We start from the raw sequence: 57,671 nt of genomic DNA on the forward strand, positions 1-57,671 counted from the left end.
CCGGACAGCCGCTGATCGCCCGCGCTGAGCAGAAAACCGATGAGGCCGCAGCCGTTTGGCGTGAAAATCCGCCAGAAAATTGCTACGTTATTACATATGCCAAGGAACCGCATTGACCTATATCTCCGACACCCCAACAGGCCCAGGCGGCGCATCTCGGCTGCCCGTCTCCCTGCTGACCGGGTTTCTGGGAGCGGGAAAGACGACCCTGCTGAACAGAGCGCTCTCGGATGCCGCCGCCGGGCAGATCGCTGTTATCGTAAACGAATTCGGAGAAGCCGGCCTGGACCATGACCTGATCGAAACGGCGGAGGACGACATCATCTTAATGCAATCCGGCTGCCTGTGCTGTTCGATCCGCGGCGACCTGTCCAACACCTTCGCAAAGCTGCTCGCCCGACGGGACGCAGGCATGCTCAGCTTCGATAGAGTTGTGATTGAAACAACCGGCTTGGCAGATCCAAGCCCGATCATGCAGACCTTCCTCATAGACCCCGTACTGGCGCGGGATGCGCGGATAGATGGTGTTGTCACCGTATTCGACGCGGTGAACGGCCCCGCCACGCTTGATGCCCAGTTTGAAGCGGTCTCTCAGGTGGCGCTCGCCGATCTGATCGTGCTGAGCAAAACTGACCTTGTGGAGGATCATGTGGCAGATCGGGTTGAAACGCGGCTGCGTGGCCTCAACCCGACAGCTGAGATCCTGCGATCTTCATGTGAAACCTTCCGGCCCGCCACCCTCTGGAACCTGTCTGCGATGCGCGAAAACGCAACGCAACAGCAGGCCATCGACTGGACAACCCCAAAACCGGTCAAAGACCCGCTGGCCAATCTCTCAGGCCTGTCCCCGCCCCCGGCCAGACAGGCCGAATTTACACCTCATGACACTGACATCACATCTATCTCCATCATCCTTGAAGAACCTCTCGACGATGCAGTCTTCGACACATGGTTCGATACGTTGATCGCCTTTAAAGGCCGTGACATCCTGCGCGTGAAGGGAATTCTGTTCCTCGAAGGCATTGAGACCCCTTTCGCGTTCCACGGGGTCCAACATATTTTCGACCCGCCCGTGCCACTGAATTCATGGGACGGCGATGACCGCCGTACCCGCATTGTGCTGATCGGACGCAATCTGAACCGCTCCGAAATCCAGCGCAGCCTCGATCTGCTGCATCTGGGAAAGCCACCAAACCAAACCCGCCAAGCGGCGACCACCTCCCAAGACTGATGCCCGCCCTCCGGGCGACGCCATCGCTTCCCCCGATTGCCGTGACCGGAGAGATACGTCTCGTTCCAATGCTCGACCCTGTATTCGATTCCCCTGAGAAGGACTGAGGCGGCGCATCAGCTTTTGGTTGCGACACGCGCTTTCGCCTCAACCAACAGAGCATCCGTCGGAGGGTGTTCTGCCACCCGAACCGACCAGTCCTCGCGCCAGAACCGTTGCCAACGGCAAAATCCAGCAAATCGCGAAAGTCAATTAAGTAACTATAATACCTAAATAAAAATGCGCCTTCGGGCAGGCGCGCAAAAAATATCCTTACCTTACGTAACCTATTAACAGAATTTTAACGGAGCTTTGAACGCCCCGATGATAGCTCCTGTTCATACCAGAGATGTTCTGTGACACGAGAGGGGAGTGGTTTAACAGTGAGCTTTTTTATCGCCATGCATAACCGGCGGGCTATGGCGAAATTAGATAACCCCCGCACGATCATAAGTGAGAGCAACGAATTTCTAATTGTTTCTCGATCGGGCGGTTGCAATCAATTTTTGAGTGTCTCCAATGCCGGAGCGTGTTCCGAGCTTGAGGTATCAGCGCCGGGGGGCTTGATACCTGAGTTCGGGATCTACGCAACGCTCGTGTTGCAGAACACCTTGGATGGTGACCTGTTCTTGGTTGAACAGGATCTCGCAAATGCCCCTTCCCATCCCGGCACCACGCTGGGGGGGGATGGGTATCTGCTTCTACGTCAGTCTGAAAACCAGATCACGCTCAGCGGCGCGGTCAGGGTGAAACAGTCAGACGAGGTATCAAGAGTAATGCCCCGGTGCGTGCCCTTCGACGAACCCGATCCCGGCGCGACCCTCTATGTGCATGCGACGTACCTTCCTTGGGAAAAGGAAATCCTGCCATCCCGGTTTTCAGACGGTGATGGCACGCCAATGCTGGTCCCAGAATGAACAAATACGCCCCCTTCCGGCCTGCCCAGCAGGCCCATGGCGCTTCACAGCCTCGTAGGAGTATGCTTAATCTCGACGGGGAAAGCCTGGTTCAGGCGAACGTGGGTGATGGATTTGGCGGGGACAGCCCAATGGGCAAAATGGATGGTCGCAATCCAAACCGGCTCAGCCTTTCCTTGGTTGGGAACTTCCAGCTCAGCGATCCTGACGGCGGCCCCTTGCGCATCAGTGAGAAAAAGGGCCGCGTTCTGCTGGCAATGCTGGCAACCGCCCGCGATCACCGGCGCTCCCGCGATTGGCTGAAATCGCGCATCTGGAGCCGGGGGCTTGAAGAACAGGCCAGCAACTCCCTGCGGCAATCCCTGCACGCGCTGCGCAAAGCACTCCACCCGTGGAATGACGCAGTGCAGGCTGATTACGAACATGTCTGGCTGGATAATGTTGACGTCTCCATGGACCCCGGCGATGACATTCGCGCCGTTTTCTTCGAAGACGCCCCCGTTCTGGACGAAGAAGCCGAAGACTGGTTGCGCGAGGAACGTCAGGCCTTTGCCGCCCGGCTCGAAGACGCCCGCACCACCATGGTCGAGGCTGGCCCGGCAACGATCATCGCGCCGGTCAGCTTCGAAGGGCCACCCTGCATCCTGATCGGCAATCCGGTCGTGATCACCGACGATCCCCACGCCCATGTCGCGGCCGAACGCATCACCGGTGCCATGCAGACAACATTCATGCAGAACGGGTTTGTCGAAACCTTCGATCTGCGTGATCTGGAAAGCAACCAACTCACCGGGCGCACCGCAGACGCGGTATCGCGCCCGCCCGTTCTGGTCGAAGTGCGCATTTCCGTCCTCGGTGAAGAATTGCAGGCCACGATCCTCGCCCGCGTTCCGGCCACCGGCAAGGTCATCTGGACCTCCTCCATCGGGACCGACCGCACCTCTGCCTATGCCGTCAATTCCGAAACGATGATGCAATTCGTGATGGGGGCCGTGGATTCCATCGAAGGCGTTGTCCTGCGGCAGCGGGACAGAGCGTCCAAGCCAACGCTGTACACCGCCGTGCATCAGCTCTTCGGCCTCTCCCGTTCGGGCATTCACGATTCCGAAGATATCCTGCGGCAATTCATCGGATCGGACTATTCCCCCAACGCCGAAAGCTGGCTGGCGTTCAGCGCAATGCTGCGCCGAAACGAAATTCGCGAACGCCAGTGCGACGCGGTGGAGGAAGCTGGCGCACATGTTGCCCGCGCGCTTGAGGCCGATCCCTCCAATGCCATCTCCCTTGCCATCGCCGGCCATTACGAAGGGTTTCTGCGCGGCGATCTGGAACAAGGCCGCCGCTTTATCGCCGACAGCCTGCGCGTGGTGCCCAACCTCGCCTTCGCCTGGGACGCCCGTGCGATGAATGCGATCTATTCCAATGACAGCACGCAAGGCGCACAGGCTGCTGACATGGCCCGTAACCTGGGCCGCTACAGCCCCTATCGGTTCTATTATGACACCTCCGCCATGATCGCCGCCACCTTGCAGCACCGCTACACAGATGCGATCCGCCTTGGACAGCGCGTGCTGTCCATCCGGCCCAGTTTTTTACCCGTTCTGCGCCACCTGTTTATCAGCCACGCAATGCTGGGCGAAGATGAACACGCCCGAAGTTATTTCAGACAAATCAAGACATTGGACAGCTCTTTCGGAACGCCTGAAATGGATGCCGATGATCACGCCCAGCGCTGCACCGAAAGCCTCGCCATGATCAAAAGCAGCCTGATGAAGGCCGGGTTGATCGAAGAAGCGGCCAAAGCAATTGGACAGGGCAAAGCCCACCGGGAGGACGCAAAGTGACCAAGACAAAAACAAAGACGAAAACCAAAACGAAGACAAAGACCAAAACCAAAACGAAAACAAAGTCGAATTCCGGTCAGGTTGACGGGTTGGGCTCTGTCTACAGCGCTTGGGTCGTCCGCGATCAGGAACACGTGCAGCGTCTGCACCAGAAGCTTCCGCAGTTGTTTGAGACAATCGGCCCGGATATCCCCGGACCGCCCCATTACACCGGCGATGGCCTGCGCGATGAACTGGCAGAGCTTTTGCGCCTGCAAGACCTGCCTGAGCGTCTGGCCCGCAAGGAACAGATCGAAGCCGAAGCCTCTGATATCATTCCTGAGTTTCTGTCGATCTATGAAGACACCTCCGGCACCTCCGTGAACCTGATCCGCTTGCTGGTGTTGTTGCAGGATGCGGGCCTCGCCCTCGCCTCGCACTACAAGGCCAAATACGACCGACCGCGGCCACATCTGATGGATCACGGGATCGACCCGCTGGTCACCCCTCCGAACCACGCAGCCTACCCCAGCGGCCACGCGACACAGGCGGCGCTGATCGCACATGGCATCGCGGAGGTCTTTGCGCACAATCCCGGTATCGTTGCCGAAGCCTTTGATGTCGCAGACAGAATTCGCGTGAACCGTGAATGGGCTGGCGTGCATTACGCCTCTGACGGCATTGCAGGCGCAGAGATTGCGCGCGCCGCCTTCAGTGACCTGCGGGAGATCTTCGACCCCCTCTTTGTCGCGGCAATCGAGGACATCCACGCCTATGACCCCGAACCCAGCCCTTTCCTCGGCCATGGCCCGGTGCGTGAGCGGATACCAGAACCCATGGCCCATCCGCTTGAGCAATGGTCGCTGTCCCGCCTCGGCATCAGCGCCGACAAGGGTAACCTGACCACCGGCGGCGCGGGGGTGCGTGTGGGTCTGGTTGACGGTCCCGTCGACATCACCCACCCGACGTTTGACCGCGAAGGCGGCCATGCCATTGATGCCGCCCTTGCCCAAACGCCTGACCCGGATGTCTGGGCAGCCTCCCCATCGGTGAAGAACAGCGACTATCCCCGCGCCCATGATGCCCGGATGGCCTTCAGCTCAAAAGGCGGCGCACATGGCACGGCCATGGGGGGCCTGATCGTCGGGCGTGCCACGGATGATGACAGCTGCCCGATCTGGGGCACCGCCCCGGAAGCATCGCTGCTGCCGGTCCGCGTCAGCACCCTGTTGGCCGACACCCATGCAAACCGCCTTGCCGTCGGGCGCGCCATTCTGGAAATCGCCTTTCGCGCGGACAGCCCGGCAGACCTGATCCTGGTCGGACCGCCCTTTGTCCGCCCTCCAGAAGACAGCTATTCCGCCGATTGGCCATTGGAAAACGACATTGCAGAATACGAAGGCCCCTGCGATCCGCTGGCCCTTGCCATCCTGTTGGCAGGCCAAAAGGTGCCGGTGGTGATCCCCTCCGGCAACGAAGGTACCAGCACCATCTCCTACCCCGGCGCGGCATCTGATTTCGAAAGCGTTTGCAATACCTTGTCGAGCGCGGAGGGCAGCAAGCTTGCCCGGGAGATGTTTGCCGACCTGCCGTTCAAGGACCTGAAAGATACCTTTTCATCCGCCGCCGCAAACGTGAATGCCAATGCCGAAGACCCCTTCCTCGGCACCGGGATCATTCTTGTTGGCGCATCCAAGCTGTCTGACAACACCGACAAATCCTCTGCCCTGATCCCGGCGGACTACAGCCAGTATGGAGCCGGATTGTGCTGCCTCTGCCCAAGCGACAGGGACGAAGACCCATCGCAAAAGCCGATCAGGGATGGTGTGATGCGCTACAACTACATTCCCGCGCCGGATATTCTGGGGCATGGCGGCTATGCGCAGGATCCCACCAGTCTGGTATCGCACCAGTCCGGGGATTACGGCTTTGGCGGCACCTCCGCTGCCAGCGCGCAGGCTGCCGGCCTGATCGCGAGACTGATCGAGACGCGGCGGGACCACAAGGACCCCGTCGACGGCCCGAGCATCCGCACAGTGCTGATCGAAACGCTCGGTGGCCAGTATGACGCCAAAACCGGTTACGGCTATCTGACCCTTTAGGGTCAGACCGGCGGCGTGGGGCAATACCAGGCAGGTGGCGAAACCCCTGCTCAGCTCTCTGGCGGCGCGCCGCCCTCTGCCGTGCGTTTCGCAATGAAGGCCTGAAGCTCACCCAAGCGCGCAGCATCCAGTCCCGGCTGCGCCTTGGCGTCCACAATCTCCCGCCAGACCTCTGTGGCCCGCGTGTTGGCGTCCTTGCTGCCCCGGTCTGTCCATGTTCCGAAATTGGCGTAATCATGCACGATGGGTTCATAGAACTGCGTATCATACCGCTCCATCGTCTGGGGTGCAGCAAAGAAGTGGCCCTGCGGCTCCACCGCACGGATCGCCCCTTCAAAACCAATCTCATCGGTCCCGGCCTGCGCGCCTGCACATAGCTCTGCCACCATGTTCAGCACTTCCGCATCCGTCACCAGCTTTTCATAAGAGACCGACAAACCGCCCTCCAGCCAGCCGCCGGCGTGGATGATCACCGTGGCCCCGGACATCAGACACCCCCAAAGGCCCATCTGGTTCTCATTGGCCGCCTGCACGTCATTGACGTTGGCGGCTGATCCTGCGGCCGATCGCCAGGGCAGCCCGATCTTGCGCGCCATCTGACCCGCAGCGAGCGAGGCCTGAAAATGCGAGGGCGTGCCAAAGGCAGGCGCGCCAGACTTCATATCAACGTTGGACGTGAACGTGCCATAACACACCGGCGCGCCGGGTTTGACCAGTTGCGTCAGCGTGATCGCCAGCAACGCTTCCGCATGGGACAGCGTGATCGCCCCTGCAACCGTAATCGGAGCCATCGCGCCCATCAGGGTGAAGGGCGTGACAATCGACATCTGCCCGTGACGGGCAAAGTCGATGAGCCCCTGCGCCATCGGAACATCCAGCGTGCGGGGGCTGTTGGTGTTGATGATCGTGTAGGTGTAGGGCGCGGCGGCAAACGCACCGTCCGACACACCGCGGTAATCCCGGATCATCTCAAAACAATCCATCACCTGCGGCGTGCCGCGCGAGAAGGTGAAGGGGAATTTATCGGACCACGTCAGCTGTGCCTCGGTTGTGAAGTAATGGCGCAGATGGGTGGCGACATCCTGCGGCTCCACCTGCGGAGAGACCATGTGGAATACGTCAAAGTGCTGCGTCAGTTGCAGGTACTCGATGTAGTCTGACGCAGAGCCGGGCCGCCGCCCACGCAGCAGATCGGTGGCATGCGGCGCGCCTGCGCCCGCCTGAAACACCAGACTGCCAAGCTCCAGCACCACATCGCGGTCGCGCCTGCCCGCCCGGCAGGTGATCGACTTCGGCGCAGTCTCCAGCGCAGCCGCAACGATGTCGCGCCCGACAAAGACCATCTCCTCCTCCACCCGCGCGCCTGCCTTGGCAAACAGATCGCGCGCCGCTGGCAACAGAACACGCATGCCCAACTCTTCAAGAATGCGCAGCGCGCTGTGGTGCATGTCCTCAACCTGATCGGGCGGAAAGACATCCATGCTGGGAAACGGATTGCGCAACTGGCGGTACTGCGTCTCGCGCAGCGGGCTGCTTGCCGCCTTGGCAGCAGCGGCGCGGCCACGGCGCCCGCCGTTTCGGCCCCGGTTCTGGCTCTGCGTCTCGGATATCATCTGTTCATGCTCCCATCGCCATGCCCTGCTGACTACAGGGCGATGGCGTACCACCCCGCACGGGGCGTGCCTGACCAGGGATATGCGCGCTCAGGTCACCGCCCGCCTTCACGCTACCTTATCCACCATGCCAAGCGCCAGTGACCTGCCTGCCCGATGCCCATCGCATCCTGAACAGCGCGCACGACCTCAGCCGCCGTCAGCCGTGCTCGACTTGGGCTTGGCAGAAAGACGGGTCGACAGCAGATCACCCGATCGCGCTGCAATCGGGCGGCCAATGGTTGCGAAAGCTGCGTTGATGTTCTTCAGCGTCAACAACGCATCCTGATGCAGCCGACTGGTTTCGAAACTGGCCGGAATGTTGTTCCGCAGCCGTGCAAGGTGTCTGTCCTGAAGTTTCTGTTCGGTCTTGCGCACCTTGTCCTTGGCCCGCAGCAACTGCCGTGCAGCGTCAGGCGCTCCGTTCATCAGAACACTCAGCGCAAGCTGCGCATTGCTGAGCACCCGGTCGTGAAAATCCACCAGATCCGCCCACCCATCTTCTGAAAACGCGAACCCCTCGGTGTTGAGCTGACCGGCCTGCACCACCAACCCCTGCGAAATCGCACCCGCTGCGGCTTCGAGGTTCAGCGCGATCGTGGCAAGTTCTCCGACTTTGCCCTGCTGTGCCTCTGACAGGCCTTCATGGTCCAGTTGTGCCAGAAAATGCTTGATGTCGGCATGCATCGCGCTGACGCTCTCGGCCTTTTCGGCAATCGCCTTTGCCGTCGGCGCATCCCAGGTCTCGAACAGCGCAATCGCAGAGCGCAGCATGCCCTCGGCCGCCTCGCCCATCTTCATGACCTCACGGGCCGCACATGCCAACGCGCTGGCAGGGCGTTTCAGCGTAGACGGATCAAGCGCAGAAATCTGCGAAAGCTGGTTCCCCCCGTCGGCGCGCTCCGGGAACAGGCGGATCGTGGCGGCGGCGATCCAGCCCAGAAACGGCAGGCAAAGCAGCGCAAGAGCCGCGTTGAAAACCAGATGCAGATTGATGATCTGACGCGTCGCGTCCGCCCCCAGCCAACTGAGGTTTTCCGCCCCCTTGGACAACAAAAACAGCACCAATGCCGCCCCGCCTCCACGCAGGACCAGATTGGCCACAACAATGCGCCGCGCCGTCAGCGGCGCCGCCAGCGTCAGCATATACGCCAGAAACGCACCGCCCGCATTGGCGCCCAGCACCATCGCCGCCGCCCCCGTTGGCGGCAGCAATCCCTGGCCTGCCAGCGTGACAAAGAACAACACCGCCGCAACCGATGAATGCACCGCCCAGGCAAACAGGCCCCCAATCAGGAACGACGTCAGGATATCGCGCCCCAGATACCCCATCACACTGGCCGTGGCAGGGTTTTCGATCAGCGGCCCCGTTGCGGTGCGGATCATCCCGAGCGAGACAAAGATCAGCGCAATCCCGATCATCATCCGCCCAAGCTGGCGCACCTCGTTCCGGTTGCTGCGCAAAAACAGGACAACCCCGACAAGCAGCAGCAGCGGGATCAGGAAATCCTGACGCAGCAACAGGATCTGCGACACGATGGCAGACCCCACATCCGCCCCCAGCAGGATCGCCATCCCCGCCAGCAGCCCAACCCCGCCCTTGGTGGCGAAGTTGGACACCAGCACCGCAACCGCCGTCGCACTTTGCAGACACAGCGCGGCCAGCACGCCACTGCCCATGGCCTGCATCCGGTTCGCGTTGGACCGGCGCAGGAAGCTGCGCAATTGGACGGAATAGGCACGCTCCACCCCGGTGCGCAAAAGGCGCACCGCCCAGATCAGCAGGGCGGCGGCACCAGCAATATGCAAGGCAAACAAGAGAAGGCTCGTGTCACCCATGGATCACCTCTTTCGCTCTGCCAGTGACGGTCAGTTGTCTGGATAGAACAGAAAGGGTCCCGGAAACAGCCCAACCGGAATGGTATGTGTCACGATCCCGCCCCGCACATCATGCAACAGGAACCCGCCGGGCTCCTGGGTAAGGCAGTTTGGTGCCCCTTCGCGCAGGTCCATGGTGACCGCATGGGACACCCCAGGCGCGATCTGACACATCACCGCACCAAACGGGGCCAGAATGTTGCGATGCACATGACCGCAGGTCAGCCGCAGCTCTCCGTCATATCCCGACAGGATTGACTGCAACGCCCGGCTGTCGCGCAGGTTCTGTATGTCCATCTTTTCTATGCCGGTCAGAAGCGGCGGATGGTGCAGCGCAACCATCACCCGCCCTCCCGGCCGTGCCGCAAGCGCGGTTGTCAGAAACGCCAGCGTGGTATCGCTGAGATGCCCATGGGCATGCCCCGCCACGCTGCTATCAAGCCCGATCACCGCAAGGTCGCCGAAGTCCGTGACCCAGTTGACCGGGCCCTCCTCGGGCATCCAGTCCTGATCGGCAAAACAGGCCTGCATCGTGGCAGCGTCATCATGGTTGCCCGGCACCGCCCGGTAGGGCATGTCCAGCGGCTCCATCAGACTGCGAAACCGCTGGTATTCCTCGGGCGTGCCGAAATCCGTCAGATCGCCGGTGACAATGGCCATATCAACGGGACCGATCTCGGGCAGGCTCCGGTTGATCGTCTCGACACATTGGGCAAGAGCCTCGGCGGTATCAACCTGCCCATAGGCCAGCTGCCCGAACGGGACGATATGCGGGTCAGAGATCTGGATAATCCGGGTCATGCACGTGCCGGGTCTTGGGGCAACAACATCAATGCTTCGGGTTTGATCCCGGCTTTGACCCTCTCCCCCACCCGCGGCGCGTTCTGGCCCGCGTAGATCGCGGCAAGCACATCCCCTGTGATGCCGGACAACCCGATGCGGTAATGGGTGCCCAGAAACGTCACCGTCTCAACCCGCGCCGTCAGGGGGCCATCTGCACTGATCTCAACGTCTTCTGCACGCACGAACACATCCTGCCCCGTGCCGTCCCCCGGCAAGGTCAACGCGCCGCCCGCAAGCTCCAGACGTGCCGCTTCACACCGCCCCTCAAGGCGCATGGCATTGCCCACAAACCCCGCAACAAAGGCCGACTTGGGATTGCGATACAGGTCCTCAGGCGTCCCGCTCTGCACCACCTGACCGCTCGACATGACCGCCACACGGTCGGCAATCGCCATGGCTTCATCCTGATCGTGGGTGACGAAAATCGCCGTGATGTCGAACTCCCTCAACAGCACAGCCAACTCATCCCGCAAGGCCTCCCGCAGGGCCGCATCCAGCGCCGACAAGGGCTCATCCAGCAACAGCAACCTTGGTCTTGGCGCAATCGCACGGGCCAAGGCCACGCGCTGCCGCTGGCCGCCCGACAGCGCATCAATCGCGCGGCCGGCAAAGGCCTGAAGCTGGCACATCTCCAGCACTTCGGTAACGCGGGCGTCAATCTCGCTCTTGGGCAGCTTCTGCATCTTCAGCCCGTAGCCGATGTTGGCCCGCACCGACATGTTCGGGAACAAGGCGTAGGACTGAAACACCATCCCCACCTTCCGCCGTTCAACAGGCAGACTGGTGACGTTGTCGCTGTCAAACCAGATCTCACTGCCCGCATCCGGCGTCTCAAGCCCCGCAATGATCCGCAACAGCGTGGTCTTCCCGCATCCAGACGGCCCCAGAAGCGAAACGATCTCCCCCCGATCAACGCTCAACTCGGTCGGCAGCAGCGCCCGTGTCCCATCCGGGTAGGTCTTTGCGGTATTGGTCAGTCGAAGTGTCATTTGGCGATCCTTTGCGCACGCGCAGACGCCCATTGCATGGCCATCAAAAGCGGAACGATGATGATGAAAAAGACAAGCGTATAGGCAGACGCAATCTCCAGCCGCATGGAGGCATAGCTGTCCGCAAGGCCCACCGGCAAGGTCTTGAGGTACGGGGTATGCAGCATCCATGTCAGGTTGAACTCACCCAGCGACAGCGTCACAACCGTAAGCGATCCTGCCAGAATACCGGGCATGGCATTGGGCACCACGATATCGCGAAACCTCTGCCATGGCGTGGCCCCCAGCGATGCTGCACCCTCTTCCAATGTCTTGAGGTCCATCGCCGCCAGCACCGCAAGGATGGAGCGCACCATGAACGGCAATGTATACAGCACATGCCCCACCAGAATGAAGGTCCAGGACGCCCTGAACCCCTTCATGGAGCCGTAAAGCTGAAGCAGCGCCAGCGCCAGCGCAAGACCCGGCACCGCCAACGGCAGAGAGATGAACTCCTCCAGCAACCGCGACAGCCAGCCGGGGTGGCGCGCCAGCCCATATGCGGCAGGCAGCCCGATGATCAGCGTCACAACAAGGCACGCCAGCGCCAGCCGGATCGACAGAAAGATACTGTCGGCATAAAGCTCCCAGACCTGATAGATCCACTTCAGGGTCAAACCGGAGGAAATGCCCTGAAAGTAATTCACCGTAAGCCCCGCCATCACCGACAGGATCGTGGGCACCAGCAGGAATGCGCAGGCCAACAGGGTGACCGCCAGTTGCAGGATTTTCGCTTTTGATCGGAACATGTCAGCCCCCCGCCGCAACGGTTGCGCCTGACAGGCTGCGCGCGATCAACAACAGCACCCAGGTCACCAGACCCAGCACGATGGACAGCGCTGCCGCCATCGCGATGTTCGCCGACAGCGTGAACTCCGTATAGATCACCATCGGGATCACATCGATGTCCGTGGCCAGCGTGAACGCCGTGCCGAACGCGCCCATCGCTGTGGCAAAGGCAATGGCACCAGAGGCAATCAGCGACGGCATCAACCCCGGTATGATCACGTCAATCACCACTCTGAAAGGCGATGCACCCATGGTGCGGGCCGCCTCCTCCAGTGCGGGATCAAGTTTTTCTGCCGCGGCCATGACCGTCAGCAACACCCGCGGGATCGAAAAATAGAGATAGCCCAGAAACAGTCCCACCACCGAATAGGCAAAGACCACATGGCCCGGCGTCAACTGGTTCACCAGCCCTTGACGCCCCCCCAGCAGGATGATCAGAAACCCGATCACAACGCCCGGAAAGGCCAGCGGCAGCGTCAGAACCGACAACAGGATGCCCCTGCCCCGAAACTGGTTGCGCAGCAGGAACATGCCCGCCGTCGTGGACACCGCGAGCGCCGCAAAGGTCGTCGCCAAAGACACCAGCACCGTCAGCACAAGCGTGTTGAGGTAGCGCGGCTTGCGCAGAATATCGAGATAAACCGCCCAGCCCGCATCCCCCTCACCCGATGCCAGAAACAGCCGCACCAGCGGCAGCGCAAGAAACGCCAGCGAAAAGATCAGCAGCGGCGTCAGACACGCCAGCACAAAAGTTCGGTTGGACATCAGCGCATCAAGAGCCGGGCATATGCCCGGCCCTTCCTTTTCGAGACAGCATCACGCTATTTGACTTCGGACAGATAGCGTTCGCCGAAACCAGCCTGCGCCTTTTCCATCTCGGCATAATCCACCGCAACCGCACGCTCGTAATCGCTGGCAGGCAGGAACTTCTCTGCCACCGCTGCGGGCAGCTCTACCGGCCGCGCGGGTTGCAGATAGGCATTCGTCCAGATCGCCTGCCCCTTGTCAGACAGGATGAAATCCAGCACCCGTTTGCCCAATTCGGGGTTGGGGCCGTTGTTCACAAGGCTCATCACATAGGGCACCCGGACAGAGCCTTCGCAGGGCAGAACAAACTCGAAATTGCCGTCTTCCTCATACTTCCCGCGATAGGCGTTGAAGTCATAGTCAAACAGGATCGGAATCTCACCGGACACAACCCGTGCAAACGACGTCTGCTTGGGCACGATAGGCGAATTCTCCGCCAATTCGTTGAAGTATTTTACCGCAGGATCAAAGTTGTTCAGGTCCCCGCCAAAGGCCATGTTCACCGCAACCGCACCGGCATAACCGACAAAAGCCGATGAGGGATCAAGATAACCGACCATGCCGCGGTACGCCGGTTTGGTCAGGTCCGCAAAACACTGCGGCACCTCGGCGCCGCCCAGCGCGTCAACATTCACGAAAAAGCCAAGCGTGCCGTAGTGAATGGCGAACCACTTGCCGTCCGGGTCCTTCAACCCCTCCGGAATCTCGTCAAACCCGGCAGGTTTATAGGCCGTCGCAACCCCCTCGTTCCCGGCCTTGATGCCGGTGGTCACGCCGTAATAGGCCACATCGGCAATCGGATTGTCCCGCTCTGCCAGAAGCTGACTGAGGGTCTGGCCGGAGTTCTTGTTGTCATGCGGCATCTGGATGTCGAGTTCTTGATCAATCGCCTCCAGCATCGATGCCCAATCTGCCCACTGGGGTGGGCAGTTGTAGCACACCGCGTCCTCAGCCAGCGCGGGCGTGGCAAACGCCATTGTCACGAAGGCTGCTGCAAGTTTATATCTCATGTTGGTCTCTCCTGTTGGATTTAGCTGTCTTTCGGGTTGGGTCGTCTGGCGACGGGAAGGCTGCAACCTTTCCGTCGTCTTTGCTTTCGGCGGTCAAAGGCGCAAGGCTGCCTCCGGCGCGGAAACTGAATGTCTGGTCTTTTTGCGGCACGTCAGGCGGCGCGGATCCGTCGATCATCGACAGAACCGTCTCCCCGGCCCCCGCCCCCAGCACCCGTGGGGTTGTCACAATCGTCGCCAGACTTGGCTCGACCATCTGACCGACTTTGATGCCATCAAATCCGACAATCGACAGATCCCCTGGCACATCAATGAACAGCCTGCGCGCACTGCGGATCGCGGCCAACGCCAGAAAATCGTTGGAGGCGAAGATGCCGGTCAATTCCGGATGCGCCGCCAGAAAGTCCTGCAACCGCGCCGTCAGGTCCAGACCGTCGTCATCAACCTCCAGCAACGCAGGCGGTGCCATGCCCCGCTCTGCGCAGCGCTCCGCAAACCCTTCGTACCGGTGGCGCGCGCGGTCTGAACTGAGGAAATTCAGCGCCAGAAAGCCCGTGTGCGCATGGTTGTTCTCGGCAAAGGCATCCGCAACCGCCGCTGCTGCGGCATGATCATCGACCGACCAGCTCCTTTGCCCCGCCGGTGCGGCGTTGAACAGCAAACTATGCGGCACCTGCCGACGCCGGATCAGGTCCAGCCCTTCGCTGTTCTGCGCATCCCCCACCGTCAGCAGGATTCCATCCACCTGCTTGGCAATCAACGTGCGCACGGCATGGATTTCCGATTCCACGCTGTAGTTGGTACAGATCAACAGCATCTGGTAGCCCGCGTTCAGAAACACCGCCTGCGCGCCCTGCACCGCATCCGCATAGACCGGGTTTTCGATCGACGGGACAATACAGCCAATCGTGCGCGTCGTACTGCTCTGGAGCGATCTGCCCACGTCGCTGAACTGAAAATCCAGCGCATCCGCCGCCGCCATGACCCGCTTGCGCATCTCGGCACTGGCCGGACCGGTATCGTTCAACACCCTGCTGGCCGTGGCAACACCACAGCCCGCACGCTGAGCGACATCCTTGATCGTGGCAGCTTGACCCAATTTCCACCTCCCAATGGAAACGTTTCCATATAGTAGTACAAACAACCCCTCCACCGCGCAAGATTTTTCCGGGGAGGGTATTTTCAAGCGAGATAGCAGTGGGTTATTGCAGTTTTGTGATAGGGCGCGGACAAATATTCGGGACGCTCACAAAGAACTTCCCCGTCGGCACAAGATGATTCCAATCGCCCCCGACAGGCCCCGCGAAGGCTGTCTGTTCCTCAAGGTCAAAACGTCCCGGAACAGGGTTGCGCAACCGCACTGCCCTCAGCCGCATTGCGCCAGACATTTCGCCCCCCAGCCATAGGCCGCGCATTTTGCGCGGCCTATGCTTTCGCGGTCTAGGCGTGTTTTGCCCGTATGCTGTCACGATACAATGCCTTCACGAGCGATATCATCATGAAGACCATCACGATGGTGAAGGGCAATGCGCCGATGATCATCGCATTTTGCAGCGCGCCGAATGGATTGGCCTCGGCACCGCTGTTGCCAGCGATGATCAGCGCCCCAATCACCGCAGTGAGGATCAGCCCCCAGATGATGCGATGCTTGATGCCGGTTTCCTGCTCGCCGCCGGACATGATCGTGTTCATCACCAAAATGCCGGAGTCTGCCGATGTAACGAGAAACGTCATGATCAGGACGACGCACATGATCGTAATGGCCGACAGAAACCCGCCAGAGATCATTTGCTCAAGTGTTGCAAACAGTTTGGCCGTGTTGGTGGCCCCGATCAGGGAGCCCGCAGCGTCGCCATTCAGCTCCAGATCAATCGCGGTGCCGCCCAGAATGGTCATCCACAAAAAGCAGACGATGGCAGGCGCGATCACGCAACCGAAGATAAACTCACGCACGGTGCGGCCCTTGGAGATACGCGCAAGGAACAGGCCGACAAAGGGCGAGAATGCGATCCACCATGCCCAGTAGAAGGTGGTCCAGCCTGCTTGCCAGCCGAACTGACGGCCTTGTTCACCGGCGGCATAGATGGCCGCCGCGTCGAGGTCCGCAGCAGAGGCAGGCAAGCCTTCGGCGAACCCGGTCATGGATCCCCATGGCGACGTGGCAGAACCGTAGATTGCCGCGATATCTTCAGCGGGCAAGGCCTGCGCCGCCTCCGGAATGGCTGCGGCAAAAGCGTCCGCTGATTGAGGTCCATAGGCGCCGAAAGACATCTGAACGAAGTGCAGGATGTAATCGACCAGACCCGCACCGAACTTTGTCATCGCGAAAAAGAAAGAGCCGAAGATCACAAAGGTCAGAAGCAGGATGACCGACAGAACCAGATTGAGGTTCGACAGGTATTTGATCCCCCGTCCCACACCTGAAACTGCAGAGAGGATCGACAAGCCCATGATCACCAGCAGTGCCGCGATCAGTCCGACCGTGCTTGGCTTGGGCGCTTCTGCATCGCCGTTCATCAGCCACTCCATGCCAGACACGGCATAGACACCATCAACGAACTGGCTGACACCAAAACCGATGGTGACGGACACGCCGAGGATCGTGGCCACAACGCCAAGCACATCAACCAGATGGCCCAGGAAGCCATTTGCCGCTTTGCCAAGCAAAGGGGTCAGCGCCGACCGGATCGTCAGCGGCATTTCACGGGTATAGGCGTAATAGGCGAGTGACAGACCAGTCAGCACGTAGATGGCCCAGGCGTGGAAACCGTAGTGCAGGAATGTATAGCGATAGGCCGATTTCACCGCCTCTTCTGAATGCGCAGCCACCTCGCCGGACAGGACCACAGGGTTTGATCCCCAAAGGCCAATCGGTTCGGCGGTGGCAAAGACCATCAGACCAACACCCAGACCCGCGCCGAACATCATCGAGAACCACGAGAAGTTCGAAAACTCCGGTACGGTTCCTGCGGTTCCGAGCTTCTTGCTGCCGGTTGCCGGCAAGAGGGCCAGCACGAACAGAAAGAACGCGAAAACGCCGACGGAGATGATGTAAAAGCCGTTGAACCCGTTCAGCAAGCTGCCGTTCACAGCAGACAACACGCTGCTCGCGTTGCCGGGCCAGACCAGCGCCCAAAGGACCAGTGCGACCATGATCGTCTTGCTGATCAGTGCAATCGGAAGGCTGTAGCCCTCGTAGAATCCGGATGGAGCCTTCTCGATCTCCAACGCGGTAAATGGTGGTTTAATTGTCATTTTTTGTCCCCTGTTTCTTTGGTTGCGCCGTATTTCGTCTTCCCGCAGCAAGCTGGCGCATCCGCTGCGGGATTGATTGATCTTGTCTAGTCATTGTCGGACAGGCCTGAACCGGCGCCCAATCGTCGGGAGGCCTCGGTCGCGGGCGCAAATGTTCGCTCTGAAAAAGCGCCCAGCCGCGCCCAGTTTTTACAGCTGACGTTGCCCCGCACAGCTGGTCGCTGCGCGGGATCTGTGCGTGTGCTTGCACGCTGAAAGATCACAGTCTCCGCCTTGCCTGCATTGATGGCCTGGTGTGGATCATCGATCCAGAGCCCGTCACCGTCCGTCTCGATCCGCACGTTTTCATAACTCACGCGCACCGGTTGTCTGAGGTGGATCGCGGCCCACGCAGCGAAAGGCACGATCAGCAGAGGGCAGGAAACATTGCGCGCCTTTATCGAAAGCCCCGGCGCCAGCCGTTCAGCGCAATCGTTCAACGTGGCACCAACCGCAAGCGGGCACAGGTCGCCCGCCCGCGCGTACCAGTCACCGTCCAGTGATACCGGCGCGACCTGCGCATGGGCCAGCCCGTCATTTTTCTCAAGGACATCAGCCAGGAGCGCTGGACCTGCCAGATCGTGAGAGGCAAGCCAACGCGCAGCGCGCCCAGTTTCTTCCGCCATGCCCCAGGACAGACCGGCGCCGCGTGCCGCCCGTTTCGCATGGGCTTCAATTTCATTCAGCGAGCGGTTCACTTTGCGCCCTCCAACAAAGGCGGATAGGACCAGTCGTCGACCTGGCTGTCCGATAGCTCTTCCGGATAGGGCGCGTTTCCGAACATGCAAATGCGCACCCATCGATCTGATCTCGGATCGAAATGGGTGGCCCCGAAGAAGGAGAGCTTGCAACGCAGCATATCAATCGGCATCAGATCAGAGCCGATCGTGTTGTCGCGAATTTCAGCATAAGGTGCGCGGGCCACGATCTGCGCCCGCCTGACGCAGTGGCGATGTTCGGGATGGGTCAAGAGGAAAGCCGCGAGGGGTGCGTTACCATCCTTGTCCTTCAGCGCCCGATAGAGCGCGGCGGCATCCCGGCCCGGTGCCAAAGGCTGCTCATAGGGGGCAATCGGTTCTTCAAAACGCTCCCCCAGACGGGGCTCCAGTTTTTCCTGCGAGACATACCAGGCACGCGCGCATTGTTCTTTTTCTGACCAGTCAATATCCAGCGCCCACCCATAGGCGCGTTCCAGAACAGCGCGCAGATCTGCCACCCGCATAGTGCCATCAATGCGAAACGCATGCCTGTCTTTGTCGGACATCTTATCGGCCAGATGGTCGACAAGCCTGCCATAGGGCTCCAGCATCAGCGACGCCAGGCATTCCTGAGCGTCTTCCCCCAACGCGCCTTCGGCCCAGACAAAAAGCCTGTCCCACGGACGCGGTCCAGCCAGATCGGCATCGGCAAGATGGGTCTCCAGCGCGGAGAGATCGCGGCGCAATCGCTTCAGTTTCTCAACCTGTATCGGATGCTCCGAATACCAGAGATCAGCAGAAAGGATGGAGCGCTCCAGCATCTCCCGAAACGTAGCGACCTCAGAGGCTGTGGCGGCGGGTAAGCTGCGCACAATTGCGATCGCCTCTTCACGCGCGGCAATCCAATTGTTGAACAACATCGGGTGGTTGACCAGAAACGGAGCCATCCCCAGTCCTGTGGAATTGCCAATACCGAGGCTGCGCGCAATCCCCGCGTCCAGCGGGACTGCCGCAGCACCCCCTTTCAGGTCTGCCATATGCTGCACCAGATCGCGCACGTAGCTTCGGGTCAGAAAGACGGACAGCATTTCAATCTGGAAAGGTGATGCGCATTCAGGTCGGTCCGCGATCATCTCACGATCCGCTGCGCCGAGTTTACCCGACCCGTAAACCGCCGTGGTGCGCATCAGATAGCCGACCTTGGCGACTTCGCCCGGGTCGGGCTGCGCACCTGCGGCAAGGCGGGACACCACATGATCCCACAACCGCACTGAGCGGTTTGCACGTGAGACCGACAGCTCCCTTTCGCTCACACGGCCCGCTTCTTGCAGGGGGATGTTCTGGCGCAGGCGCTCAATGTCAGCGGCCTCCGGCACACCGTCAAACAGGGTGAAGGTGCTGTCCCATGCGGTCGCAATCACCCGGTCAGAGCGTTCTTCGGGCGGCAGATCATGACCAAAAGCAATGAGCGAATAGGTGCGGTCCGGCGTATGCGCGCAATAGACAGCGTGGCCCACGCCCTTGGCGTCAAACTCAAAGACCGGGCGGGTAAAGGTCCAGTTTTCGCGGGTCATCCGGCGGGTCAGAATGCGCATGAAAGACAGGCGAGATTGATGGAACGACCCCAGACGCGACAGGCGCATGACCTGCGCAGGGTCTCGTGTGACAACGGTCTGTGATGTGTTCGCCTGCGGCTGCATGGCCTGCCCTCCCCTTAGATCAATGGTGTGAAATTTTCCGCGTAAAACCTGTGCCAGTTGTCGCCCATGATGCCCGCGACCTCCCCGTCGCTCAGCCCTGTGGCGCGCAAGCCTGCTTCGATGTTTCCAAAGTCGCGATTGTCGTTGAACCACTTGGGCATGGGCGGGAAACCGGGTGCTGCGGCCGATCCTTCGCCATAGTCGATCTCTTTGCTCCAGCGGCCCACGCGCATCCACTCGACCACAGAGTCAGGGTGGTCCTGACACAGGTCCGTCCCGATCCCAAGGTTTTGTGCGCCATAGGTCTCAGCCGCACGGGCGATCATCTCGCAAAAGCTCTCCAACGAGCAGCCGGATTTGCCCTTCAGATGATGCGGATAGACAGAGAAGCCCATCATGCCACCGTTTTCCGTCACCGCGCGGATCACATCATCCTTCTTGTTGCGCAGCGCAGGGGACCATTCATAGGGATTGGCATGGGTGATCGCGATGGGACGCTCGGAAATCTCTGCCGCCTCGATGGTGGAGCGGTCCGCCGAATGGCTCATGTCCACCACCAGCCCGACGCGGTTCATTTCCTTGATCACCTGACGCCCCATCCGGGTGATGCCGGTGTCCTCGGCCTCGTAACACCCCGTCGCCAGCAAGGACTGGTTGTTGTAGGTCAGCTGCATGAACCGCGCACCGAGGGTATGCACGATCTCGACCAGCCCGATGTCGTCCTCAATGGGGCTGGGGTTCTGGAAGCCGAAGAAGATCGCCGTCTTGCCTTCGGCTTTAGCGCGGTCCACGTCGCTGGCCCATTGGCCCTTGATGATCAGGTCCGGGTATTGCTCAAACCACCGGTTCCACTGCTCGAAGTTCAGCACCGTCTCGCGGAAATTCTCGTGATAGGCGATGGTGACATGCACCGCGTCCACGCCCCCATCGCGCATCTGGCGGAAGATCTTCTCCGACCAATTGGCGTATTGAAGATTGTCGATCCGCATCATGTCGGCGTGCCGGAGGCGATGTAGGCCGTCTTCACAATCGTGTAGAATTCCGCCGCCGTGCGGCCCTGTTCACGTGGCCCGTAAGAGCTGTCCCCGCGCCCGCCAAATGGCACGTGATAGTCGGTGCCAGCAGTGGGCAGGTTGACCATCACACAGCCCGATTGCGCGTTGCGGCGGAAGTGCGTGGCGCGGGCCAGATTGGTGGTGACAATGCCTGCGGTCAGACCAAAGTTCGTGTCATTGACCACATGCAGCGCCTCGTCATAGCTGGCCACGGGGATGACACAGGCAAGCGGCGCGAACATCTCTTCGCGGTTGATCCGCATGTCGTTGGTGGTGCCGACAAACACGCCGGGGGACATGTAATAGCCCTCAGTCGCCATCTCCAACCGCTGCCCACCACAGAGCAGTTCCGCCCCCTCAGATGCCGCAAGATCGACATAGGCAAGGTTCTCGTTCAGCTGCTGCTCGGAGACGACCGGCCCCATCTGGGTGCCCTCCTCCAGCGCGTGCCCAACCTTCATCGCCTTCGCCCCAGCAACCAGCTTTTCGACAAACTGATCATGAACGGACTGATGTACCACCAGCCGTGACGACGCCGTGCATTTCTGCCCCGAGCCGCCAAATGCGCCGCCCAATGCCAGCGACACCGCCAGATCAAGATCCGCGTCATCCATCACCGCCAAAGCGTTCTTTGACCCCATCTCCAACTGCACCCGCGTCAGGTTCTGAATGGCGCTCGCCGCGATGCATTTGCCCACGGGCACCGAACCGGTGAAGCTGATCGCGCCCACTTTCGGGCTTTCGACCAAACGCTGACCAATCGCGCTTCCGGCGCCCATCACCAGAGACACAAGGCCTTTGGGAACATCCTGCCGCGCGATGATCTCAACCAGCGCCACAGCGGAGGCAGGTGTGACATTCGCAGGCTTCCAGACCACGGCGTTCCCATAACAAAGCGCAGGTGCGATCTTCCACGACGCGGTGGCGGTGGGGAAATTCCACGGGGAAATCACCGCCACGACGCCCACAGGTTCGCGGCGCACGTCGATCTCGATCCCGTCGCGCACGGAATCGGCGGTGTCGCCCATCTGGCGCAGGGTTTCTGCTGCGTAGTAGGTGAAGAACTGCCCGGCGCGGTACACCTCGCCCCTGCCCTCTGCCAGGGGCTTGCCTTCTTCGCGCGCCAGCAAGGTGCCCAGCTCTTCCGCGCGGCGCATCATCTCGGTGCCAATCGCCATCAGCACGTTGTATTTGCGCTCGATCCCGTAGGCGGCCCACTCAACCTGCGCCCGCTGCGCTTGCTCAAGGGTGGCGTCCAGTTGATCCGGGCTTGCCTGCGCGAACATCCCGATCAGATCACTCAGGTCAGAAGGATTGCGGTTTTCGATCTCAGACGCACCCGCAACCCATTCCCCGGCGATGTAGTTCAGTTTGGTGTCCTGCATGATGTATCCTTCCGATCAGGCGCGGCGTGCGCAGGCGAAGCATACGTCACAGAATGGATTCAGGCTTTTAGAATGAGTTGTATTTTTCTTCAGGTTTTCTGAAATTGGGTATCTGGCAACAAGCTGCCGTCCCGCTTCATATCCGTGATCAGTTTCAGGAACTCCCGAGCCGCGGGCATCAGCAGGTTTTTGGGGCGGGACATCAAATGCACAGTGCGGCGCGCGGTCACATCGGCGAGCGGTAAAAACGCAAACTCTTCCTGAAGGTTGGCAACGGTCAGCTGCGGCAGTACGGTGATCCCGACCCCTTGCCGGACCAGCCCCAACAAGGATGCCATGTTCGGAACCATCAGTCGTGAACGCGCAAGAATGGGCGCAAAATCCGGATCTGTGATCTGCTTGCACAGGCCATTCGCGATGATCGTCTGATCCCCGAGGCTGCGCCACGTCAGCTGATCCCAGTTTTCGGCAAGCGGATGGTTTTTTGGGCATACCAGTCCAAACGCATCGCTGAACAACTCAGTGCGGCTCATCCCCTCAACGACCGGAAAGGACCCAATGCCGATATCAGCCCGCTCCCGCGCCAGTTCCCGCGCGATGGTTGCTGAATCCATGTCGCGCAGGTCGATCTGAACCTTCGGATACTTCTCGGCAAATTTGAAAATCACAGGCGGCAGCACCGTTGACGCCACCGACGGTGTGACAGCCAACCTCAGAAAACCAAGCTCGGAGCGCGCCAGGCCCTCGATCACGGCGACCGTGTTCTCGAAATGCGCGACCTCTCGACGGGCTTCGGTCAGGATCAACTCTCCGATGGGCGTCAGACGGGACTTCCGGGCCGTCTCGAACAAGGCAGAGCCCACGTGATCCTCAAACTGCTTGAGCATCATGGAGACGGCGGATGGCGTCCGTCCAAGCACATCTGAGGCCTCCGACAGGCTGCCATGGGTGGCAACCATCGTAAAACATCTGAGCATCTCGATCTTGATGGTCAACTTAAGTCACCCTGAAATAGATTCAATGAAATCAAGTTTGCCTCAATTCCGGTCTGGTGGCTATATGCCAATCTCAACAGCCCGATTGCGGCGCTGCACACATGAATCACAAGGAAATCACATGATCGAACGCATCGACACAGGCACACGGTCCTCGAAAATCGTGAAGCACAATGGCGTGGTCTACCTGACAGGCCAGGTCGCCGAGGGTGAAACGATCCAGCAGCAAGTGCAAACCTGCTTGGACAATATCGACACGCTTCTGACAAAGGCCGGATCGTCACGCGAGGACATGTTGCGGGTCACGATCTGGCTGGCCGATATGCAGGATTTCAATGGCCTGAATGAAGTCTGGAACGCATGGGTGCCTGCCGGGCACGCGCCGGCCCGTGCCTGTGGTGAAGCCAAACTCGCCCGACCCGAGCTGAAAGTGGAATTCATCGTGGATGCGGCTTTCTCGTGAAGCCGCCATGCCGCTGGTGATATGATCCCCAATGTCTTCCCCGGCCATCGTTGGGGTCAGGAGCCACTAAGACCAAACATAAATGCACGCCAATCGTGTCTCACAATGAAATCATCCGTGCAGCGGATAGAAATCCGGGTTCTATACATGCAGCGGGCGAATGGATTAAGGTTCAGCCAAAAAATAACGGATGGTTGAACGAGATGAACCTACGCCAATTGGAAGCCTTCCGCGCCACGATCCGCAGCGGGTCGATCACCGAAGCAGCGAAGATGATGCACATCTCGCAGCCCAGTGTCAGCCGCCTGATTGCTGATCTGGAACTGTCGGCCGGCTTCCCGCTGTTTGTGCGCATCGGGCGGGGGCTGACGCCGACTGTGGAAGGCCGGCATTTCTACGAGGGGGTGGAATCCATGTTCGTGGGCATTGACCGGCTTGAGGACCTGGCCAAATCCATCAGGACATCCCAGGGCGGGACCATCTCAATCGCCACGATCCAATCCATCGCGACAATTGAACTGCCACAAGCGATCAGCCGTCTTTACAACGACAATCCCGATATCCGCTTTGATATCCAATCGCGCAACACACCTGCCATTGTGGATGCTGTCCAGATGCGTCAGATTGATCTTGGCATTGTCGGGCGGGAACCCAACTACGACGGGGTCGATATCCTGTACCAGACCTCCGCCCCCTATGTCTGTCTGATGCCGGAGGACCACCCTGCCGCTGGTGAATATGGCGCTGTTGATCTTGAAGAATTGGCACAAACCGAGACCTTCGTGACCTTCGGCGACAGCTACCCGGACTCGATGATGTCGATTGACCCCGCGCTGTCGGGCAAGATGCGCGCGCGGTCGCGCTTGTCCGTGGCGAACATGCCTTTGGCTGGCGCCTTGGTGCGTGAAGCGTCGGTCATGGCCGTCTCGGACCCGTTTTCCGCCGAACAAGCCGTGCGCATGGGCGGCGTCGTGTTTCGACCGATCCAACAGAACCTGACCTATTTCGTGACTGCAATCGCCGCGCGGCGGGAAAAACTGCCACGCGAGGCGCTGAAATTTGTAGACCTGTTCGCCACCCAGCTGGAAGAGCGGGTCAGACAGGTCAAATCCTTGAGCTAGGAAGTTCATTGAGTGGAGCGTGCACCGGGTCGGTCGGGACGCGAATGGCTGCTGGGCCTCATTGGGATTTTCCACCTACATCCGCTGACATAGAGACAACGCATGAGTTGAAAACGTTTTTCGATTGGTCGAAGCCAGATCGAAGTTTGTAGGCTCACAGGTCTAACCCTCTTGCGTAAGGGCCGATATCGCGATGGTGCTCTCAGCCGACCAGATTTATTCGACCGAGGATGCACGGCGCTTGGCGCAGCGCAGACTTCCGCGATTGATCTTCGATTTTATCGAGGGCGCTGCCGGGCGCGAAATCGGAGCAACCCGCAATCAATCGCAGTTTGACACCATCATGTTGCAGCCGCGGGTGATGGAGGACGTCGCGGAGCGTTCCACGGCAACAGGCCTTTTGGGACAGCAATTTGGCCTGCCGGTCGGCATCGCGCCGATGGGCATGTGCAATCTGGTTTGCCCCGACGCCGACAGGCACATCGCGGAAGTTGCCAAGGCTTTTGACATACCGGTTTGCCTGTCTTCTGCGGCCTCCAGCACGATTGAGAATATGGGAGACTGGGCGGGCCCCCTGGCATGGTTCCAGCTCTATTTCGGACAATCCGCCGAAGCGTCGCTGATGATGGCAGATCGGGCGAGGGATGCGGGTTATGAGACGCTCGTTCTGACGGTCGATGTGCCGCAGGTCTCGCGGCGCATCCGGGATCTCAGGAATGGTTTCACCATGCCATTTTCAATGACCCCGCACGCCTTTTGGGATTTCGCCACGCATCCGCGCTGGTCGCTGAGCACCTTGCGCAACGGTGCGCCAAGCCCGAAGAACTTCACAGGCACCGATGGGGCGAACACTTTCGACCGCGGCGCGAGCCGCGCTGGTGCAAATTGGGATTTCCTCCGGACATTACGAGACAACTGGCCCGGCACATTGATCGTCAAAGGTGTGACATCTGGAGAGGATGCCCGGCAGGTCTGCCGATTGGGTGCCGATGCGGTCTATGTGTCCAACCATGGCGGACGCCAGCTGGACAGCGTGCCCCCTGCGATCGACCTGCTTGCCATCATTCGAGAGGCCGTGGGCCCCGATGTGCCGCTCCTTTTCGACAGCGGCGTGCGCAGCGGAGAGGATGTTGTCAAAGCACTGGCGCTTGGCGCCGATTTCGTGATGATCGGACGTCCTGCATTATACGCATTGGGCGCAGGCGGCGCACCGGGGTTGATGCAGCTCTTGACCTGCTTTGCCGAAGACATCAGCGTCGTGCTTGCACAATTGGGCGTGCGTTCCATCGCGGATCTTGGGCCGCGCAGCCTTTTCCCGTCGCCGGTTGCAGACCAGACCCGGCGACAAGCGCCAACACCGTTACACATCGCTGCAAAGACCTGAAAGAAGAGCTGACCAAGATGAGCAATCCGAAAATGATCAGAGGCGGTGCCTTGCTGGCCCGCGCCCTCAAGGAAAAAGGCGTGGAGCACGCATTCACCCTTGCGGGCGGATTTTGCAATCCGGCGCTTGAGGGGTTCATGGAATGTCAGATGCCGGTGATCAACACCCCGCATGAGCAAATTGCGGGGCATCTGGCCGATGGACATGCGCGGATCACCCGCAAGCCGACGGTGTGTCTGGTAGGACCGGAAGGCTTCGCCAATGCGGTGCCGGCAATGCTGGAAGCAGGCGGTGAACGCAGTCCGGTGATTTTCGTCACGGGCTCGTCCACGTTGAAGCGGCAAGGCGCTGGCGGTTTCAAGGAAATCGACGATGTCGCAATCGCCGCCCCGCTGGTCAAATACTCGGTCCAGATCACCGATGGTGAACGCATCAGCGAATTCGTGAACCGCGCCTGGACAGCGGCGACGACGGGGTATCCCGGACCGGTTCATATCTCGCTTCCCGTCGATATCATGTTTTCGTCCTTTGCCGTGGATGCCGGGCTGGAAGAACGCCCGTTTGATCGCACGGACCGCCCGGTGCCGCGTGCATGGCCTGACCCTTCTGCGCTGAAAACCGTGCTGGGTCTGGTCGCCCAGGCCGAACGCCCGGTGATCATCGGCGGCCATGGTGTCTGGTGGTCAAAATCCGAGGACAAGCTGGAAGCCGTGGGCAAGGCCTTGCGCCTGCCCATCTTCAACGTCCCCTATCACGCCAAACTGCTGGGCGAGGAATGCGAGGCCTATATGGGGCTGGCGGATTTCCATCAGTATCACCCCTCCAAACCCGCCATACATGAGGCCGATCTGGTCTTGATGATTGGCGGACGGCTGGACAATCAGATGAATTTTGGCAATCCGCCGTTCTTTACCAAGGATCAGACGCTGGTTTGCATCAATGGCAGCCATGAGGAGCTGGAAAACAATCAGGCCGCAGATGAGGTGCTCTTGTCTGATCCCGGTGCGTTTCTGGATGCGCTGATGGCAGTGGGAAAATCATGGCCTGACTGGTTCGACCTGCAAAAGACCCGCCGGGCCGCTTGGGTAGATGAATGGTACGCCCATATCGCGGCAGAGACGGCCAGGCCGGGAAAGATGCACCCGCTGCAACTGTCGCTCGATGTGCAGGAGCAGATGGGCGATGACGACTGGCTGATCTTTGACGGCGGCAACACGCATTTCTGGTCCGAGATCGCAGTCAACATGGCGGGCTGGCGGGGGCAGAAGCTGGGCGGGATCATGCACCCGGGCAACTACTCGCTGCTTGGCGTTGGGGTGTCTTTCGGCGTCTCGGCCAAATCTGTACATCCTGATCGCAATGTCGTGGTCATCTCGGGCGATGGGGCATTCCTGTCTGGCGGCTTGTCGATTGAATCCGCGTTTCAGGACAACCTGCCGATCACTATTGTGATCGACAATAACGGTGGCCTTGATTGCATTTCCCAGCAGCAGGAACGCCTGTTTGAGAATGGCCAGCACTTCGCCACCGATTTCCGCGATATTCCCTTCCACACCATGTGCGAAGGGCTCGGGGGGCATGGGGAACTGGTGGAGACCCGCGACCAACTGGCACCTGCATTGAAACGCGCCATGGCCAGCGGCAAAACGGCGATCGTGAATGTGAAATGCAGGGGCGTGATCAGCCCGATTGTGGCGGCGACCTCTGACAAACGAGACAAGGCTTCGATTGAGTAATGGCGATACTGACCTCACATACGCTGAACGGCTCTGACGGCACCCACGCGGGGGGCATCGCGGTCACACTGCGCAATCTGGAGAGCGGCGCGGTGGTTTTCGCCTCGGAGATGGATGCAGGCGGGCGCCTGTCACAACAGATCGCTCCCGCGGCTGTCGACCCAACCGCAACCTATGAGCTGGTGTTCGACACCGCCGCCTATTGGGCCGCACGCAACATGCCCGCCTCTGTGCAGCAGATCGCCCTGCGCTTTGCCATGCCTGATCCGGAAGGGGCCTATCATATGCCAGTGATCCTGAACCCCAATTCCTATTCGATGTGGTGCTCCGCCTGATGGACGGTTTGAACATGTCACGGCGTATTCGCCGCACGCCCTATACGGATCGCGTGGAACAGGTTGGCGTCCGTGGGTTTTCGGTCGTCAATCATACGCTTCTGCCCAAGGCTTTTCAGCCGTCGGTCGAACAAGACTACTGGCATCTGCGCGAACATGTGCAGATTTGGGATGTGGGCTGCCAGCGGCAGGTGCAAATCACCGGGCCGGACGCCGCATTTCTTGTGCAATGGATGACCCCGCGCGACATCTCCGGGGCGCGTGTGGGCGACTGCCTCTATGTCCCGCTGATCGATGCCAATGCCGGGCTGATCAACGATCCTGTCCTGCTGAAGCTGGCAGAGGATCGTTTCTGGCTATCAATCGCCGACAGTGATGTGCTGCTCTACGCGATGGGCCTTGCGCTTGGGCGCGGCCTGGATGTGGAGGTGACGGAGCCGGATGTGTCGCCGCTCGCTGTTCAGGGGCCAAAGGCCGAAAGACTGCTGGCTGACCTCTTTGGCGCGCATATCCGGGACATCGGGTTCTTCAGGTTCGGATGGATTGACGTCGAAGGGACGCAGCAACGCATCGCGCGGTCCGGATATTCGCGGCAAGGCGGGTTCGAGATCTATTTGCAGGGCGGACACCTTGGCACCGCTCTCTGGGACGCGATCTGGGAGGCGGGTCAAGCCCACGACATCACGCCCGGCTGTCCAAATCTGATCGAGCGGGTCGAAGGCGGTCTGTTCTCCTACGGAAATGAGATGACGCGGGAGAACAACCCTTTTGAGATCGGATTGGGCAAATTCTGCACGGTGGACGGCTCGATTGACTATATCGGTCTGGCGGCCCTGCAAAAGATCGCAGCCGACGGCGTGCAGCGCAAAATCCGTGGTGTTGCCTTTGATGGCGGCCCCTGCCCGACCTGCTCAAAAGCCTGGCCGGTGATGGTGGGGGATGTGCAGGTCGGACAGGTGACTTCTGCGGTTTGGTCGCCAAGGCTGAAATGCAACGTGGGACACGCCATGATTGATCGCGCGTATTGGGCCGTGGGGCAGGCGGTTACAGTCCGGTCTCAGGATGGTATCCTACGCTCCGGAGAGGTTTCCGCCCTGCCATTTGCCTGATCAACTGGTCCGACCCAATCACGACACCTGCTCTTTGGTCTGCACCCCTTGCAGGCGTGAAAGCTCCGCAACCGCATGATGGCATCGTATCGCGTGACCATCCTTACCCTGCTGCCAGGGTGGTGTATCTGTGTCGCATATTGCGCCGATCTTGCGCGGGCAGCGGCGCTGGAAGGGACAGCCGCGGGCCGGGGGAGACATCTCAACCACGTCATCTGCACTGAGGGTGGGCGCCGTGTCGGGATCAGGTTCGAGCACGGCATCCAGCAGCACTTCGGTGTAGGGGTGGGATGGTGTGGCATAGACACTTGCCGAAGGGCCGATTTCGCACAACCGCCCCTGATACAGCACGGCAACCCGATCCGACAAGGCGCGGACAACGGCAAGGTCATGGCTCACAAAGACGTATGTGGTGCCTTGGGTCGCCTTGAGGTCGTTCAGCAGATCAAGCACCGCCGCCTGCACGGACACGTCAAGCGCAGAGGTCACCTCATCACACAGAACCAGTTCAGGTTCCGCCGCAAAGGCGCGGGCGATGGCGACACGCTGTTTCTCTCCTCCCGACAGTTGGCTGGGCAGGCGGTCAAGGTAGTGAGCGCCCAGACGGACGCGCTCCAGGATCTCCGCGCTGCGTTGGTAGAGCGCGTCACCGCCCAGCCCAAAATAGAGCTTCAGCGGTTGTTCGAGGATCTCCGCGATGGTGTGGCGCGGGTTGAGGCTGTCATCAGGGTTTTGAAAGATCAGTTGCACTTTGCGCAGATGATCCGCGCTGCGATACTCAACCTCCCGCGCCAAAGGGGCGCCGCCCGATACGCTGATCTGACCTCCGGCCGGAGGCAGGAGCCCTGCGACGGCCTTGAGGATGGTGGATTTGCCCGAGCCGCTTTCGCCGACAAGGCCCAGCGTTTCGCCCTTCTCAACGGTGATCTCGATACCGTCCACTGTCATGACACGCGCGGTTTCGCGCCGCAGTATCTTGTCGAACACCCCCGGCTGGCTGTAGCTGATGGAGAGGTCTTCTAGACGCAACGCCGGTTCGTCGGCGGCGGCGACTTTCGCCGGTTCCGCGCCTGTGCCGGCAAGTGATATCTGATCGGCCTGTTCGGGGAAGAAGCAACGAACGGCTTCGCCACCCGGCTGCGGCGTCAATTCAGGCCGGGCAGAGCGGCATCTGTCCTGCGCCAGGGCGCAACGATCCACAAAGGCGCATCCCGCGCCCGCCCCGCCGGGGGCGGGGGGCGTGCCGTCCAGCGCGACGGGCAAACGCGGATCGCTGAGCTTGGGAATGGAGGCGAGAAGACCGCGCGCATAGGGGTGAACCGGGGCGGTGAGCACCTGCCGCGTGGTGCCTTGCAGTACAACTTCGCCCGCATACATGACCACGACATGGTCGCAGACCCGCGCAATCGCGCCAAGGTCATGGCTGACATAGACCATCGCCATGCCACGCGCACGGGCGATGTCGCGCAGCAGCTCAAGGATGTGTGCCTGCGTCGTGACATCAAGGCCGGTGGTCGGTTCATCCAGCAGCAGGGCATGTGGCTCCCCGGCCAGTGCCATTGCGATGGCGACCCGCTGTTGCTGACCACCTGACAGCTCATGCGGGAACCGGGTCATGATGGCATCGGGATCCGGCAGGCGAACCTGACCGAGCAATTCCACGGCCTTGGCGGTGTGTTTCGCGTCAGGCACATCGGAATGCAGGCGCAGCGCCTCGATCAGTTGCGCGCCGATCCGCAGCGTCGGCGTCAGGGACTGGCCCGAGTTTTGCGGGATCAGAGCCAACTCGCCACCGCGAATATGCTCCAATTCCCTGCGCGATTGTGCGAACATGTCCTGCCCCTGAAAGGCGACAGCCCCGTTCAGCAAGCGCAAACCTCGCTTCAGATAACCCATCGCCGCCAGCGCCAGCGTTGATTTGCCAGAGCCGCTTTCGCCGACAATGCCGATGCTCTCCCCCTCGCCCACGCGCAGATCAATATTGCGCAGGACCGGCAGGGTCTCCCCGGATTTCCCGGTGAAACCGACGGAAATGTTGCGGATGTCGATCAAAGGCGTGCTCATACCGGGGCCTTTTGGGCCCGGTCGATGCCAAGGGCCTTGGCCAGTGCATCTGCCGTCAGGTTGATCCCGATGATGAGGGACGACAAGGCGATCACCGGCCCCAGAACGCCCCAAGGTGCGAACGACATGAAGCCGCGTGCATCCGCGATCATCAGCCCCCAATCAGGCGTGGGCGGGGAGACGCCAAAACCAAGAAAGGAGAGCGAGGAGAACGCCAGCAGCATCCACGACCAGCGCATCGCGCCCTCGACCATCAATGTGTCCAGCACATTGGGCAGGAGTTCGCGCTGGATGATCGTCATGCGGCCATGTCCGCGCGCGCGGGAGGCGGCGACAAAATCGCGGGCCACCACATCATGGGTCGCCGCGCGGGCAATGCGGATCACGGGAATGCCGTAAAAGAAGGCCAGCGTCGGGATCAGAACCTCGATCCCGGTGCCGAAGGTCACGATCAGAACCAGCATCTTCAGGATCCACGGCAGGGACAGGAACGCGTCCACAACACGCATCAGAACCTCATCGACCCGCCCGCCGATCAAGCCAAAGAAGATGCCGACAAATCCGCCCCAGGACACCGCGATGGGTGTGGCGATCCCGGTGACCAACAAGGCCTCCCGCCCGCCCAAAAGCACGCGGGTAAACACATCGCGGCCCAGATGATCGGTGCCGAGCCAATGCGCCGTTTCCGGCCCGGTCAGCATCATCGCGCTGTTCATGGCCTTGTAATCGTAGGGCACGATCAGCGGGCTGACCAAGGCCAGCACCACATGAAACACAACAAGCGACAGGCCGATTGCGCCGGACGGACGGGACACCACATCGCGCAGCACCGTCAGAATACGGTTCAAGCGCGTGTTTTGCTGGGGCGCCGTTGTAACGTTCATCCGCGCCTCATGTGCAATGTGCGCAAGCGCGGGTTGGCGATCATGGTAAGGATATCAGCGCTCAGATTCACGCCGACATAAACAGTGGCCACAATGAGCGCGATCGCCTGCACCACCGGCAGGTCACGGTCCGAGATCGCGTCGATCATCATGCGCCCCAGACCGGGATAATTGAACACAACCTCAATCACCACGACGCCGCCCAGGAGCCAGGCAATCGTCAACGCCACGACGTTGATCGCAGGCAGCAGCGCGTTGGGCAAAGCGTGGCGGAACACGATCCGCCAGTACGGCACGCCTTTCAGCGTCGCCATCTGGATGTAATCACCGGCCATCACCTCAATCACGGAGGACCGCACCATGCGCAGAATATGGGCCGTCATCACCATGGTCAGCACCAGAACGGGCAGCAGGATCTCCGGAAAGAACGCCGAAGCGGGCGCATTCGCCGAGGTCAGCACGATACCGGGCAGCCAGCCAAGCCAGACGGAGAAGACCAGAATGAGCACCGTCGCGGACACAAACTCCGGGATGGTCATGGCAAAAATGGCGAGGGTCGACACCGTCAGGTCAACGGGGCGATCACGCCACAGCCCAGCGACGACGCCCAGGAAAATCGCCAGCGGGACACCCAAAGCAAGCGCACAGGCCGCCAGCAGGAGCGAGTTTTTAAGCCGGTTGCCAACAAGTTCGGCAATGCTCTTTGAACCATTCGCAGAGACACCCAGATCGCCTTGCGCGGCACTTGTCGCCCAATCGAAATAGCGCACGGCGGCTGTTCGGTTCAGCCCTTGCGCCTCACGACAGTTTTCAAGCAGCTTGCCTTGCGCTTCACGCTCCAGAAATGCCGTGCAGGCGTCTCCGGGCAACATCTCGACGCCGGTGAAGATGATCATGGAGACGATGACCACCGTGACCGCACCCAGAAAAAGCCGACGAATGAGCATGCGAAGCATGGGAAGAAACCTGACTGGCGGGGGAATGGACATACATGGGCACAGCTTTTGCTGCGCCCATGTCGTTCTTCAAAGTCTCAGTCGACCGTGATCTTGTGCCAGCGCACCGCGTCGTTCTTTACCTCGTCGAGGTTTGAAACCCGCGAAGACACGCCAACCAACTTGGTCACTGTATACGGGATCAGCGTGCCCGCGTTCTCCTGCAAATGCTCCTGTGCCGCCACATAGATCGCCTTGCGCTTGTCAAAGTCCAGCTCCCGGCGCGCGTCGGCCAGCATGCTGTCAAAGGCTTCATCCTTGAAGTAGCTTTCGTTCCACTTTGCCGTCGAAAGATAGATCTCGTGCAAAGCCTGATCTGCAGGGCGTTCGTTCCAGCGGGTGGCCGAGACGTCCTTTTTCATCCAGACCTCTGACCAAAAACCATCGGAGGGTGCCTGCACCACATTGACCCGAATGCCGGCCGCAGCGGCTTGTTCCTGATAGGCCACGGCAAGGGTGGGCCATGTCGGCTCCAGCGTTGCAACATGCACGTCGATGTCGATGCCATCAGGATAACCTGCTTCGGCCAGAAGCGCCTTTGCGCCTTCAATGTCCTGCGGGCAGGTCAGATCGGCACGATATTGGTCGTTGGGTTCAACCGGCGTGTCACAGGCCACGATCCCTTCGCCGCCCAGAACCAGCTGCACAAGTTCTTCACGGTCAGCGGCCATGCGAACCGCCTGACGCACGCGCACGTCCGAGAAAGGTTCGACATCGGTGCGGAACACCAGGCCGCGCCAGTTGCCCGTCGGAATGACCTGCACGTTGTACTTGTCCGATCCCGACAGCATGACGCGCTGCTGGGCCGTTATGCCACGCTCCATATCGATCTGGCCGCCAAGCAGCGCCTGCAAGCGGGCCTGCCCATCCGCGATGCCGATCACTTCCATCCTGGCAACACCCGGCGCGCCTTCCCAATAGTCGGGGTTCGCGACCAGAACCGTCGTGCCTTCGGCATCAAAGGTTTCCACCTTGAAAGGTCCGGTGCCGTTGCCGCTGGTTGCGATGGTGTCGCCCGACCCTTCGTTCAACATACGCAACCGATAGTCCATCAACTGCAACGGCATGTCGGCAAAGGGCGTGTCCAGCGTGATCTGAACCGTCATGTCATCAAGCGCCTTCACCTCGGTGATCATCTTGACGGCGGACCGCGCCGGGCTGTCGCTGTCGGGGTCCAGCACGCGGTTCAGCGAATAGACCACATCGGCAGCTTCAAATGTTGATCCATCATGGAAAGTCACGCCGTCGCGCAGCTTGAAAGTCCAGACCGTGGCGTCTTCGTTGGCTTCCCAGCTTGTCGCCAGATCCGCCTGTGGCTTGCCATCAAGACCGGGACGGACCAGACGGCTCATGATCTTTTCGGTAATCTGGAACACGCGGCCTTTCGAAATCGGATCAAGGCTTGAATTGGCGCCGAATCCTAACTCATGCGCTTGACGAAATGTCCCGCTCGGTTCTGCTGACGCCAACCCGGCGGTCAGCGCGGCAACCGACGCAAGTGCGATAATTCGTTTCATTGTGTCTCCTCCCAGTATCGGAGGGCTTATGCGGCACCCTCCTTATCAGATGTTCGTCCTCAGCTTCGCGGATCGACAAACGCAAATTGATGCGCCCATGAATGGAATTTTTGCCATCCATCGTGACTGGAAAACTCTTTTGAAGGTCAAGCTTTGCCCTTTGACATCCATAGAACAAATACCGTTTCTTGGGGGATGTATGTGAAAAACGCATGAAAGAGAGTGATGTGGCGGATCTGAACATCGTTGCAATCGGGGGCGGTGGCTTTACGCATGCGACCTATCCGTCTCTGGATACGTTTTGCCTCCGGCAAACAGGAAAAGACGATCCCAAAGTTGGTTTCATCGCAACAGCCAGCCAGGACGACGTTGTCAAGATCGACAGGTTTCATGCCCGCTTCAACGATCTGGTGACGCATCATGAACATCTACCCATGGATTGGACGGCTGAAAGAGTGGCCGAGGAACTCGCCCGTCTCGACCTGGTTTATGTCGGTGGCGGCAATACGCAAGCAATGGTCGCTGACTGGCGCAAGACCGGTTGGGATCAGGCATTGCGCAATGCCGCCTTTGACGGGCTGACGCTGGCAGGGGTCAGTGCCGGTGCGGTCTGCTGGTTCGACAGTTTCTTGTTCAGCTCCGGGAACGGCCCAATGCGTCCGCTGCGTGGGCTGGGGCTTCTCAAAGGCGGGGCGTGCCCGCACTACGCGACTGAATTTGAGCGGAAAGGCGCGCTTCACGCGGCGGTCGCCGCAAAGGAAATGCCCCGGAGCATCGCAATCGACGACGGCGTTGCAGTGGCCTTTGGTCCAGACGGCCCAACGAAAATCCATGCCGCCGAGCCGACCGGCGGCGCCTTTGAGGTCAGGCGCGGACCTGATGGCACAGCCCATGAGGCCCCGCTGACCCTCTAGCCGCAGTCTTGTGCCGCCTGCGCGAGCATCCAGTTCATCACAGCCGCAACCTCCGACGTCCGTTCGCTGCTGGGTTTCGCGAGCAAATAGAAGGACCGCTGCGGATGCAGCCGCGTTTCAAATGGCTTGATCAGATGGCCTGCATCCAGCTCCGGCTGCACAAACGGCAAGATGCCCAAGGCCACGCCAAGCCCATCAGTCGCAGCCTGCATCACCAGATTCGTATCCGTAATCACAGTGTCATCGACCCACTCCAGATCAGGACATCCCGCTTCGGTCAGCCAAGCCGCCCATTCAGACCGGTCCCGCTGGTGGATGATCGGGTAACGTGACAGATCACGCGGATCATCAAGACCACCACAGCGGGCCAACAGCGCCGCACTCACAACCGGCGCATAGGTCACATCCAGCAGCCTGTGGCATTCCAGCCCGGACCAGTCACCGACACCCCAATCAACGGCCAGATGCGTATCCATCATAACCGCATCCGTGATCCGGGGGCTGTCGCGCAGCACCAAATCAATCCTGGGACAGGCCTGTTTGAAAGCCGCAAGGCGCGGGATCATCCAGCGCGCGCCAAAGATCGGCCCAACCGCAAGCGTCACTGTGCGACGCGAGCGATGAATGCGGTCCTCAACCGCGCTGCGGATCTCTCCGAATGACCGCGTCAGCACTGCGCTCAGCGTGCGACCTTCATCCGTCAAAACGACAGCCCGCGTCTTGCGAATGAACAGCTTGCAGCGCCAGTCCCGTTCAAGTTCCCGAATCTGATTGCTCACGGTCGTCGGGCTGACACAAAGCTCTTCGGCCGCATCCTTGAAGCTCAACCTGCGGGCGGCGACTTCGAAAGTGCGAAGCGCGGTCAGCGGAAGTTTTCTGGGGGCACTGCGCACGGGTTCAGGCTTCCATAACCACAAATTTCTTTATTCATAGTGCAAGGACAAATTACTTGTCGAGAAACAATGCCCCCGCGACTGTGCTCGGGACAGAACCAGAGGGCAGAAATGGTAGATGGCGCGGATATTGTGCCCCGTCGCGCACGTTCCGGCGGGAGGCGCAAAACAGGGCAGCAGCGTTCAGACGACGTTCCGGCGCGCAGGCTTCCTGTAGCAGGGCGGTTGAACCCTCTGGGGGAACAGGATCTCGCGCGCATCCACGACACCTCGTTGGACATCCTCGCGCAGATCGGTCTGAGCGATGCCCCGCCTTTGATGATCGACGTGATAACCGCCCGTGGCGGCGGAGTGAATGACGACGGGCGCCTCCTGATTCCACAGGCGTTGGTCGACAAGGCGCTCGCCGGGATGCGCCGGAATTTCACCCTGTTCGGACGTGGCGGCGACCATGCGCTTGATCTGACCGGCGCCAAAGTACACGCCGGGTCGGGTGGCGCGTCTCCCCATGTTGTGGATCGCGCGGATGGCAGCTACCGCCCCGCGACGCTTGCAGACCTTTACGATGCCGCGCGGCTCGTCGACACGCTGGACCACATCCATTTCTTTTCCCGGTCAATGATCGCAGGCGATATGCAGACAACGCGCGATCTGGACATCAACACCGCCTTTGCATCGCTTGCGGGGACGCAAAAGCACGTCATGGTCAGCGCAAGCGATCCGTCCCATGTGCGCGACATCGCGCAGATATGTTATGAAATCGCAGGGTCTGAGGATGCCTTTCGCGCCAGGCCATTTCTCTCTTTGAACGTCAACCACGTGGTTCCCCCCCTGCGGTTTGATACCGACGCCTGCATGGTTCTGGCCGAGGCCGTGACGCGCGGTATACCGGTCATGGTCAACACGTTCGGACAGATGGGCGCCTCCAGCCCAGTGACAATTGCGGGATGCCTTGCCCAAACCAACGCCGAAACGCTGGCCGGTATGGTCTTTGCATGGGCCCTGGATCCGGCGGCACGCGCGGTTTACGGCGCAAGACCCATGGTCACTGATCTGCGCTCTGGCGGCATGGCGGGCGGCGGAGGAGAGCAAGCAGCCCTCACTGCGGCAGCTTCGCAGATCGCGCGGCACTATGACCTGCCCAATTCGACAATCGCCGGGGCCACCGACAGCAAGCTGGCCGATGCACAATCGGGGTATGAAAAAGCCCTCACAGTCACGCTCGCGGCACAGGCAGGGGCCAATCTGATCACCCAAGCGGCAGGGACGCAGGCGGGCCTGTTGGCGACGTCATTGGAGGCTTACGTGATTGACAACGACATGCTGGGCGCGATCCTGCAATCCTGTGGTCAGATCGAAGTGAGCGACGCCACCCTGTCGGCAGATACCGTGTCGGATGTGGTGCGCGGAGAAGGGCATTACCTTGGTCACGCCGACACCTATGCGCGGATGAAGTCGGACTTCATCTACCCCCAGCACGCAGATAGGCAGCCGCCCGAAGCATGGTTGGCGGGAGGGTCACCCACGATAAATGCCTCCGCGCGAGAAACGGTGAGGACGACGCTGGCTGAGCATTACCCATCGTACATCCCCGAGGCCTGTGAGCAGTCGCTGCGGGCCCGGTTCAACATTGGCCTGCCAAAATCAAGGATGCGTCCGGCATGAAGATCGCAGTGATAGGTGTCGGGGCCATGGGCTCCATCTATGCGGCTTTGCTGGCTGATGCGGGCCACGACGTATGGGCTGTCGATACCTGGGACGCGCATGTTGATGCGATCAACACAACCGGGTTGCGGGTGGAAGGCGCCAGCGGTGACAGGAGGGTCACAACGATCCGCGCAACCACGCGGATGTCAGACGTCGGGCCGTGCGACCTGTGCCTGATCGCAACGAAAGCCTCGGGCGTTGGGCCTGCCGCTCAGGATGCGGCGGCGGTGATCGGTAATGACGCGCTGGTCCTGACAATCCAGAACGGCCTTGGCGCCGCAGAGCGGATCGCCGGACACATGCCGGTCCAGAACGTCCTGCTCGGCGTCGCAGACGGGTTCGGTGCCTCCATGAAGGGCCCCGGTCATGCACATCACAACAGCATGAAACTGATCAGAATTGGGGAGATCGAGGGCGGCCTGACGGATCGACTGCAACAGATGGAGCGCGTCTGGAAAGACGCGGGCTTCAACGTCAAGGCCTTTGACAACATCACCCAGCTGATTTGGGAGAAGTTTCTGTGCAACGTCACATTCAGTGCCCCCTGCACCACATTCAATGCCACCGTCGGTGAACTCATGGAAAGCCCGGAGCATTGGCACATCGCGCTTGGGGCCATGCAGGAGGCCTATGCCATCGCCCGCGCCAGAGGCATTCAACTGTCCTTCGACGACCCCGTTGCCTATGTCACGGCGTTTGGCGCGGGCATGCCGCAGGCCAGACCCTCCATGCTGCTGGATCATATGGCGGAACGGGTGTCGGAACTGGATGCGATCAACGGAATTGTTCCCGTGATGGGCCGCGATGCGGGCATCCCTACCCCCTATAACGACACGCTCACCGCCATTCTAAAGCAGCGCGAACGCGGCTTCGGAGGGTCGGCCAAATGAATATCGGCTCCTTTCTGCAAAACGGCCGCGCGCTCTACGGTGTCTTTATCGAGGGGGGCGTGCGTCCTGTTGGCGCTGACGTGCAGGCGCGGTTTCCCACATTGCGAGACCTGCTCGATGCAGGGGACGTTGATCTTCTGCGGGACGGCTCAAACCTGTCAGAAACACTCCACCTTGGTGAAATCACATTCCTTCAACCAATACCCAACCCGCGCAAGATCATCTGCGTTGGCCTGAACTATCCCAAACCCTACCCGGTCGACGGCGTGGTGCCTCCGAAACCCGACAACATCATTCTGTTCGGCAAAGAGCGCGACACACTTGTGCCGCATCACGCAGCACTCGAAATGCCCATGGGCGCGCCGTCCCGGAGTTTTGACTACGAAGGCGAAATCGCGGTGGTCATCGGCAAAGCGGCGCGACATGTGTCCCACGCGGATGCGCTGAACTCCGTTCTGGGATATTCCATTTTCAATGATGGCTCCGTGCGGGAGTGGCAGAAACACTCGATCTACGCAGGCAAGAACTTTGCGAACTCCGGATCGTGGGGGCCGTGGATCACCACGGCAGATGCGCTCGCGCCTGTGGAAGACCTGCAACTGACCGTGGCTCTGAATGGCGACACGGTACAATGCGCCTTTGGCCGCGACATGATTTTCACTCTGGCCGCGCAAATCTCCTACGCCTCCTCGCTCTTCTGTTTGCACCCCGGAGACATCATCGCAACAGGATCACCAGACGGAACCGGAGGCAGCAGAACGCCCCGACGGTTTCTGCTGCCCGGTGATCACCTCTCGATCTCTGTTTCTGGAATAGGATCATTGGAGAACACGGTCACCAAGACCTCATCGTCGTAAAGCATCGCCAACTTCGTCCCGACAATCGACCGTCATCCATCTCTCTCGCTGGTTTCTGCAAGCCATCCCTGAGACGCTGACTGTCCAATCAAATCCGGGGAAAGGCCTGCGGGTTTCGCGCCACTTTGCCGTTCATGCAGGATATGGGCCGGCCTGACCTCACGACACCCAAACAGCGGGCTTCAGCACGCGCGATCAAAGTCTGTTGTCTTTGTGTTTAGGCGGTCCTACGCTTTTTTCACACATTGCCGGAGGTCAAACGATGCCAGACATGAACGAACGGCCAAACGTCATCTTGATCCTCGCCGATGATCTGGGCTTCGCGGATCTTGGGGTCACCGGTTCAGAAATCAAGACACCCAACATTGATGCGCTTGCGCGCGATGGCACGATGCTGTCGGCCATGTACAATTGCGCCAGATGTTGCCCCACCCGCGCGTCCTTGCTGACCGGGCTCTATCCTCACAATGCAGGCGTCGGTCACATGGGGGCCAATCTGGGCACACCTGCCTATCAGGGGTTCTTGCGCAATGACAGTGCGACGATTGCAGAGCATTTGCGCGCCAATGGCTACCGAACGCTGATGTCCGGCAAGTGGCACGTGGCCGGGGATTTCATGGCCCGCGAGGTCGACAGCTGGCGCGTCGGCGATGTGGAACACCCAACGCCGCGCCAACGCGGGTTTGACCGCTTCTATGGCATTGTCGATGGCGTCACGCATTTCTTTTCGCCCCATTACATGCTGGAAGACGACAGCCGGGTTGAGACCTTCCCCGATGATTTCTACTTCACCGACGCAATCACCGACAAAGCCATCGGCATGATTGAAGAGACACCCGACCATCAGCCGTTCTTCCTCTATCTGGCGCATACCGCCCCGCATTGGCCGCTTCACGCCCATGAAGAAGACATCGCCCGATACGACGGTGTTTACAGCGCCGGCTGGGACGCCACGCGCACCGCGCGCCACGAGACGATGAATGCCATGGGGCTGTTCCAGACCAACTGGGATATCTCCCCCCGCGATGATCAGGTCCACTCCTGGACCGCAGAGAAGAACACCGATTGGGAAGCCCGCAAAATGGCGACCTATGCGGCAATGGTGGACCGGATGGATCAATCCATTGGCCGTCTGATCGCCGAACTCAAACGCATGGACAGGTTCGACAACACGCTGATCTTGTTTCTGTCCGACAACGGCGGCTGTGCCGAGTTCATGGCCGAAGATGGATGGGCCAAGTTCTTCCCCGATACCACCGCTGACGGCCGCAGGATTGAGATGGGCAATCGCCCTGACGTCATGCCCGGAAATGCGCTGACCTATCAAAGCTACGACAAACCCTGGGCCAACGTTTCCAACGCGCCCTTTCGGCTGTTCAAGCATTACGTGCACGAAGGCGGCATATCGACGCCGCTTGTCGCGCATTGGCCCAAAGGGTTCAAAGCCCGCGACACCGCCCATGCCGCCTGCCACGTCGTGGACATCTTGCCGACCATTCTTGAGGCAACGGGGTGTACATATCAAAACGAGGTTGGCGGGCATGAAATCCAGCCGATGCAGGGTGAATCCCTCCTCTCCCTGCTCTGCGGAAAGGAATGGGAGCGCGCACAGCCGATCTTCTTCGAACATGAAGGAAACGCTGCCATTCGCCTCGGGCAGTTCAAATTGGTGCGCCAATATGCGCAGGATTGGGAACTTTATGATATGGAGGCGGACCGAACAGAGTTGAACAATCTGGCCGGCACATCTCCCAGGCTTGAGGCGGATTTGAAAGGTCAGTATCTCTCATGGGCCGCCCAGACCGGAGTTCTGGATTGGCAGGTTGCGCTCCCGAAGTTACTGGACGCCTGGAAGATTGAAACTGCGGAAGGCTAAGTGGTTGCGGCGCTTTCCGGCCAGTGACCCTTTGCCTCTTCCGCGGCGGTGCAGCCCCGTCCGGTTTTGCCCCGTCCGCAGCGCAGGCTGGCCTCCGTCAGATCAGGATTGCGCACCATTTCCACAGATCGCCGCAGATGCCCCAAGCATACGCAGGTCACGCCCGGCACAGCCTGATGGCCGACCAGGGATTTGTGAAAATGCGGCAGACCGAAACGGGTTCAGAAACGGACGACCCCACCAGCAATGGTTCGACAGAATGCGCAGGAAACTCAACAGAGAAACGCCAAAGGGGGTTGTGGAACATCACGAACCTTTGACTCGAGAAAGCGAATTTCTTGAATCCCGCCAGCGCCGCGCGTCATACAATATTGGCCCAAACGTCAAGCATTCTTGCCCCAAACCGGATCTACATCAACCCTTGGACAAACGGAGGCACAGCGGACTTTGCTGCCATTCCTTATCTGCCGAAACGAAAGCCGTGCATTGCCAGACCGCGGGGTGGCGATCCGACGTGGGTTCGGGGCAGTTTATGGCTGCCAAGTTATTGCTCCAACAGAAGGATGCGCAGGTGGCAGCCAAATCGCCAACCCGGTGGGGCGGTCTGGCGATGCACGGCGGGCTAAAGCCCTTGATTCCGTGCGGGGGTCCTTTTGCTGGCACCGCGTTGGGCTCTTTTTCCTCTTTCGCTACGATCCGCACGAAGGTCTGCAATGGGTTTCCGATAATCAGATCAAGTTAAGCCCACACGGAGGCAGGCCCATGCCCTGCCATACCTTTCATCCTGACATTGGGGATTTGGAAAAGCCAAACGCCCGATGTAGTAAGGGTGAAGGCGCAGCCTTCCCCTTCGGGCAATCCCATTCGACAAGGCCGTGTCCTCGCTACGCTGCGGGCCGCATCAACCTTGTCGAATAGCGTTGCCTCGCCCCCATCCGCGTTCCCCACGTGGCAGATTTACACGAGAAGGCGGCTTCGCGGTCTGATCTACAAATCGCCCCCGATTTTCCGGTTGGGAAACGGGATCAAATGAAACAACCCAAATGGGTCAAGGATCGGGATTTGGTCGGTTTATGACGCAACGGTCAAAGTCATCTGACGTTCGTCTGGGGTGAAGTGGCGGACCGAGGAGGATTCGAACCCCCGACCCCCTGATTCGTAGTCAGGTACTCTATCCAGCTGAGCTATCGGTCCACTGCTGGGCGGTTTAGTGGGCCTGCACAGGCTTTGCAAGCCCCCTTTTAAGCGACATGGCCATTCGCTCAGCGCCTCTCAAAGGGTCCCATCCCCCTTGGGCAAGGTGATGCAGAATACAGTGCCATTTTCATCCGTCCGCAAAAGCTGCAACCGGCCGCCGTGGCCCTTCACAAGCTCTGCCGCGATGGCCAGGCCAAGGCCAGAACCGCCCTTGCGCGCGCCGCCCTGAAACGGGGTGAACAGATGGGTTTGCGCCTTTGTGGGCAGGCCGGGGCCGGTGTCGCTGACCTCGATCTCCCAGGCGTTTTCGGTGTCATTGGCCCGCAGGGCGATCTCGCCTCCCCTGCCCGTTGCCGCCAGCGCCTGCCGCGCATTGCGCACAAGGTTCGACAGCACGCGGTACATCTGTTCAGGGTCCGCGCGGATCATCATATCCGCAGGCACATCCACCGCAAAACTGATGTCATGTCCGGCACTGGCCAGCCGCTCTCCGGCCAGCGCGTCTTCGATCAGTTCCGGCAAGGCAACCATCGTCAGCGTCGGCCCGGGTTCCTCCGCCTTGCCAAAGGCAAGCGTGCTTTCACACAGATGCACCGCGCGGGTGATGGAGCCCACCAGCTTGGGCGCCATACGTTTCACCGTCGGATCCTCGGACATTTCAATCCGGTCGGTAAAAAGCTGCGCCGAGGTCAGGATGTTGCGCAGATCATGGCTGATCTTGCTCACCGCCGATCCCAGCTGCGCCAGCCGCTCCTTCTGTTTCAGCGCCTGCGTCAGATCCGTTTGCATCGTGCGCAGTGCCACTTCCGCCTCATACAGTTCTGTCACACTGGCGGAGGGTTCAATGATCCGCCGCGCGTCCTCTGGCGCCTGGGCATAGCGCTGCATATGCCCCACCACGCCCTTGATCGGTTTCAAGAGCAAGGCGCGCATCGCGACAAACAACAACGCCGCAGTCACAATCGAAATCACCGCCGACAGGATCAGAATCCGCACGCCATAATCCAGCATCGCCATGCGCATGGGGGCCGTTTCCATGGTGATCTCAATCAGCAGGCCCGCGTCTCGCACCGGCGCGCCAATGACCCGGATCACCTCGTTTTCCGGCTGCAACAGCCGCCGCGTGGCATCCCCGATCAGCGAAAACGCGGTCGACTCGCGCAGATCAAAGGTCTCCACAATCGGGCGCGGCATCGGAGAGGCCAGCATCAACTGCCGCACCTCATCCCGGCGCAGCACCACATTGAACACCTCGGCATTCAGCAGCAGTTCCGCTTCCAGTTCTTCATCGATCATGTCATCGGCCAAGAGCGCGAGCGAGGCAATCTGCGCCCGCTCCAGCCGGTTCAGCATGTAATCTTCACGAAACCGCGCGATGGAGGGGACAAAGATCAGCACCTCTGCCAGCATCACGAAGATGATGGTCAGGATCACCAACCGGCCCGAAAGGGAATTGAACATCTGCCGCTACCTTAAACCCCGAAGACCGCCTGCCCTGCTCACGGAAGATACCGCTGCACAAAGCCCACCACGCGCTTGACCGTATCGCTTTCAAACAGGCGCGGGCTGAAATACGCGCCCGCTGCGCGTTTGTTGATCTCGCCAATCGTCGGGTAAGGGGCGACCATGGCGGCAATTTGGCTCATTTTCATGGAGTTGGCCAGTGCCAGCGCCCAGAGGTTGATCAGCTCTCCGGCCTGATAGCCGACAATGCTGACGCCCACGGGGCGGCCTTTGACGACCATGACCTTGATGAACCCCTTGGTTTTCCGCTCCGCAATGGCGCGGTCGTTGTGGGTGTAGTGAAACCGCACAACCTCCAGCTTGATGCCATGGGCTTTCTTCGCTTCCGCTTCGGTCATCCCGACCTGAGCCAGCTCGGGATCGGTATAGGTGGCCCAGGGGATATGGGCAGTCTTGGCTTTTGAGGGCAGCCCAAACAGCATCGACCGGATGATTACCCCCGCATGATACCCCGCCACATGGGTGAATTGCAGCCCGCCTGCCACATCGCCGATGGCATAGACCTTCTTGTTGGTGGTCCGCAAAGACGCATCCACCTTGATTCCATTGCGCGCAGGCTTGATGCCCGCCTTTTCCAGATCCAGCTTTTCGGTATTCGCTTTCCGCCCCACCGCCATCAACAGATGTGAGCCCTTGAAGATACGGCCATCCTTGGCCTCCACCTCAATCGCGCCCGCTTTGCCGCGGATTTCAGCCGCCAGCGCATCTTCCTCAATCACCACGCCTTCGTCCCGCAGCGCATCCAACACCACACCCGCCAATTCCGGATCATCCTTGCCCAGAGCCTTGGCCCCTTCGATCACCGTCACTTTGCAGCCCATGCGGATATGCGCCTGCGCCATCTCCATGCCAATCGGACCGCCGCCGATGATCAGCAAATGCTCGGGCGCCTCGCGCAGGTCAAACAACGTCTCGTTGGTCTCATAGGGTACATTCTCCAGCCCCGGAATGGGCGGCACCAGCGGCGCGGACCCCGTGGCAATCACCACCCGACGCGCCTTGATCACTGTGTCCCCCGCCTGCACCTCGTCCTTTGAGATAAAGCGCCCGAATGCCTCGATCACCTTGACGCCAAGACCCTCGAAGCGTTCCACGGAATCCATCGGCTCGATCTGCGCAATCACATCGGCCACATGATCCTTGGCCGCCGCATAATCCACCACGCCCGCCGCATCCTGCACGCCATATTGCGCCCCGTGCTGCTGCCCATAGGCCGACTTGCCCGTGGCAATCAGCGCCTTCGACGGCACACAGCCATAGTTCAGGCAATCCCCGCCCATCTTGTGTCCTTCCAGCAGAACCACATCCGCGCCCATCTGCGACGCTCCCGCCGCCACCGACAGCCCTCCCGACCCGCCGCCAATCACCAGCACATCCGTCTTGATCCGGTTCATTTCAGCAATTCCTTCTTGCCCGTCAGTTTCTTGATAATCACCGGCAGCACCGACAACAGGCACAGGCCCAGGATCGGGAACAGGATATAGGGCTCAAAGATGATCCCCAGATTCGGGCTTTCCCCACGGGCGAACACGTCGCCCAGCCCCGCCCCCACGGAGGTAAAGACAAGGCTGCCCGGAATGATCCCGATAAAGGTCGAGATCACAAACCGATAGAGCGGCACCCCCAGAAACGCCGGGATCAAATTGGCCAGAAAGAACGGCACCGCAGGCACCAACCGGATAAAGAACAACATCGACCACTGGTTCTCATCCAACCCCTTCTTCAGCCGCGCCACCATCCCGTCAGACGCCTCCATCCGCGCCTTCAGCCGCTCCCCCAGCCCCATGCGGGCGGCCAGAAAAATCACCGACGCCCCCAGCGTGGCCCCGGTGATGTTGACCACCGTGCCCAGCGCCGTGCCAAACAGAAAGCCACCCGTCAGCGTGGCAATCGCCGCGCCGGGCAGCGAAAAGCCCACGATCAGCACGTAGATCGCAATGAACCCCAGCACCGTCAGCACAAAATTGGCATCCCGGAACGCCAGCAGCGCCTCGCGGTTGTCGCGCAGCGCATCAAAGCTGAGATAATCGCGCAGCGTGAACGCCCCCACAATCGCAACCACCGCGATGGCGATCAACGGCAGATGGCGCATCAGCGCCGACTTCTGCATCTCGGTCTCTGGTTCGGTCATCTGCGTCATTTTCTGCACCACTTTCAGGGTTGGTTGCTGTTTCACCCTAGATGGCGCGTTAGGCTTGCGCGGGATAGAGCCCTCACGGGCGCTTGATCATCGGTGTATAATAGAGGGCTGTTTGTGACGACATGCCAGCCGATTGAAACATTTCGCACCGCTCAGGCAGGATTTATTGCAAGAACAGGCGAAAATGCCCCTTCTACCGTTTGACTTGGCGCAGGTCGCGCCGTAAAGACCGGGTCTGAATTGCAGCGCCGCCCGAATCCGGGCGCGCATCTTAGATGGAGACGGAGCGATGAAACGCACCTTTCAACCCTCGAACCTCGTCCGCAAGCGCCGCCACGGGTTCCGTGCCCGTATGGCGACCAAAGCGGGTCGCAAGATCATCAATGCCCGCCGCGCGCAGGGCCGCAAGTCGCTGAGCGCTTAAGCGCCAGCCATTGCCGCAGACATTGATGCCGCCGGAGGCGCCCCAGACAGGCACAGATGCCAGGGTCGGGGCAACGCCCCCGGCGGCTTTTCTGCGTGTGGAAACCCTGACCAAACGTGCCGACTTTCAACGCGCCTCCCGCGCCGCGCATCAGGCCACCCCCGGTTTCATCCTGCAAATGCGAAGACGCCACGCGGATGAGCGCACCAGCGCCGACATCCGTGTCGGCTTCACCTGTTCCAAGAAAGTCGGCAATGCCGTCGCGCGAAACCGCGCCAAACGCCGCCTGCGCGAAATCGCCCGCCTTGCGCTGCCCAGCCTTGGCCAGAGCGGCCACGACTACGTCCTGATCGGCCGCAAGGGGGCCACCGCCACCCTGCCCTTCGCACAGTTGCAAGCCGACTTCGCCCGTGCGCTTGCCAAACTCCACACCCGGTCATGACGCTGCTCGCCCGCCTCCTGCGCCTGCCCGTGCACGGCTACCGCCTGATCTTCAGCCCCTGGGTCGGCTTCAACTGCCGCTACCAGCCGACGTGCAGCGCCTATGCGCTTGAGGCCTTGGAGAAACACGGCGGCCTCAAAGGCACATGGCTCGCCGCCCGCCGCATCGGGCGCTGCCATCCCTGGGGCGGCGACGGATATGACCCCGTGCCGGGCAAAGAAGACCGTCCATAGCCACCCGGCGTTAACCACTCACCGCACGCTGCGTTAACAGTCGGGCCTGAAAACGGGGCGGTGTACAGGTTGTGCACAGGGCGTGTACGGGTTTTTGCCCCTCGGCCCACAGGCGTTAACGCAAAAATATTTTCGCGCAACGCCCGTTTCCTATCCCACCGGCACCCCCGCAGGCCACAGCACCAGATTGCCCGCACTGCCTTGCAACCGCGTCGGGATCTCATGCCGGTCCGTGTCGCCCCGGATCGTATGGGCCATGTCCTCCATCACCACATCATCGTAGAAATACCAGGTGTGCGGCGCGTTCGCGACGCCCGCAAAATCCCCCCGGTTGGCTTTGAAATAATTCCCGCAATTGATGTTCACGGCTTTGCCCGGCCGGTCCTCCGGCAGCCCCACCCGCCCCAGTCGCGGTGAGACCCCCACCCGTTTGACGTTCGACAGCGACAGCACATCATCGAACGGATTGAAGTAGTTCGTCAGCCGCACACAATGACGGTAAAGCGAGCTCGACTTCGACGATCCCGCCGCCATCGAACTGGCAGAAACATCCCCCGACAGCAGCATCACCTGGCTGACAGACCAGCTGTGTGCCGCCACTTGCGGGCGGTCATCCGCATCGTCAAAAGCCTCGCGCAGCACGTAAGACCCCATCGAATGCGCCGCCAGATGCAGGTTGATCCGGCACTCCGGCGTCTGCATTGCGGCAAAGCTGGCGATCCCCTCATCCACCAGCCGCAAGGCGGTCATTTTCGCGTCCGTCCGGTCTTCGAGGTAGTTCAGCGCCCGGTCGTCGCTGGGCCAGTCGAAACTGATCACCGATCCTTCAAACCCGTGCCGCTCCAGCCCCGCGCGCAGCAGGCGCTGGCGTTCCAGCATCACGTCCATCGGTGTGTTAAACCCATGCACGTAAACCACAATATCCCCCACCGGCGCATCGTCCTGCGGCCCGTGCCGGGCCTCTGCCATCACCGCCTTGATCCAGGTGTCCTTGTTGATCTGATGCGTCGGCTTGGGATGTTTGACGTTGCTGGGGATCTTGAGGAAGTAATTCGCGCCGGGTTCAGCCGTGAATGCCCCGTCACGCACGGAACGCACGCAATAGATATAGTCCATGATATGCTCCTGAAATTGTTGAGTGATTGAAATTCAACCACAAGTATACATCTTCCGGGCGGTTCTCGAAATACCGGTTTCCCTGACCTTTTTGCGGGACCGTCGCGGGGCCGCGCCCCGCTTGATCGGCACCGCATGATCCACTAAGCCACCGTCATGCTGGATCAACCCGACGACATTCACCCGCTGTTCTACGGCGCCCCGCAAACAACGGAGTTCAAGAAGCTCCGCAAACGTATTGTGCGTGCGACCCGCGAAGCGGTGGATCAATATGGCATGGTCGATCCCGACAAACCCAAACAGCGCTGGCTGGTCTGCCTCTCGGGCGGCAAGGACAGCTATACCCTGCTGGCGGTTTTGCACGAACTGCAATGGCGGGGCCTTCTGCCCGTCGATCTGCTGGCCTGCAATCTCGATCAGGGCCAGCCCGGTTTCCCCGCGACCGTGCTGCCTGCGTTTCTTGAGAAAATGGGCGTGCCCCACCGGATTGAGTATCAGGACACCTATTCCATCGTCATGGACAAAGTGCCTCAGGGGCGCACCTTCTGCGCGCTCTGCTCGCGCCTGCGCCGCGGCAATCTCTACCGCATCGCGCGCGAGGAAGGCTGTTCCGCCGTCGTGCTGGGCCACCACCGCGATGATATTCTTGAGACCTTCTTCATGAACCTCTTTCACGGCGGGCGACTGGCGACCATGCCGCCCAAACTGGTGAACGAGGAAGGCGACCTGTTTTTGTACCGCCCTCTGGCCCATGTGGCCGAAGCCGATTGTGAGAAATTCGCCCGCGCGATGGACTATCCGATCATTCCCTGTGACCTCTGCGGCTCACAGGACGGTTTGCAACGCCAGCAGGTCAAGGCGATCCTTGACGGCTGGGAAGCCAACAGCCCCGGCCGCAGGCAGGTGATGTTCCGCGCCCTGATGAACGCGCGTCCTTCGCATCTGCTCGACCCAAAGCTCTTTGATTTCACCGGACTTTCCCTGAAGTCCGACGCATTTTAGCAAAATTTTCGCAGATAATCATCGCCCCGTTAACACCTGCACCACCCCTCACAGGTTAAGCCTACCCCACCGCAGCGACATCTCCGCGCTGCTTTGAGGAGGTATGGAATGGCGCAGATAGAGCATCCGATGCTGACCGGACTGCGACGGCGGTTGGCACTGTATCTCACGGGCCCGCCTGCGCTGGCTTTCCTGCCCTGTATCTCGCTCGCCTCCTACTGGCTCGGCGGCGAAGGGGCGCTGATCGTTGTGTCCGGCCTGCTGCCGCTGATCTATCTTGCCGCCGGCGCCATCCATGAAGAGCGTATTCCGCTGGAGCGCTACGGCGATGTCCTGCCGCGCGCTGCGTTTGATGCCAAAGTCGCGCAAGTCCATGACCATTGTACCGGCGCGCGCGAAGAATCGACGCTGATGTTTCTGATGCTGGAAGAGTTTGATCAGATCGCAGGCCGCCATGGACAGGCCACGGCCGACCTGATCCGACAGCGCACCGCTGACCGCCTCACAGCTGTTCTGCGTGATGCAGACGCTCTGGGCGAATTGGGCGATGCGCGGTTTGCGATCTGTACGGCCCCCATGCGCCAGCTTGACCTTGAAACCTGCATTCAGCTTGCTGCGCGCCTTCAATCCGCGGTGGAGGAACCGATCTCCGTCGATGGCATCACCATCTACATCACCGCCTCCGTGGGCTTTTGCCAGCACGCCCGTGCGCCGGGGCGCACGGCCACCGACTGGATCGAAGCCGCCAACACCGCCTTGAGAGAAGCCAAACGCCATGGCCCGACCGCCATCCGCGCCTTCAACGACGACATGCACCGCGCCCAGCAAGTGCGCAGCACCCTGCGCGATGACGCCGCAACCGCGCTCGACACCGGTCAGATACAGCCCTGGTTCCAGCCGCAGATTTCCACCGACACCGGGGAGGTCACAGGGTTTGAGGCTTTGGCCCGCTGGAACCACCCTGAACGCGGCATGATCTCCCCTGCGGAGTTCCTGCCTGCGCTGGAGGAAGCAGCACTGCTGGAACGACTGGCAGAGGTGATGATGTACCACAGCTTTGCCGCACTCAAAGCCTGGGACGGCGCCGGCGTCACGGTCCCGCAGGTCGGTGTCAATTTCGCCGGCTCGGAACTGAACAACCCCCGCCTGCTGGAAAAAATCAAATGGGAACTGGACCGATTTGACCTTGCTCCGAACCGTCTCGCGGTTGAAGTGCTGGAAACCGTGGTGGCAAGCGCGCCGCATGACATGATCACCCGCAACATCAACGCACTGGGCGAATTGGGCTGCACGATCGATCTGGATGACTTTGGCACCGGGCATGCCTCCATCGCCTCCATCCGCCGTTTCTCTGTCGCGCGGATCAAGATCGACCGCTCCTTTGTGATCAAGGCAGACCGCGACCCCGAACAGCAACGCATGATCGGTGCGATCCTGACCATGGCAGAACGGCTGGGCGTTGAAACACTGGCAGAAGGCGTTGAAACTGTTGGAGAACATGTCCTGTTGGCGCAACTTGGATGTGACCACGTACAGGGGTTCGGCATCGCCCGGCCGATGCCCTTCGAACAGACCCTCGACTGGCTTGTTGCACACAGTGAAAAGCTTCAGGACATGCCGCGCATCATGGGCGGCAAAGACAGCTGAACCCGCCCATTCGGCTGTTTCTGCCGCCGTGACACAACAGCGGCCCCGGCCTGTTCCAAACAATGTCCCCCGCCAGCCATCCCGCACGGTCCCCCGGATGGCCGCGATAATCGCCCGTTTCCTCCACGAGCGCCCCATCGCCGCAGCCATTTTCACCCGATTCCGCTTGACCTTTGCCGCTGCACTCTGTTGAACCGCACCACACATCTCATGACAGCAAATGGCGGTTTGAATGGACGACCAGAACAAGAATCTCATCCTTGCAACGGCGCTCAGCTTTGTCGTGATCCTGATCTGGTTCTTGCTGTTCCCGCCCCCCGCGCCGGACACACCGCTGGAGGGCACTGCGGAACAGTCAGCGGCGGAGACCGCCTCCGTCCCGGCAGCCCCTGCGACAGGCACCGCAACCGCCCCGGCTGACACCCCCACCGATGAAAGCGCAACAGCGCTGGAAGAGGCCGCGCGTGTCACCATCGAGACACCGCGCCTGACAGGCTCCATCTCCCTGCTGGGCGGGCGGATCGATGATCTGAAGCTCAAGGATTACCGCACCACCCGCCAGGATGACGCCCCCATCGTCACCATGCTGTCGCCTCAAGGCACCAATGACGCCTATTACGCCCTGCAAGGCTGGGCGGCGGGCAGCGGCATTGACGCAGAAGCCGTCCCCGGCCCCTCCACCACATGGACCCTCACCAGCGGCGATACGCTTGGCGTCGATGCGCCTATCACGTTGAGCTGGGACAATGGCGCAGGCCAGACCTTTACCCGCACGATCACCGTCGATGCGGACTACATGTTCTCGCTCACCCAGACGGTCACCAACGACGGCGAAGACCCGGTCACCCTGTCCCCCTATGGCATGATCGTGCAGCACACGGAGCCGGACGATCTTGAGAATTTCTTCATCCTGCACGAAGGCGCGGTTGCCGTCGCCAATGAAGAGCTTGCCGAAACCGATTGGGAAGACATTGCAGAGGCGGACATCAACGCCGAATGGGGCCGTCAGGCCATCGTGACCAAGGACGTCGCCTCCGGCTGGGTCGGCTTTACCGACCACTTCTGGCAGGCCATTCTGATCCCCGGCGCGGGCCAGAGCTTTGATCAGGCCCTCACCTATGACGCGCGCAGTGACATCTACCGCGCGATCACCCGCCTGCCGACACAGACCGTGGCCCCCGGCGCCAGCGCCGAAGTACAGACACAGCTTTTCGCCGGGGCCAAGGAATGGGCGATCCTGCGCGAATACGAAGCCGAAGGCGTGGTCAAATTCATCGACAGCATCGACTGGGGCTGGTTCGCTTTCCTCACCAAGCCGATCTTCTGGCTGCTGCATGAGCTCAACAAGCTGATTGGCAACATGGGTTGGGCCATCATTGGCCTCACGCTGATCATCAAGGCGGTGCTCTTCCCGCTGGCCTACAAATCCTACGTCTCCATGGCGAAGATGAAAGAGCTTCAGCCGCAGATGGAGAAGCTCAAGGAGCAGGCAGGCGACGACCGCCAGAAAATGCAGCAAGGCATGATGGAGCTCTACAAGAAGGAAAAGGTGAACCCCGCCGCGGGCTGTTTGCCGATCCTGTTGCAGATCCCGATCTTCTTCTCGCTCTACAAGGTGATTTTCGTCACGATCGAATTGCGCCATGCGCCCTTCTTCGGTCCGTTTCAGGACCTCTCCGCCCCGGATCCCACCTCGATCTTCAACCTCTTTGGCCTGCTGCCCTGGGCCGGCCCCGCGCCGGAGACCTTCATGGCGCTGATCTTCATCGGCATCCTGCCGCTGTTGCTGGGCATCTCCATGTGGCTCCAGCAAAAGCTGAACCCGGCGCCCACGGACCCGACGCAGCAGATGATCTTTGCCTGGATGCCCTGGGTGTTCATGTTCATGCTGGGCAGTTTCGCCAGCGGGCTGGTCGTCTACTGGATCGCCAACAACACGATCACCTTTACGCAGCAGTATCTGATCATGCGCAGCCAGGGCTACAAACCCGATCTGATGGGCAACATCACCAGCGGCTTCAAGCGCAAGCCAAAGGCGGATGCAGACGCCAAGGCCCCGGCCAAAAAGGGCGGCAAGTAATCCCATGCAACTGCCCTTCCCCCTGGCGGACGAACCGGATGCCGCCACGGCGGAGAAGGGTCGCTTGCTGTTTGCCGCCGAAAGCACCTTTGTCAAAGGCGTGGTGGCGATGGACGGCCTGCCGCCGCCTGACCGGATGGAGGTCTGCTTTGCCGGACGTTCCAACGTGGGCAAATCCACGCTGATCAATGCGCTGACAGGCACCAAGGCGCTGGCACGCGCCTCCAACACCCCCGGCCGCACGCAGGAAATCAACTTCTTCACCGCCGCCGACAGTCACTATCTGGTGGACCTGCCCGGATATGGCTATGCCAACGCCCCCTTGCCGGTCGTGCAGAGATGGCAACGGCTGCTCAAGCAATACCTGTCGGGCCGCCAGACCCTGCGCCGCGCCTTTGTTCTGATCGACGCGCGCCACGGGGTCAAAAAGGTCGATGAAGAGATCCTCAGCCTGCTCGACAGTTCAGCCGTCACCTTTCAGGCGGTGTTGACCAAAGCCGACAAGGTGAAAGAGAAAGAACGCGCCAAGGTGCTCGATCAGGTGCGCGGGGCGCTGTCCAAACATCCTGCGGCCTATCCGGAAATCATTGTGACCTCCTCGGAAAAAGGCTGGGGTATTCCCACCTTGCGTGCCATCATCGCCACGCTCGAATGACACTCAAGACCGACAGATGAGAAAACAAGACATGAACCGCGACTGGATCGCCACCGCGCAGACGCTGAGCCAGGCGCTGCCCTTCCTGCAACGCTACGCCGATGCGACGGTCGTCATCAAGCTGGGCGGCCACGCCATGGGCAGCGATGACGCGATGGCGGAATTCGCCCGCGACGTCACCTTGATGCGACAGGTTGGGGTACAGCCCGTGGTCGTGCATGGTGGCGGGCCGATGATCAACCAGATGCTGGACCGGTTGGGCATCACCTCTGATTTCGTGGACGGCAAACGTGTGACCGATACCGCCACCATCGAGGTGGTCGAAATGGTCCTGTCGGGGATCGTCAATGCACGGATTGTGCAGGCCATCACCGAACAGGGCGGGCGCGCCGTGGGGCTGTCCGGCAAGGACAGCGGCCTGATCATGTGCGAGGCAGAGAACCCGGCGCTGGGGCTTGTTGGCAAACCGTCCAAAGTGAACGCCAGCGTCCTGGACGATCTGGCAGAGAAGGGATTCATCCCCGTGATTGCGCCCCTCGGCATGGGCAGCGGGGGAGAGACCTTCAACATCAACGGCGACACCGCCGCCGGGGCCATCGCCGCAGCCCTACAGGCGGACCGCCTGTTGCTTCTTACGGATGTGGACGGTGTCAAGAATGACGCAGGCGAGGTACTGACCGAACTCACCGCAAGCCAGATCACCGAGATGGTCGCAGATGGCACCATCGCAGGCGGCATGATCCCCAAGACACAAACCGCGCTTGATGCGCTTGCAGGGGGGGTGCGGGCGGCTGTTATCCTCGATGGCCGCGCGCCCAACGCCTGCCTGCTGGAGCTGTTTACCGAACACGGTGCGGGCAGCATCATCCGCCGCGGATGATGTACCCGACGCTCGAACAGGAGGCCGCAGCGCGCAGCCTGACCATTCTGGGCGGCTTCCACCCCTCGGCTGAGGACAATGCACCACAGGGCTGCAAAACACTGCTGATGCTTGGCCCGGATGAGCCCGTTTTCTGGGATGCTTTCACGCAGAGCGCGGAATGGCAGGACGGACAGCCAGACCCAATGGACCGCTGGTCCACCCGCGTGGTCGGTGACTGGGCCGATGACCTGGGGGCAACGCCGCTTTATCCCTTTGGCGGCGCGCCGTTCCTGCCGTTCTTCAGCTGGGCGCTGCGCACCGGGCGCCTCCACGCCTCTCCCATCAATTTTCTGGTCCATGACCGTGCGGGGCTGTTTGTCTCCTTCCGGGGCGCGCTGGCACTGGCTGAGCATATTGACCTGCCCAAGGCTGGCCCTGCCCCCTGTGACAGCTGCGCGGAACAACCCTGCCGGACCGCTTGCCTGTCGGGGGCCTTGACGCCGGAAGGCTATGACGTGCCAACATGCCGTAGCTTTCTGGACACAGCGGAAGGCGCGATGAACCTGACATCGGGCTGTGCGGTGCGCCGGTCCTGCCCGGTGTCACAAGACTTTGGCCGATTGCCCGCACAATCGGCGTACCACATGCAACAGTTCAAAGGGGCCTGACATGAAACGCCTGATCCTGATGCGCCATGCGAAATCGGACTGGTCCGGCGCGTTGACCAGCGACCATGACCGCATGCTGAACCCCCGCGGGCGGCAGGGCGCGGCGGCATTGGGCGACTGGCTCCGCACAGCGGAATTGACCCCCGATGAGGTGCTCTGTTCCTCCGCTGCGCGCACGCGCGAAACCTTTGTGCGGCTGGATCTGCCTGAAGACATCGCCGCCCATTTTGAACGCGGCCTCTATCTGGCAAGTGAGGATCAGATCCTCGACCGGATCCAGCGCGCCAAAGGTGAGGTGGTGCTGGTCATCGGCCACAATCCCGGCATCGGATATTGCGCCGAACGCCTGCTGCCCGCGCCGCCGGACCATCCGCAATTTGGCAAATACCCCACTGGCGCTACGCTGGTGGCTGACTTTGAGATCGACCACTGGGCCGATGCACGCTGGCACAGTGCAAGCTGCGTCGATTTCGTCACCCCCCGCAACCTGACCTGACAACACGACAAACAGCAAGAAAGGGGAAGCGCGCCGCTCCCCCTTCCAAATGGTTCTAAAAACCTTGGGAGTGTGAGGGCAAACAGCCCTCACCCGCCGCCCCCCGTGGCGGCGGCCCGGCAGTTAACCTGTCAGTGACCCAGGATCTGGCTCAGGAACAGCTGCGTCCTTGGCGACTGCGGGTTGTTGAAGAACGCCTCTGGCTCGTTCTGCTCCACGATCTGGCCTTCGTCCATGAAGATCACCCGGTTCGCCACCTGACGGGCAAAACCCATCTCGTGGGTCACGCAGAGCATGGTCATGCCTTCTTCGGCAAGCTCGATCATCGTATCAAGCACTTCCTTGATCATCTCCGGGTCAAGCGCGGACGTGGGTTCATCGAACAGCATGATACGCGGACGCATGCACAGGGAACGCGCAATCGCCACCCGCTGCTGCTGACCACCCGAAAGCTGACCGGGATACTTGTTCGCCTGATCGGGGATCTTCACCTTCTCAAGGAAATGCATCGCCGTTTCCTCGGCTTCCTTCTTGGGCGTCTTGCGGACCCAGATCGGGGCCAGCGTGCAGTTCTCAAGGATCGTCAGATGCGGGAAGAGGTTGAAGTGCTGAAAGCACATGCCAACCTCTGAGCGGATCTTGTCGATGTTCTTGAGGTCAGACGACAACAGCGTGCCGTCCACCTCGATAGAGCCCTTCTGATGCTCCTCCAGCGCATTGATGCAGCGGATGAGCGTGGATTTACCCGAGCCAGACGGCCCGCAAATCACGATACGTTCGCCCTGATACACCGTCAGATCAATATCGCGCAGCACGTGGAACGCGCCGTACCACTTGTTCATCTGCTGGATAGAGATCGCGACCTCGTCGGAGACTTTCATTTGCGCAGTGTCGGCCATAAGTTCAGCCCTTTCCTAAAAAGACGCTTGTTCAGCGATGATCAGTCGCAAGACGGCGTTCGAGCCACTGCGAGTATTGAGAGATGGAGTAGCAGACGACAAAGAAGACCACGCAGGCAAAGCCCAGCAGTTCCCAATAGACGCCGTTCCAATCGGTGGAGGCCAGGATCGGACCGCGGATCATGCCCAGAATGTCGAACATGGAGATAACCGACACGAGGGTTGTATCCTTGAACAGACCCACCGCGATGTTCACGATCCCCGGAATGGAGATCTTGAGCGCCTGCGGCAGGAT

Annotated in this window: 50 protein-coding genes and 1 tRNA gene (1 of these 51 running past the window's edge); 25 read left to right on the top strand and 26 right to left on the bottom strand. The window is 60.5% G+C overall.

The window, feature by feature from the left end; all coding sequences use genetic code 11:
* The first annotated feature begins 112 nt into the window (after nt 1–112).
* From Q1A91_RS02210 to Q1A91_RS02225, 4 genes are all read left to right on the top strand, one after another.
* Nucleotides 113–1,231 (top strand): GTP-binding protein, encoded by a 1,119-nt coding sequence (locus Q1A91_RS02210; RefSeq protein WP_299872201.1) that lies wholly within the window; start codon nt 113–115, stop codon nt 1,229–1,231.
* 422 nt (nt 1,232–1,653) lie between these two features.
* Entirely contained in the window at nt 1,654–2,187 is a 534-nt protein-coding gene (locus Q1A91_RS02215; protein WP_299872205.1) for a hypothetical protein, read from the top strand.
* Between the two features lie 62 nt (nt 2,188–2,249).
* Nucleotides 2,250–4,031, top strand: a complete 1,782-nt coding sequence (locus tag Q1A91_RS02220) for a hypothetical protein (protein WP_299872208.1) — start codon at nt 2,250–2,252, stop codon at nt 4,029–4,031.
* On the top strand, nt 4,028–6,112 hold the full coding sequence (locus tag Q1A91_RS02225) for a S8 family serine peptidase (protein ID WP_299872210.1): 2,085 nt from the start codon (nt 4,028–4,030) through the stop codon (nt 6,110–6,112). Before Q1A91_RS02220 ends, Q1A91_RS02225 begins: the two co-directional genes overlap by 4 nt.
* A gap of 50 nt (nt 6,113–6,162) precedes the next feature.
* On the opposite strand, the gene Q1A91_RS02230 is transcribed toward Q1A91_RS02225, so the two are convergent.
* The 14 genes from Q1A91_RS02230 to Q1A91_RS02295 form a co-directional block, all read right to left on the bottom strand.
* Nucleotides 6,163–7,725 (bottom strand): trimethylamine methyltransferase family protein, encoded by a 1,563-nt coding sequence (locus Q1A91_RS02230; RefSeq protein WP_299872212.1) that lies wholly within the window; start codon nt 7,723–7,725, stop codon nt 6,163–6,165.
* 189 nt (nt 7,726–7,914) lie between these two features.
* The gene (locus Q1A91_RS02235; protein WP_299872215.1) at nt 7,915–9,603 is read right to left on the bottom strand and encodes a Na/Pi cotransporter family protein; all 1,689 of its coding nucleotides are present in this window, start codon (nt 9,601–9,603) and stop codon (nt 7,915–7,917) included.
* 30 nt (nt 9,604–9,633) lie between these two features.
* Nucleotides 9,634–10,443 (bottom strand): phosphodiesterase, encoded by an 810-nt coding sequence (locus Q1A91_RS02240; RefSeq protein WP_299872217.1) that lies wholly within the window; start codon nt 10,441–10,443, stop codon nt 9,634–9,636.
* Nucleotides 10,440–11,474, bottom strand: coding sequence for an ABC transporter ATP-binding protein (locus tag Q1A91_RS02245; protein WP_299872220.1), 1,035 nt, complete (start codon nt 11,472–11,474; stop codon nt 10,440–10,442). Before Q1A91_RS02245 ends, Q1A91_RS02240 begins: the two co-directional genes overlap by 4 nt.
* A complete protein-coding gene (locus tag Q1A91_RS02250; protein ID WP_299872223.1) occupies nt 11,471–12,262 on the bottom strand; it encodes an ABC transporter permease in 792 nt (263 codons plus the stop codon). The genes Q1A91_RS02245 and Q1A91_RS02250 overlap by 4 nt, the downstream gene beginning before the upstream one ends.
* 1 nt (nt 12,263) lies before the next feature.
* Complete coding sequence (locus Q1A91_RS02255; RefSeq protein WP_299872226.1) at nt 12,264–13,067, bottom strand: ABC transporter permease; 804 nt, start codon at nt 13,065–13,067, stop codon at nt 12,264–12,266.
* 56 nt (nt 13,068–13,123) lie between these two features.
* Entirely contained in the window at nt 13,124–14,119 is a 996-nt protein-coding gene (locus Q1A91_RS02260; RefSeq protein ID WP_299872227.1) for an ABC transporter substrate-binding protein, read from the bottom strand.
* The gene (locus Q1A91_RS02265) at nt 14,109–15,218 is read right to left on the bottom strand and encodes a LacI family DNA-binding transcriptional regulator (RefSeq protein WP_299872228.1); all 1,110 of its coding nucleotides are present in this window, start codon (nt 15,216–15,218) and stop codon (nt 14,109–14,111) included. Before Q1A91_RS02265 ends, Q1A91_RS02260 begins: the two co-directional genes overlap by 11 nt.
* A gap of 341 nt (nt 15,219–15,559) precedes the next feature.
* The gene (locus Q1A91_RS02270) at nt 15,560–17,374 is read right to left on the bottom strand and encodes a BCCT family transporter (RefSeq protein WP_299872230.1); all 1,815 of its coding nucleotides are present in this window, start codon (nt 17,372–17,374) and stop codon (nt 15,560–15,562) included.
* Nucleotides 17,375–17,460: 86 nt separating this feature from the next.
* On the bottom strand, nt 17,461–18,111 hold the full coding sequence (locus Q1A91_RS02275) for a DUF3726 domain-containing protein (protein ID WP_299872232.1): 651 nt from the start codon (nt 18,109–18,111) through the stop codon (nt 17,461–17,463).
* On the bottom strand, nt 18,108–19,811 hold the full coding sequence (locus Q1A91_RS02280) for a hypothetical protein (RefSeq protein WP_299872235.1): 1,704 nt from the start codon (nt 19,809–19,811) through the stop codon (nt 18,108–18,110). The genes Q1A91_RS02275 and Q1A91_RS02280 overlap by 4 nt, the downstream gene beginning before the upstream one ends.
* A gap of 14 nt (nt 19,812–19,825) precedes the next feature.
* On the bottom strand, nt 19,826–20,800 hold the full coding sequence (locus tag Q1A91_RS02285) for a membrane dipeptidase (protein ID WP_299873663.1): 975 nt from the start codon (nt 20,798–20,800) through the stop codon (nt 19,826–19,828).
* Nucleotides 20,800–22,251 carry an aldehyde dehydrogenase family protein gene (locus Q1A91_RS02290; RefSeq protein ID WP_299872238.1) on the bottom strand — a complete coding sequence of 484 codons (1,452 nt, stop codon included), beginning with the start codon at nt 22,249–22,251 and terminating at the stop codon, nt 20,800–20,802. The genes Q1A91_RS02285 and Q1A91_RS02290 overlap by 1 nt, the downstream gene beginning before the upstream one ends.
* An 89-nt stretch (nt 22,252–22,340) precedes the next feature.
* The gene (locus Q1A91_RS02295) at nt 22,341–23,246 is read right to left on the bottom strand and encodes a LysR family transcriptional regulator (RefSeq protein WP_299872240.1); all 906 of its coding nucleotides are present in this window, start codon (nt 23,244–23,246) and stop codon (nt 22,341–22,343) included.
* Between the two features lie 121 nt (nt 23,247–23,367).
* Between Q1A91_RS02295 and Q1A91_RS02300 the strand changes: the two genes are divergently transcribed.
* The 6 genes from Q1A91_RS02300 to Q1A91_RS02325 all read left to right on the top strand — a co-directional run bounded on the left by Q1A91_RS02300 (nt 23,368) and on the right by Q1A91_RS02325 (nt 29,394).
* Nucleotides 23,368–23,709 (top strand): RidA family protein, encoded by a 342-nt coding sequence (locus tag Q1A91_RS02300; protein ID WP_299872243.1) that lies wholly within the window; start codon nt 23,368–23,370, stop codon nt 23,707–23,709.
* A gap of 203 nt (nt 23,710–23,912) precedes the next feature.
* On the top strand, nt 23,913–24,830 hold the full coding sequence (locus tag Q1A91_RS02305; RefSeq protein ID WP_299872245.1) for a LysR family transcriptional regulator: 918 nt from the start codon (nt 23,913–23,915) through the stop codon (nt 24,828–24,830).
* Nucleotides 24,831–25,023: 193 nt separating this feature from the next.
* Nucleotides 25,024–26,214 carry an alpha-hydroxy acid oxidase gene (locus Q1A91_RS02310; protein ID WP_299872248.1) on the top strand — a complete coding sequence of 397 codons (1,191 nt, stop codon included), beginning with the start codon at nt 25,024–25,026 and terminating at the stop codon, nt 26,212–26,214.
* Nucleotides 26,215–26,231: 17 nt separating this feature from the next.
* Nucleotides 26,232–27,950, top strand: a complete 1,719-nt coding sequence (locus Q1A91_RS02315) for a thiamine pyrophosphate-binding protein (protein WP_299872251.1) — start codon at nt 26,232–26,234, stop codon at nt 27,948–27,950.
* Nucleotides 27,950–28,285 (top strand): hydroxyisourate hydrolase, encoded by a 336-nt coding sequence (locus tag Q1A91_RS02320; RefSeq protein WP_299872253.1) that lies wholly within the window; start codon nt 27,950–27,952, stop codon nt 28,283–28,285. Before Q1A91_RS02315 ends, Q1A91_RS02320 begins: the two co-directional genes overlap by 1 nt.
* Nucleotides 28,285–29,394, top strand: coding sequence for a dimethylsulfoniopropionate demethylase (locus Q1A91_RS02325; protein WP_299872255.1), 1,110 nt, complete (start codon nt 28,285–28,287; stop codon nt 29,392–29,394). Before Q1A91_RS02320 ends, Q1A91_RS02325 begins: the two co-directional genes overlap by 1 nt.
* A gap of 18 nt (nt 29,395–29,412) precedes the next feature.
* Here the strand turns inward: Q1A91_RS02325 and Q1A91_RS02330 are convergent, their stop codons facing one another.
* From Q1A91_RS02330 to Q1A91_RS02345, 4 genes are all read right to left on the bottom strand, one after another.
* Entirely contained in the window at nt 29,413–31,458 is a 2,046-nt protein-coding gene (locus Q1A91_RS02330; protein ID WP_299872257.1) for an ABC transporter ATP-binding protein, read from the bottom strand.
* Nucleotides 31,455–32,342: an ABC transporter permease gene (locus tag Q1A91_RS02335; RefSeq protein ID WP_299872259.1), complete on the bottom strand. Its 888-nt coding sequence runs from the start codon at nt 32,340–32,342 to the stop codon at nt 31,455–31,457. Before Q1A91_RS02335 ends, Q1A91_RS02330 begins: the two co-directional genes overlap by 4 nt.
* Nucleotides 32,339–33,298, bottom strand: a complete 960-nt coding sequence (locus Q1A91_RS02340) for an ABC transporter permease (RefSeq protein ID WP_299872262.1) — start codon at nt 33,296–33,298, stop codon at nt 32,339–32,341. The genes Q1A91_RS02335 and Q1A91_RS02340 overlap by 4 nt, the downstream gene beginning before the upstream one ends.
* Nucleotides 33,299–33,375: 77 nt before the next feature.
* Nucleotides 33,376–34,854: an ABC transporter substrate-binding protein gene (locus Q1A91_RS02345; protein WP_299872264.1), complete on the bottom strand. Its 1,479-nt coding sequence runs from the start codon at nt 34,852–34,854 to the stop codon at nt 33,376–33,378.
* A 212-nt stretch (nt 34,855–35,066) separates the two neighbouring features.
* Here Q1A91_RS02345 and Q1A91_RS02350 point away from each other — a divergent pair, with 212 nt between their 5' ends.
* Nucleotides 35,067–35,768: a Type 1 glutamine amidotransferase-like domain-containing protein gene (locus Q1A91_RS02350; protein WP_299872267.1), complete on the top strand. Its 702-nt coding sequence runs from the start codon at nt 35,067–35,069 to the stop codon at nt 35,766–35,768.
* Here Q1A91_RS02350 and Q1A91_RS02355 read toward each other — a convergent pair.
* Nucleotides 35,765–36,661, bottom strand: a complete 897-nt coding sequence (locus Q1A91_RS02355) for a LysR substrate-binding domain-containing protein (protein ID WP_299872270.1) — start codon at nt 36,659–36,661, stop codon at nt 35,765–35,767. The genes Q1A91_RS02350 and Q1A91_RS02355 overlap by 4 nt on opposite strands.
* A gap of 111 nt (nt 36,662–36,772) precedes the next feature.
* On the opposite strand from Q1A91_RS02355, the gene Q1A91_RS02360 reads away from it, so the two are divergent.
* From Q1A91_RS02360 to Q1A91_RS02375, 4 genes are all read left to right on the top strand, one after another.
* Complete coding sequence (locus Q1A91_RS02360) at nt 36,773–38,326, top strand: trimethylamine methyltransferase family protein (protein ID WP_299872273.1); 1,554 nt, start codon at nt 36,773–36,775, stop codon at nt 38,324–38,326.
* Nucleotides 38,323–39,258: a 2-dehydropantoate 2-reductase gene (locus Q1A91_RS02365; protein ID WP_299872276.1), complete on the top strand. Its 936-nt coding sequence runs from the start codon at nt 38,323–38,325 to the stop codon at nt 39,256–39,258. The genes Q1A91_RS02360 and Q1A91_RS02365 overlap by 4 nt, the downstream gene beginning before the upstream one ends.
* Nucleotides 39,255–40,115, top strand: coding sequence for a fumarylacetoacetate hydrolase family protein (locus tag Q1A91_RS02370; RefSeq protein WP_299872279.1), 861 nt, complete (start codon nt 39,255–39,257; stop codon nt 40,113–40,115). Before Q1A91_RS02365 ends, Q1A91_RS02370 begins: the two co-directional genes overlap by 4 nt.
* 271 nt (nt 40,116–40,386) lie before the next feature.
* Nucleotides 40,387–41,991: an arylsulfatase gene (locus tag Q1A91_RS02375; protein ID WP_299872281.1), complete on the top strand. Its 1,605-nt coding sequence runs from the start codon at nt 40,387–40,389 to the stop codon at nt 41,989–41,991.
* Between the two features lie 1,117 nt (nt 41,992–43,108).
* On the opposite strand, the gene Q1A91_RS02380 is transcribed toward Q1A91_RS02375, so the two are convergent.
* The 4 genes from Q1A91_RS02380 to Q1A91_RS02395 all read right to left on the bottom strand — a co-directional run bounded on the left by Q1A91_RS02380 (nt 43,109) and on the right by Q1A91_RS02395 (nt 46,843).
* Nucleotides 43,109–43,185 (bottom strand) — tRNA-Arg (locus tag Q1A91_RS02380).
* A 78-nt stretch (nt 43,186–43,263) separates the two neighbouring features.
* Nucleotides 43,264–44,649 (bottom strand): HAMP domain-containing sensor histidine kinase, encoded by a 1,386-nt coding sequence (locus tag Q1A91_RS02385; protein WP_299872284.1) that lies wholly within the window; start codon nt 44,647–44,649, stop codon nt 43,264–43,266.
* Between the two features lie 38 nt (nt 44,650–44,687).
* Complete coding sequence (locus Q1A91_RS02390) at nt 44,688–46,106, bottom strand: FAD-dependent oxidoreductase (RefSeq protein ID WP_299872287.1); 1,419 nt, start codon at nt 46,104–46,106, stop codon at nt 44,688–44,690.
* Nucleotides 46,103–46,843, bottom strand: a complete 741-nt coding sequence (locus tag Q1A91_RS02395; RefSeq protein ID WP_299873666.1) for a VTT domain-containing protein — start codon at nt 46,841–46,843, stop codon at nt 46,103–46,105. Before Q1A91_RS02395 ends, Q1A91_RS02390 begins: the two co-directional genes overlap by 4 nt.
* Before the next feature lie 298 nt (nt 46,844–47,141).
* Here Q1A91_RS02395 and rpmH point away from each other — a divergent pair, with 298 nt between their 5' ends.
* The 3 genes from rpmH to yidD are packed head-to-tail and all read left to right on the top strand — an operon-like array spanning nt 47,142 to nt 47,951.
* Complete coding sequence (gene rpmH, locus Q1A91_RS02400) at nt 47,142–47,276, top strand: 50S ribosomal protein L34 (RefSeq protein WP_007118882.1); 135 nt, start codon at nt 47,142–47,144, stop codon at nt 47,274–47,276.
* A 22-nt stretch (nt 47,277–47,298) separates the two neighbouring features.
* Nucleotides 47,299–47,718 carry a ribonuclease P protein component gene (gene rnpA / locus Q1A91_RS02405; protein ID WP_299873669.1) on the top strand — a complete coding sequence of 140 codons (420 nt, stop codon included), beginning with the start codon at nt 47,299–47,301 and terminating at the stop codon, nt 47,716–47,718.
* Nucleotides 47,715–47,951 (top strand): membrane protein insertion efficiency factor YidD, encoded by a 237-nt coding sequence (yidD, locus tag Q1A91_RS02410; RefSeq protein WP_299872290.1) that lies wholly within the window; start codon nt 47,715–47,717, stop codon nt 47,949–47,951. Before rnpA ends, yidD begins: the two co-directional genes overlap by 4 nt.
* 150 nt (nt 47,952–48,101) lie before the next feature.
* On the opposite strand, the gene Q1A91_RS02415 is transcribed toward yidD, so the two are convergent.
* Nucleotides 48,102–49,067 carry an alpha/beta hydrolase gene (locus tag Q1A91_RS02415; RefSeq protein ID WP_299872293.1) on the bottom strand — a complete coding sequence of 322 codons (966 nt, stop codon included), beginning with the start codon at nt 49,065–49,067 and terminating at the stop codon, nt 48,102–48,104.
* Between the two features lie 156 nt (nt 49,068–49,223).
* Here Q1A91_RS02415 and ttcA point away from each other — a divergent pair, with 156 nt between their 5' ends.
* The 7 genes from ttcA (at nt 49,224) to Q1A91_RS02450 (ending at nt 56,477) form a co-directional block, all read left to right on the top strand.
* Nucleotides 49,224–50,069, top strand: coding sequence for a tRNA 2-thiocytidine(32) synthetase TtcA (ttcA, locus tag Q1A91_RS02420; RefSeq protein ID WP_299872295.1), 846 nt, complete (start codon nt 49,224–49,226; stop codon nt 50,067–50,069).
* Between the two features lie 108 nt (nt 50,070–50,177).
* A complete protein-coding gene (locus Q1A91_RS02425) occupies nt 50,178–51,716 on the top strand; it encodes a bifunctional diguanylate cyclase/phosphodiesterase (RefSeq protein ID WP_299872298.1) in 1,539 nt (512 codons plus the stop codon).
* Between the two features lie 232 nt (nt 51,717–51,948).
* Nucleotides 51,949–53,796, top strand: coding sequence for a membrane protein insertase YidC (gene yidC, locus Q1A91_RS02430; protein WP_299872300.1), 1,848 nt, complete (start codon nt 51,949–51,951; stop codon nt 53,794–53,796).
* 4 nt (nt 53,797–53,800) lie between these two features.
* Nucleotides 53,801–54,451 (top strand): ribosome biogenesis GTP-binding protein YihA/YsxC, encoded by a 651-nt coding sequence (yihA, locus tag Q1A91_RS02435; protein ID WP_299872303.1) that lies wholly within the window; start codon nt 53,801–53,803, stop codon nt 54,449–54,451.
* Nucleotides 54,452–54,467: 16 nt separating this feature from the next.
* Complete coding sequence (gene argB, locus Q1A91_RS02440) at nt 54,468–55,331, top strand: acetylglutamate kinase (protein WP_299872306.1); 864 nt, start codon at nt 54,468–54,470, stop codon at nt 55,329–55,331.
* The gene (locus tag Q1A91_RS02445) at nt 55,331–55,981 is read left to right on the top strand and encodes a ferredoxin (RefSeq protein WP_299873672.1); all 651 of its coding nucleotides are present in this window, start codon (nt 55,331–55,333) and stop codon (nt 55,979–55,981) included. The genes argB and Q1A91_RS02445 overlap by 1 nt, the downstream gene beginning before the upstream one ends.
* A 1-nt stretch (nt 55,982) precedes the next feature.
* Entirely contained in the window at nt 55,983–56,477 is a 495-nt protein-coding gene (locus Q1A91_RS02450) for a histidine phosphatase family protein (protein ID WP_299872309.1), read from the top strand.
* A 131-nt stretch (nt 56,478–56,608) separates the two neighbouring features.
* Here the strand turns inward: Q1A91_RS02450 and Q1A91_RS02455 are convergent, their stop codons facing one another.
* The gene (locus Q1A91_RS02455) at nt 56,609–57,376 is read right to left on the bottom strand and encodes an amino acid ABC transporter ATP-binding protein (RefSeq protein ID WP_299872312.1); all 768 of its coding nucleotides are present in this window, start codon (nt 57,374–57,376) and stop codon (nt 56,609–56,611) included.
* A 31-nt stretch (nt 57,377–57,407) separates the two neighbouring features.
* Nucleotides 57,408–57,671, bottom strand: partial view of an amino acid ABC transporter permease gene (locus Q1A91_RS02460; RefSeq protein ID WP_299872315.1) — the 3' portion only. Its footprint extends 1,035 nt past the window's final position; 264 of the gene's 1,299 nt are visible here — the last part of the coding sequence; its start codon lies beyond the right edge, outside the window; the stop codon is at nt 57,408–57,410.

The sequence above is a fragment of the uncultured Sulfitobacter sp. genome, assembly GCF_947500075.1.
In the GTDB taxonomy this organism is placed as follows: Bacteria; Pseudomonadota; Alphaproteobacteria; order Rhodobacterales; family Rhodobacteraceae; genus Sulfitobacter.

Coding starts and splice junctions, on each gene's coding strand:
- Q1A91_RS02260 (WP_299872227.1), bottom strand. CDS start 14,119: ATGAGATATAAACTTGCAGCAGCCTTCGTGACAATGGCGTTTGCCACG.
- Q1A91_RS02240 (WP_299872217.1), bottom strand. CDS start 10,443: ATGACCCGGATTATCCAGATCTCTGACCCGCATATCGTCCCGTTCGGG.
- Q1A91_RS02325 (WP_299872255.1), top strand. CDS start 28,285: ATGGACGGTTTGAACATGTCACGGCGTATTCGCCGCACGCCCTATACG.
- Q1A91_RS02390 (WP_299872287.1), bottom strand. CDS start 46,106: ATGAACCGGATCAAGACGGATGTGCTGGTGATTGGCGGCGGGTCGGGA.
- Q1A91_RS02350 (WP_299872267.1), top strand. CDS start 35,067: ATGAAAGAGAGTGATGTGGCGGATCTGAACATCGTTGCAATCGGGGGC.
- Q1A91_RS02415 (WP_299872293.1), bottom strand. CDS start 49,067: ATGGACTATATCTATTGCGTGCGTTCCGTGCGTGACGGGGCATTCACG.
- Q1A91_RS02300 (WP_299872243.1), top strand. CDS start 23,368: ATGATCGAACGCATCGACACAGGCACACGGTCCTCGAAAATCGTGAAG.
- ttcA (WP_299872295.1), top strand. CDS start 49,224: ATGCTGGATCAACCCGACGACATTCACCCGCTGTTCTACGGCGCCCCG.
- yidC (WP_299872300.1), top strand. CDS start 51,949: ATGGACGACCAGAACAAGAATCTCATCCTTGCAACGGCGCTCAGCTTT.
- Q1A91_RS02320 (WP_299872253.1), top strand. CDS start 27,950: ATGGCGATACTGACCTCACATACGCTGAACGGCTCTGACGGCACCCAC.
- Q1A91_RS02385 (WP_299872284.1), bottom strand. CDS start 44,649: ATGTTCAATTCCCTTTCGGGCCGGTTGGTGATCCTGACCATCATCTTC.
- Q1A91_RS02375 (WP_299872281.1), top strand. CDS start 40,387: ATGAACGAACGGCCAAACGTCATCTTGATCCTCGCCGATGATCTGGGC.
- Q1A91_RS02230 (WP_299872212.1), bottom strand. CDS start 7,725: ATGATATCCGAGACGCAGAGCCAGAACCGGGGCCGAAACGGCGGGCGC.
- rpmH (WP_007118882.1), top strand. CDS start 47,142: ATGAAACGCACCTTTCAACCCTCGAACCTCGTCCGCAAGCGCCGCCAC.
- Q1A91_RS02395 (WP_299873666.1), bottom strand. CDS start 46,843: ATGACCGAACCAGAGACCGAGATGCAGAAGTCGGCGCTGATGCGCCAT.
- Q1A91_RS02270 (WP_299872230.1), bottom strand. CDS start 17,374: ATGACAATTAAACCACCATTTACCGCGTTGGAGATCGAGAAGGCTCCA.
- Q1A91_RS02360 (WP_299872273.1), top strand. CDS start 36,773: ATGGTAGATGGCGCGGATATTGTGCCCCGTCGCGCACGTTCCGGCGGG.
- Q1A91_RS02455 (WP_299872312.1), bottom strand. CDS start 57,376: ATGGCCGACACTGCGCAAATGAAAGTCTCCGACGAGGTCGCGATCTCT.
- Q1A91_RS02370 (WP_299872279.1), top strand. CDS start 39,255: ATGAATATCGGCTCCTTTCTGCAAAACGGCCGCGCGCTCTACGGTGTC.
- Q1A91_RS02285 (WP_299873663.1), bottom strand. CDS start 20,800: ATGCGGATCGACAATCTTCAATACGCCAATTGGTCGGAGAAGATCTTC.
- yihA (WP_299872303.1), top strand. CDS start 53,801: ATGCAACTGCCCTTCCCCCTGGCGGACGAACCGGATGCCGCCACGGCG.
- Q1A91_RS02280 (WP_299872235.1), bottom strand. CDS start 19,811: ATGCAGCCGCAGGCGAACACATCACAGACCGTTGTCACACGAGACCCT.
- Q1A91_RS02290 (WP_299872238.1), bottom strand. CDS start 22,251: ATGCAGGACACCAAACTGAACTACATCGCCGGGGAATGGGTTGCGGGT.
- Q1A91_RS02345 (WP_299872264.1), bottom strand. CDS start 34,854: ATGAAACGAATTATCGCACTTGCGTCGGTTGCCGCGCTGACCGCCGGG.
- Q1A91_RS02305 (WP_299872245.1), top strand. CDS start 23,913: ATGAACCTACGCCAATTGGAAGCCTTCCGCGCCACGATCCGCAGCGGG.
- Q1A91_RS02220 (WP_299872208.1), top strand. CDS start 2,250: ATGCTTAATCTCGACGGGGAAAGCCTGGTTCAGGCGAACGTGGGTGAT.
- Q1A91_RS02340 (WP_299872262.1), bottom strand. CDS start 33,298: ATGCTTCGCATGCTCATTCGTCGGCTTTTTCTGGGTGCGGTCACGGTG.
- yidD (WP_299872290.1), top strand. CDS start 47,715: ATGACGCTGCTCGCCCGCCTCCTGCGCCTGCCCGTGCACGGCTACCGC.
- Q1A91_RS02330 (WP_299872257.1), bottom strand. CDS start 31,458: ATGAGCACGCCTTTGATCGACATCCGCAACATTTCCGTCGGTTTCACC.
- Q1A91_RS02250 (WP_299872223.1), bottom strand. CDS start 12,262: ATGTTCCGATCAAAAGCGAAAATCCTGCAACTGGCGGTCACCCTGTTG.
- Q1A91_RS02315 (WP_299872251.1), top strand. CDS start 26,232: ATGAGCAATCCGAAAATGATCAGAGGCGGTGCCTTGCTGGCCCGCGCC.
- Q1A91_RS02335 (WP_299872259.1), bottom strand. CDS start 32,342: ATGAACGTTACAACGGCGCCCCAGCAAAACACGCGCTTGAACCGTATT.
- argB (WP_299872306.1), top strand. CDS start 54,468: ATGAGAAAACAAGACATGAACCGCGACTGGATCGCCACCGCGCAGACG.
- Q1A91_RS02235 (WP_299872215.1), bottom strand. CDS start 9,603: ATGGGTGACACGAGCCTTCTCTTGTTTGCCTTGCATATTGCTGGTGCC.
- Q1A91_RS02425 (WP_299872298.1), top strand. CDS start 50,178: ATGGCGCAGATAGAGCATCCGATGCTGACCGGACTGCGACGGCGGTTG.
- Q1A91_RS02255 (WP_299872226.1), bottom strand. CDS start 13,067: ATGTCCAACCGAACTTTTGTGCTGGCGTGTCTGACGCCGCTGCTGATC.
- Q1A91_RS02245 (WP_299872220.1), bottom strand. CDS start 11,474: ATGACACTTCGACTGACCAATACCGCAAAGACCTACCCGGATGGGACA.
- Q1A91_RS02310 (WP_299872248.1), top strand. CDS start 25,024: ATGGTGCTCTCAGCCGACCAGATTTATTCGACCGAGGATGCACGGCGC.
- Q1A91_RS02450 (WP_299872309.1), top strand. CDS start 55,983: ATGAAACGCCTGATCCTGATGCGCCATGCGAAATCGGACTGGTCCGGC.
- Q1A91_RS02365 (WP_299872276.1), top strand. CDS start 38,323: ATGAAGATCGCAGTGATAGGTGTCGGGGCCATGGGCTCCATCTATGCG.
- Q1A91_RS02445 (WP_299873672.1), top strand. CDS start 55,331: ATGTACCCGACGCTCGAACAGGAGGCCGCAGCGCGCAGCCTGACCATT.